At 39.5% G+C, this 57,671-nt stretch carries 53 protein-coding genes and 1 tRNA gene; 21 read left to right on the top strand and 33 right to left on the bottom strand.

Going from position 1 to position 57,671, the window contains the following annotated elements:
• Nucleotides 1-20: 20 nt before the first annotated feature.
• On the top strand, nucleotides 21-779 hold the full coding sequence (locus EHQ52_RS13790; protein ID WP_135615792.1) for a hypothetical protein: 759 nt from the start codon (nucleotides 21-23) through the stop codon (nucleotides 777-779).
• A 100-nt stretch (nucleotides 780-879) separates the two neighbouring features.
• On the opposite strand, the gene glnA is transcribed toward EHQ52_RS13790, so the two are convergent.
• Nucleotides 880-2,301 (bottom strand): type I glutamate--ammonia ligase, encoded by a 1,422-nt coding sequence (gene glnA / locus EHQ52_RS13785; protein ID WP_135615791.1) that lies wholly within the window; start codon nucleotides 2,299-2,301, stop codon nucleotides 880-882.
• Between the two features lie 319 nt (nucleotides 2,302-2,620).
• On the opposite strand from glnA, the gene EHQ52_RS13780 reads away from it, so the two are divergent.
• The 3 genes from EHQ52_RS13780 to EHQ52_RS13770 all read left to right on the top strand — a co-directional run bounded on the left by EHQ52_RS13780 (nucleotide 2,621) and on the right by EHQ52_RS13770 (nucleotide 4,376).
• Entirely contained in the window at nucleotides 2,621-3,868 is a 1,248-nt protein-coding gene (locus EHQ52_RS13780; protein ID WP_135615790.1) for a hypothetical protein, read from the top strand.
• A 123-nt stretch (nucleotides 3,869-3,991) separates the two neighbouring features.
• Nucleotides 3,992-4,065 (top strand) — tRNA-Met (locus EHQ52_RS13775).
• 23 nt (nucleotides 4,066-4,088) lie between these two features.
• The gene (locus EHQ52_RS13770) at nucleotides 4,089-4,376 is read left to right on the top strand and encodes a Cys-rich protein (RefSeq protein ID WP_135615789.1); all 288 of its coding nucleotides are present in this window, start codon (nucleotides 4,089-4,091) and stop codon (nucleotides 4,374-4,376) included.
• 3 nt (nucleotides 4,377-4,379) lie between these two features.
• On the opposite strand, the gene thiH is transcribed toward EHQ52_RS13770, so the two are convergent.
• From thiH to EHQ52_RS13755, 3 genes are read right to left on the bottom strand one after another with little or no spacing between them, the layout of a single operon-like run.
• Complete coding sequence (thiH, locus tag EHQ52_RS13765; RefSeq protein WP_135615788.1) at nucleotides 4,380-5,516, bottom strand: 2-iminoacetate synthase ThiH; 1,137 nt, start codon at nucleotides 5,514-5,516, stop codon at nucleotides 4,380-4,382.
• Nucleotides 5,497-6,309, bottom strand: coding sequence for a thiazole synthase (locus EHQ52_RS13760; RefSeq protein WP_135615787.1), 813 nt, complete (start codon nucleotides 6,307-6,309; stop codon nucleotides 5,497-5,499). The genes thiH and EHQ52_RS13760 overlap by 20 nt, the downstream gene beginning before the upstream one ends.
• A 9-nt stretch (nucleotides 6,310-6,318) precedes the next feature.
• The gene (locus EHQ52_RS13755; RefSeq protein ID WP_135615786.1) at nucleotides 6,319-9,102 is read right to left on the bottom strand and encodes a chromosome segregation SMC family protein; all 2,784 of its coding nucleotides are present in this window, start codon (nucleotides 9,100-9,102) and stop codon (nucleotides 6,319-6,321) included.
• Nucleotides 9,103-9,177: 75 nt separating this feature from the next.
• Between EHQ52_RS13755 and EHQ52_RS13750 the strand changes: the two genes are divergently transcribed.
• The 3 genes from EHQ52_RS13750 to EHQ52_RS13740 all read left to right on the top strand — a co-directional run bounded on the left by EHQ52_RS13750 (nucleotide 9,178) and on the right by EHQ52_RS13740 (nucleotide 12,881).
• A complete protein-coding gene (locus EHQ52_RS13750; protein WP_135615785.1) occupies nucleotides 9,178-11,001 on the top strand; it encodes a motility associated factor glycosyltransferase family protein in 1,824 nt (607 codons plus the stop codon).
• An 82-nt stretch (nucleotides 11,002-11,083) separates the two neighbouring features.
• A complete protein-coding gene (locus tag EHQ52_RS13745) occupies nucleotides 11,084-11,770 on the top strand; it encodes a hypothetical protein (RefSeq protein WP_135615784.1) in 687 nt (228 codons plus the stop codon).
• 58 nt (nucleotides 11,771-11,828) lie between these two features.
• A complete protein-coding gene (locus EHQ52_RS13740) occupies nucleotides 11,829-12,881 on the top strand; it encodes a serine/threonine protein kinase (RefSeq protein ID WP_135615783.1) in 1,053 nt (350 codons plus the stop codon).
• Nucleotides 12,882-12,886: 5 nt separating this feature from the next.
• On the opposite strand, the gene EHQ52_RS13735 is transcribed toward EHQ52_RS13740, so the two are convergent.
• On the bottom strand, nucleotides 12,887-14,233 hold the full coding sequence (locus EHQ52_RS13735; RefSeq protein WP_135615782.1) for a Fic family protein: 1,347 nt from the start codon (nucleotides 14,231-14,233) through the stop codon (nucleotides 12,887-12,889).
• Nucleotides 14,234-14,515: 282 nt separating this feature from the next.
• On the opposite strand from EHQ52_RS13735, the gene EHQ52_RS13730 reads away from it, so the two are divergent.
• The 9 genes from EHQ52_RS13730 to EHQ52_RS13690 all read left to right on the top strand — a co-directional run bounded on the left by EHQ52_RS13730 (nucleotide 14,516) and on the right by EHQ52_RS13690 (nucleotide 22,269).
• On the top strand, nucleotides 14,516-15,196 hold the full coding sequence (locus EHQ52_RS13730) for a biliverdin-producing heme oxygenase (protein WP_135615781.1): 681 nt from the start codon (nucleotides 14,516-14,518) through the stop codon (nucleotides 15,194-15,196).
• A 3-nt stretch (nucleotides 15,197-15,199) separates the two neighbouring features.
• Complete coding sequence (locus tag EHQ52_RS13725; protein ID WP_135615780.1) at nucleotides 15,200-16,450, top strand: MFS transporter; 1,251 nt, start codon at nucleotides 15,200-15,202, stop codon at nucleotides 16,448-16,450.
• A 28-nt stretch (nucleotides 16,451-16,478) separates the two neighbouring features.
• Nucleotides 16,479-17,084 carry a TetR/AcrR family transcriptional regulator gene (locus tag EHQ52_RS13720; RefSeq protein ID WP_135615779.1) on the top strand — a complete coding sequence of 202 codons (606 nt, stop codon included), beginning with the start codon at nucleotides 16,479-16,481 and terminating at the stop codon, nucleotides 17,082-17,084.
• A gap of 3 nt (nucleotides 17,085-17,087) precedes the next feature.
• Entirely contained in the window at nucleotides 17,088-17,498 is a 411-nt protein-coding gene (locus EHQ52_RS13715) for an acyl-CoA thioesterase (protein ID WP_135615778.1), read from the top strand.
• A gap of 251 nt (nucleotides 17,499-17,749) precedes the next feature.
• Complete coding sequence (locus EHQ52_RS13710; RefSeq protein WP_135615777.1) at nucleotides 17,750-18,829, top strand: hypothetical protein; 1,080 nt, start codon at nucleotides 17,750-17,752, stop codon at nucleotides 18,827-18,829.
• 75 nt (nucleotides 18,830-18,904) lie between these two features.
• The gene (locus EHQ52_RS13705; RefSeq protein ID WP_135615776.1) at nucleotides 18,905-19,903 is read left to right on the top strand and encodes an outer membrane protein assembly factor BamD; all 999 of its coding nucleotides are present in this window, start codon (nucleotides 18,905-18,907) and stop codon (nucleotides 19,901-19,903) included.
• Nucleotides 19,904-19,952: 49 nt separating this feature from the next.
• Nucleotides 19,953-20,672 (top strand): hypothetical protein, encoded by a 720-nt coding sequence (locus EHQ52_RS13700; protein ID WP_135615775.1) that lies wholly within the window; start codon nucleotides 19,953-19,955, stop codon nucleotides 20,670-20,672.
• A 148-nt stretch (nucleotides 20,673-20,820) separates the two neighbouring features.
• On the top strand, nucleotides 20,821-22,035 hold the full coding sequence (locus tag EHQ52_RS13695) for an EAL domain-containing protein (protein ID WP_135615774.1): 1,215 nt from the start codon (nucleotides 20,821-20,823) through the stop codon (nucleotides 22,033-22,035).
• Nucleotides 22,036-22,047: 12 nt separating this feature from the next.
• Nucleotides 22,048-22,269 (top strand): hypothetical protein, encoded by a 222-nt coding sequence (locus EHQ52_RS13690; protein WP_100709452.1) that lies wholly within the window; start codon nucleotides 22,048-22,050, stop codon nucleotides 22,267-22,269.
• Here the strand turns inward: EHQ52_RS13690 and EHQ52_RS13685 are convergent.
• The 7 genes from EHQ52_RS13685 to EHQ52_RS13655 all read right to left on the bottom strand — a co-directional run bounded on the left by EHQ52_RS13685 (nucleotide 22,266) and on the right by EHQ52_RS13655 (nucleotide 29,902).
• Nucleotides 22,266-23,198, bottom strand: a complete 933-nt coding sequence (locus tag EHQ52_RS13685; RefSeq protein ID WP_135615773.1) for a DMT family transporter — start codon at nucleotides 23,196-23,198, stop codon at nucleotides 22,266-22,268. The two genes, EHQ52_RS13690 and EHQ52_RS13685, sit on opposite strands and share 4 nt — an antisense overlap.
• A 112-nt stretch (nucleotides 23,199-23,310) precedes the next feature.
• Nucleotides 23,311-23,523, bottom strand: coding sequence for a hypothetical protein (locus EHQ52_RS13680; protein ID WP_100707304.1), 213 nt, complete (start codon nucleotides 23,521-23,523; stop codon nucleotides 23,311-23,313).
• 63 nt (nucleotides 23,524-23,586) lie between these two features.
• Nucleotides 23,587-24,273: a hypothetical protein gene (locus EHQ52_RS13675; RefSeq protein WP_135615772.1), complete on the bottom strand. Its 687-nt coding sequence runs from the start codon at nucleotides 24,271-24,273 to the stop codon at nucleotides 23,587-23,589.
• Nucleotides 24,274-24,350: 77 nt separating this feature from the next.
• Complete coding sequence (plsY, locus tag EHQ52_RS13670; RefSeq protein ID WP_208653509.1) at nucleotides 24,351-24,983, bottom strand: glycerol-3-phosphate 1-O-acyltransferase PlsY; 633 nt, start codon at nucleotides 24,981-24,983, stop codon at nucleotides 24,351-24,353.
• The gene (gene der, locus EHQ52_RS13665; protein WP_135615771.1) at nucleotides 24,980-26,356 is read right to left on the bottom strand and encodes a ribosome biogenesis GTPase Der; all 1,377 of its coding nucleotides are present in this window, start codon (nucleotides 26,354-26,356) and stop codon (nucleotides 24,980-24,982) included. The genes plsY and der overlap by 4 nt, the downstream gene beginning before the upstream one ends.
• The gene (gene smpB / locus EHQ52_RS13660) at nucleotides 26,357-26,839 is read right to left on the bottom strand and encodes an SsrA-binding protein (RefSeq protein ID WP_135615770.1); all 483 of its coding nucleotides are present in this window, start codon (nucleotides 26,837-26,839) and stop codon (nucleotides 26,357-26,359) included. It lies immediately after the preceding gene.
• Nucleotides 26,840-26,872: 33 nt separating this feature from the next.
• Complete coding sequence (locus EHQ52_RS13655) at nucleotides 26,873-29,902, bottom strand: AAA family ATPase (protein ID WP_135615769.1); 3,030 nt, start codon at nucleotides 29,900-29,902, stop codon at nucleotides 26,873-26,875.
• Nucleotides 29,903-30,226: 324 nt separating this feature from the next.
• Here EHQ52_RS13655 and EHQ52_RS13650 point away from each other — a divergent pair, with 324 nt between their 5' ends.
• The 3 genes from EHQ52_RS13650 to pdxH are packed head-to-tail and all read left to right on the top strand — an operon-like array spanning nucleotide 30,227 to nucleotide 32,844.
• Nucleotides 30,227-31,342, top strand: coding sequence for a pyridoxal phosphate-dependent aminotransferase (locus EHQ52_RS13650; protein WP_100709447.1), 1,116 nt, complete (start codon nucleotides 30,227-30,229; stop codon nucleotides 31,340-31,342).
• 9 nt (nucleotides 31,343-31,351) lie between these two features.
• Nucleotides 31,352-32,197 carry a prepilin peptidase gene (locus EHQ52_RS13645; RefSeq protein WP_135615768.1) on the top strand — a complete coding sequence of 282 codons (846 nt, stop codon included), beginning with the start codon at nucleotides 31,352-31,354 and terminating at the stop codon, nucleotides 32,195-32,197.
• Between the two features lie 5 nt (nucleotides 32,198-32,202).
• Nucleotides 32,203-32,844 (top strand): pyridoxamine 5'-phosphate oxidase, encoded by a 642-nt coding sequence (pdxH, locus tag EHQ52_RS13640; protein ID WP_135615767.1) that lies wholly within the window; start codon nucleotides 32,203-32,205, stop codon nucleotides 32,842-32,844.
• Here the strand turns inward: pdxH and EHQ52_RS13635 are convergent.
• The 14 genes from EHQ52_RS13635 to EHQ52_RS13570 form a co-directional block, all read right to left on the bottom strand.
• Nucleotides 32,841-34,046 carry a bifunctional 3,4-dihydroxy-2-butanone-4-phosphate synthase/GTP cyclohydrolase II gene (locus EHQ52_RS13635; protein WP_135615766.1) on the bottom strand — a complete coding sequence of 402 codons (1,206 nt, stop codon included), beginning with the start codon at nucleotides 34,044-34,046 and terminating at the stop codon, nucleotides 32,841-32,843. The two genes, pdxH and EHQ52_RS13635, sit on opposite strands and share 4 nt — an antisense overlap.
• A gap of 296 nt (nucleotides 34,047-34,342) precedes the next feature.
• The gene (locus tag EHQ52_RS13630) at nucleotides 34,343-35,014 is read right to left on the bottom strand and encodes a DUF4328 domain-containing protein (protein ID WP_135615765.1); all 672 of its coding nucleotides are present in this window, start codon (nucleotides 35,012-35,014) and stop codon (nucleotides 34,343-34,345) included.
• A complete protein-coding gene (locus EHQ52_RS13625) occupies nucleotides 35,014-35,622 on the bottom strand; it encodes a riboflavin synthase (protein WP_135615764.1) in 609 nt (202 codons plus the stop codon). The genes EHQ52_RS13630 and EHQ52_RS13625 overlap by 1 nt, the downstream gene beginning before the upstream one ends.
• Nucleotides 35,607-36,878 carry a bifunctional diaminohydroxyphosphoribosylaminopyrimidine deaminase/5-amino-6-(5-phosphoribosylamino)uracil reductase RibD gene (locus EHQ52_RS13620; RefSeq protein WP_135615763.1) on the bottom strand — a complete coding sequence of 424 codons (1,272 nt, stop codon included), beginning with the start codon at nucleotides 36,876-36,878 and terminating at the stop codon, nucleotides 35,607-35,609. Before EHQ52_RS13620 ends, EHQ52_RS13625 begins: the two co-directional genes overlap by 16 nt.
• Nucleotides 36,875-37,813, bottom strand: a complete 939-nt coding sequence (gene secF, locus EHQ52_RS13615; protein ID WP_135615762.1) for a protein translocase subunit SecF — start codon at nucleotides 37,811-37,813, stop codon at nucleotides 36,875-36,877. The genes EHQ52_RS13620 and secF overlap by 4 nt, the downstream gene beginning before the upstream one ends.
• Entirely contained in the window at nucleotides 37,806-39,746 is a 1,941-nt protein-coding gene (secD, locus tag EHQ52_RS13610) for a protein translocase subunit SecD (RefSeq protein WP_135615761.1), read from the bottom strand. The genes secF and secD overlap by 8 nt, the downstream gene beginning before the upstream one ends.
• A 10-nt stretch (nucleotides 39,747-39,756) precedes the next feature.
• On the bottom strand, nucleotides 39,757-40,467 hold the full coding sequence (locus EHQ52_RS13605) for an SRP-less Sec system protein (RefSeq protein WP_135615760.1): 711 nt from the start codon (nucleotides 40,465-40,467) through the stop codon (nucleotides 39,757-39,759).
• 40 nt (nucleotides 40,468-40,507) lie between these two features.
• Nucleotides 40,508-40,843 (bottom strand): preprotein translocase subunit YajC, encoded by a 336-nt coding sequence (gene yajC, locus EHQ52_RS13600; protein ID WP_135615759.1) that lies wholly within the window; start codon nucleotides 40,841-40,843, stop codon nucleotides 40,508-40,510.
• A 54-nt stretch (nucleotides 40,844-40,897) separates the two neighbouring features.
• Nucleotides 40,898-41,908 carry an anthranilate phosphoribosyltransferase gene (trpD, locus tag EHQ52_RS13595; RefSeq protein ID WP_135615758.1) on the bottom strand — a complete coding sequence of 337 codons (1,011 nt, stop codon included), beginning with the start codon at nucleotides 41,906-41,908 and terminating at the stop codon, nucleotides 40,898-40,900.
• Nucleotides 41,898-42,632, bottom strand: a complete 735-nt coding sequence (pgsA, locus tag EHQ52_RS13590; protein WP_135615757.1) for a CDP-diacylglycerol--glycerol-3-phosphate 3-phosphatidyltransferase — start codon at nucleotides 42,630-42,632, stop codon at nucleotides 41,898-41,900. The genes trpD and pgsA overlap by 11 nt, the downstream gene beginning before the upstream one ends.
• The gene (gene rimO, locus EHQ52_RS13585; RefSeq protein ID WP_135615756.1) at nucleotides 42,629-43,954 is read right to left on the bottom strand and encodes a 30S ribosomal protein S12 methylthiotransferase RimO; all 1,326 of its coding nucleotides are present in this window, start codon (nucleotides 43,952-43,954) and stop codon (nucleotides 42,629-42,631) included. The genes pgsA and rimO overlap by 4 nt, the downstream gene beginning before the upstream one ends.
• A gap of 8 nt (nucleotides 43,955-43,962) precedes the next feature.
• Nucleotides 43,963-45,090 carry a helix-turn-helix domain-containing protein gene (locus EHQ52_RS13580; protein ID WP_135615755.1) on the bottom strand — a complete coding sequence of 376 codons (1,128 nt, stop codon included), beginning with the start codon at nucleotides 45,088-45,090 and terminating at the stop codon, nucleotides 43,963-43,965.
• A gap of 25 nt (nucleotides 45,091-45,115) precedes the next feature.
• Complete coding sequence (locus EHQ52_RS13575; RefSeq protein WP_135615754.1) at nucleotides 45,116-45,847, bottom strand: LolA family protein; 732 nt, start codon at nucleotides 45,845-45,847, stop codon at nucleotides 45,116-45,118.
• 102 nt (nucleotides 45,848-45,949) lie between these two features.
• Entirely contained in the window at nucleotides 45,950-48,811 is a 2,862-nt protein-coding gene (locus EHQ52_RS13570; protein ID WP_135615753.1) for a DNA translocase FtsK, read from the bottom strand.
• A gap of 383 nt (nucleotides 48,812-49,194) precedes the next feature.
• Here EHQ52_RS13570 and EHQ52_RS13565 point away from each other — a divergent pair, with 383 nt between their 5' ends.
• Both EHQ52_RS13565 and EHQ52_RS13560 read left to right on the top strand, forming a co-directional pair.
• A complete protein-coding gene (locus tag EHQ52_RS13565) occupies nucleotides 49,195-49,446 on the top strand; it encodes a type II toxin-antitoxin system Phd/YefM family antitoxin (protein ID WP_244244891.1) in 252 nt (83 codons plus the stop codon).
• Complete coding sequence (locus EHQ52_RS13560; RefSeq protein WP_135615752.1) at nucleotides 49,440-49,859, top strand: type II toxin-antitoxin system VapC family toxin; 420 nt, start codon at nucleotides 49,440-49,442, stop codon at nucleotides 49,857-49,859. Before EHQ52_RS13565 ends, EHQ52_RS13560 begins: the two co-directional genes overlap by 7 nt.
• A gap of 104 nt (nucleotides 49,860-49,963) precedes the next feature.
• Here EHQ52_RS13560 and dut read toward each other — a convergent pair whose 3' ends face one another.
• The 7 genes from dut to infB all read right to left on the bottom strand — a co-directional run.
• On the bottom strand, nucleotides 49,964-50,398 hold the full coding sequence (dut, locus tag EHQ52_RS13555; protein ID WP_135615751.1) for a dUTP diphosphatase: 435 nt from the start codon (nucleotides 50,396-50,398) through the stop codon (nucleotides 49,964-49,966).
• 1 nt (nucleotide 50,399) lies between these two features.
• Nucleotides 50,400-51,692 carry a M16 family metallopeptidase gene (locus tag EHQ52_RS13550; RefSeq protein WP_135615750.1) on the bottom strand — a complete coding sequence of 431 codons (1,293 nt, stop codon included), beginning with the start codon at nucleotides 51,690-51,692 and terminating at the stop codon, nucleotides 50,400-50,402.
• 43 nt (nucleotides 51,693-51,735) lie between these two features.
• Entirely contained in the window at nucleotides 51,736-53,823 is a 2,088-nt protein-coding gene (gene pnp, locus EHQ52_RS13545; RefSeq protein WP_135615749.1) for a polyribonucleotide nucleotidyltransferase, read from the bottom strand.
• 11 nt (nucleotides 53,824-53,834) lie between these two features.
• A complete protein-coding gene (gene rpsO / locus EHQ52_RS13540) occupies nucleotides 53,835-54,101 on the bottom strand; it encodes a 30S ribosomal protein S15 (protein ID WP_135615748.1) in 267 nt (88 codons plus the stop codon).
• A 51-nt stretch (nucleotides 54,102-54,152) separates the two neighbouring features.
• On the bottom strand, nucleotides 54,153-55,079 hold the full coding sequence (gene truB / locus EHQ52_RS13535) for a tRNA pseudouridine(55) synthase TruB (RefSeq protein WP_135615747.1): 927 nt from the start codon (nucleotides 55,077-55,079) through the stop codon (nucleotides 54,153-54,155).
• Entirely contained in the window at nucleotides 55,036-55,389 is a 354-nt protein-coding gene (rbfA, locus tag EHQ52_RS13530) for a 30S ribosome-binding factor RbfA (RefSeq protein ID WP_100709428.1), read from the bottom strand. Before rbfA ends, truB begins: the two co-directional genes overlap by 44 nt.
• A gap of 7 nt (nucleotides 55,390-55,396) precedes the next feature.
• The coding region (infB, locus tag EHQ52_RS13525; RefSeq protein ID WP_135615746.1) for a translation initiation factor IF-2 at nucleotides 55,397-57,671 on the bottom strand (2,275 nt) is incomplete at its 5' end.

The following is a 57,671-nucleotide window of genomic DNA, read 5'->3' as shown; positions in this document are numbered from 1 at the left end:
GGCCGATAGAATAAGATAGAATGCTTAGAAAGACAAAACACATAGCCAGAGCTATCACCCTAGTCTTTCTGCTCTTCTCCCCTATATTACAAAATTTGAATCCAATTCCTGTCTCTATTAGCACGGAACCAGATCTAGATTATAATTATGAATACGAGAAGAATGGCGTATATACCAAGTTTTCCGACTGGGTTCCTTATAAACTCCATAAATGGGAGCCAAAGTTTTTAGAAGATTATTATGAGATGTATGGCCTCAAACTTCATTATAAAGAAAATGAACTTAGAAGGAATATATTCTTCCTAAAAGCTGGTTTACAAAAAAGATTTCGCCATCCAAGAAACGCACTCTGCAGAGTAACTAACGAAGAAGAATATCATAAATATAGACTCCTGATCTTTATGCATATGAATTTGCAAATCATGAGATCCTATATGAGGATTGCTTCTCAATTCGATAAAAGACATTTATATTTTTATAATTTGGATTTTGCACACGAGCTAAAACAATCCTTCGAGGTAGCTGACGCATTCTATAAAGAGGCCATTCCTTATTGGGAAGCTTCCAGAAAATACGCCGACCAGGCTTCTGAGATCGATTATGATCTGGATCTAGGAACTATAGAAACAGAAAGATATGAGATCATCACAGGCAAATTGGATTTTGGGCAGATCATTTCAGATCATAGAGAAAGGCTGACTAAAAAAAGAGAAACTGTGGGCGCCTATCTGGCAAAATACCCAGAAGCAGATAAACCAAATCTAGATCAGATACCTTAGCTAAGTCTCACACCTCTCTGCGGCTCAGCGTCTCTGCGTGCCCATAAAAAAACCCCGAGAAATCTCTCGGGGTTTTTTAATCCATACTGAATTCTTACGATTAGCAAGAATAAGTAGTAAGGAACTCGAATGGGTGAGGACGTCCTTCCCAAGGCCAAATTTCGGTTTCGAATTTGTAAGCTTTGTAGGTTTGGATGAACTCTTCAGTAAATACATTTCCTTTTTTGAAAATTTCTTTACCAGCCAACATATGCTCAACTGCTTCTCTAAGAGTGTGAGGCATTTGTTGGATTCCTTTCTCGCGGATCTCATCCAGAGAAAGTTCGAACAAGTCTTCTTCCCGAGGTGGTCCCGGATCGATCTTGTTCTGGATCCCGTCAAGTCCTGCCATAAGCAATGCTGCAAATGCAAGATAAGGGTTCGCAGAAGAATCTGGGAAACGGAACTCAACACGTTTAGCTTTTTCACCGCTAACGAACGGAATTCTCGCGCAAGCGGAACGGTTCTGAGCAGAGTAAGCTAAGATCGCAGGAGCTTCGAATCCTGGAAGAAGTCTCTTATAAGAGTTAGTAGAAGCGTTAGTGAAAGCAGCTACAGTTTTTCCGTGCTTCAATACACCACCAGTATAGTTAAGAGCAAGCTCGCTTAGGCCCTGGTATCCGTTTCCTGCAAATAGGTTCTTGCCATCTTTCCAAATAGATTGGTGGCAGTGCATACCGTTACCGTTGTCTCCGTAAAGAGGTTTAGGCATGAAGGTAGCAGTTTTTCCCCATTTGTGAGCTACGTTCTTAACAACATATTTCAGTTTTTGAACGTTATCAGCTGCTTCAATAAGAGTTCCGAATTTAACTCCGATCTCTCCTTGAGCCTGAGCAACCTCGTGGTGAACCACGAAAGTTTCCATTCCGATCTTATGAAGAGTTTTAACGATATCAGCACGAAGATCCACTTGAGAATCCACTGGAGCTACTGGGAAGTAACCACCTTTGGTTCCTGGACGGTGTCCAGTGTTGATGGAACCTGGCATATCTGTGTGAGAGTTCCAAATACCTTCGGAAGATTCCAATTCATAGTATTGGATATTGATCGCGTCTCTTACTTTCAAACCGTCGAAAAGGAAGAATTCATTTTCTGGTCCGAAATATACAGTGTCGCCGATCCCGGTATCTTTCAGGTATTTCACCGCATTTTTAGCGATGGAACGAGGGCATTTTTCGTAAGCTTGGTTCTTATAGATGTCCCAAACATCGCAGAATACTACAAGAGTAGGGTCTGCAGTGAACGGATCCAAAAAGATGGAAGTTGGGTCAGGGATCAACTGCATGTCCGATTTATGGATCGGCTGCCAAGCAGGGATGGAAGAACCGTCAAAAGGAAGTCCTTTTAGAGTGTCTTCTTCTACTGAATCTACGTGGTAAGAAACGTGGTGCCAAGCTCCTTTAATATCCGTAAAACGGAAATCGTAGAAAAGAATCTTGTTCGCTTTTGCGAAAGCGATCACTTCTGCGGCATTTTTCGCCATTGATACTTATCTCCTATATCTTTGTACTAGGGGTCTCTAATTCGCACGCGGAAAGCGTGTCCTGCTTAAGCTTATGCAAGAGATGTGCCAAATCCTAATACCCATCTTGCAAGTATCTTCTCTCCCAATAAAAAAAGAAGGAGCCCCTTGAAAAGCAGTCCATGCTCAGGCTAAAAATCCTTGAACCTGAGGCAATCAGTAAAAAACTCCGAATAGGCGGATTCGATAGAATTTTAAACCCTAAGGTTTTGTATCTATCTGACCTTTGTCTTGCGCTAGTTTGGTACACTACGCTCAAAATATAATCATGGGAGAAACCATGCAGACCCTTGCCAAATGGCCTAGTCCATCCGAACTTTCTTTCTCAGACGGGAGAGATACCCAAACAGGAATCCCTAACTCTAAAGAATATTTTCAATCTGTGTTGGCATGGGCAAAGGAAAATGGAGCAGAAGAATACTATCTAGTACCGTTGGAAAAATGGGTTCCCTCTTCCGGGTTACTTTCTACCCTTCCCTCTTATTCGGTTCATACTCATGTGGAGATCCCAAATTCAGTTATCTTCTCCTATTTACTCCCTCCTGTATTATTCGGAAATAAACTATGCTTCTGGACCTCGGAAGGAAAAAGCTTAACAGACTCTTATATTCATGTTTTAGAAAAAATAGAAAAATGCGAAGAGTTACTAAGTAAAATTTTCGAAAAAGAGATCCATTCAATCCCTGAGATTGTTTGGAAAGAAGAAGAGAAACATTCAAATTCTCTACTATTAGAAAAAAAATTATGGGGAAGAAGAGAAAATGGAAAAAGATATTCTTCCTCTTTCTCCTTAGCTAAGGCTTTTTTTGTAGGATCTTTGACAGATATCAGAGAGATCAGCGAATACGAATTAGTATCCAACTCTTCTTCCGAATTAGAAGTCTCAATCCAAAAGTTTTTATTTAAAAGAGCAGATTCCAAATACTTCTCCCTATTATCTGCCTTTGGAAAAATTGAATCTGAGAAAGGATTTATTTTTAAACCGAAGATCTATTTTTCATTCGGACTACAACTTTTGATACTCTCTTGTGTTCTTGCAGAAGCTTACGAAGAATTAGTTTCTCGCTTTATAGAAGAAAGACCCCAACACAAAGATATATTAAATAAATTGAAAGAATGGACTGAGAAAGAATTTCATCCTAAAACAGATATAGGAATGGAAGCGATCTTTGAAGAAAAGGTCGTCCATTTGCTAGATAAATATTCAGGCAGAACAGACAGATACCTTCTCAAAAGATTAGAAGAAGAATATTCACATTCTCAAAAAGATCTATCCGAACATTTCCAACTCAGGAAGAAGGAGATAGAGGAAAAACTGATCCCTGACCTTCTCTCCCATATAGATTCTCATTCTAAACTTTCCTTTCCAGAAGAGCTAATATCAGAGTGGGAAAATTTAGGAAAAACATTACAGACTCGCCTCGAAAATCTTCTCTTAGAAAGAAAAAATTTACCAAATTCCGAACAAAAAGGGAACGGAAAAACACCCGAAAGCTGGAACATTCTAATCGGACAAAGGTCTGACTAAAGAATATAGGGCCAGTTTAGCCTAGGAAAGGTTTCTAATCTCCCGGAGAGAAATCTTTGACAAGGCCGGTATTTCAAAAAAAATGACCGGTAAATACCTTTTAAGGTATTTCCTAGGAATAACGGCGACGTAGCTCAGCTGGTTAGAGCAACGGAATCATAATCCGCAGGTCCGGGGTTCGAATCCCTGCGTCGCTAGGTCCTTTGGAGAAAACACATCTATGAAAAAAACAATCCTCGCAACCCTAATCTTGCTCGCTACGGTTTTCACCGGATTCTCTTCGGTTTCCGCTCAAAGCCAAGCATGCAACCAGATCTGTGATTTTTATACAAACTGTGTAGAAGGCCAAAAAAAGCTTAGCGCTGCAGATAAACAAAAAGTGGGAGCTGGCTGTTTAAATACCTGCCGCAAAAATTATTCAGCAGTTACTTCTTGTTATGAAACTCATTCAGGCCAATGTACAGCTTTTAATAGCTGCTTGGTAGACGGTTATAAAGGTAAAAAATAATCCTTAACCAATTCGATCGGGTACTTGAAAAAATGCCCGGTCGAAATCCTTAAAGACTGGATCCAGTCCCTTCTTCCTTAACATCTCAGTAAATTCTTCGATCTTTCTAGTATCTTCTATCTCGAATTGTTTTAATTCCTCTCCACCTGAATAACCTCCAGGATCCGTCCTGGATTCGACAGACATATGAGTGATAGGCATTCCTGCGAGATGATTTCTCATACGAATAGATTCTCTTGTGGATTGAACAAGTCCGCTATCAGGTAAAAAAAGTCGAAGTGCAAATAAGAACCGAACGTACTCTCTATCAGAAACAAATATAGCCTTATCAAACTCACCTTCTGCGGGTCTCATGCGAGGAAGAGAGATTTGGATTGTAGTTCTCCAATATTTTTTAGAAAGGTAATATGCATGTTCTCCTAAACGGAACATTTCTCCATACGGATCAGAAAGTCCAAGTAATGCACCGACTCCCATACGTCTGAAACCAGCAAGACCCCCTCTGTCAGGAGCATCCAGTCGGTATCTCATATTCTTTTTCATTCCACGCAGATGATATTTGGAATAGACCTCCGGATCATAAGTCTCCTGGTAGACAACAAGACCTTCGACTCCTTCTCCAATCAATACCTCGTATTTTTCCTGGTCCATAGGATAAATTTCTATGGAGATAGAGTCGAAATAAGATTTTAAGATAGCCATAGCAGATCTCAAATATTCTATATTTGTGATAGAATATTCTTCTCCAGTTAATATTAGAAGATGTCTGATCCCTTTCGAATATAGGACTTCCGACTCGGCCCGGATCTCAGACTCATTTAAAGTTTTTCTGGGAATTTTATTTTCAAAACTGAATCCACAATAAACGCATGAAGATCTGCACTCATTGGAAAGATACATTGGCATATAAAGAGAGATCGTATTTCCAAATCTTTTTTTGGTCCAACCCAGAGCGCACTCTGCCATTTCTTCCAAATAAGGATCGGCTAAAGGATTTAATAAGGATAAATATTCTTCAAAATTAAGTGGTTTTCCGGAATGGGAACTATGAAGTGCTGATTCTATATCTAATTTAGATTTAGATAATACTCTTTCCTTCGCTTCTAAGAAGGAGATTTTATCAAATAACTCCGTGTACATTTCTAGATTCTTCTTCTAAAAATCCAGTAAGAGGACTGGAAGCTGCTGCTTTTTTGGATATGGAATATCCAGAATTGGAATATAATCTGGAAATTCTTCCTGCTTCCGTTGCCAGTTTGAATGCGTATGCAGTTTTTGCGGGATCTTTTGCGATTGCAATTGCAGTATTTACAAGGACCGCATCTGCTCCCAATTCCATTGCTTGCGCGGCGTGAGAAGGAAGACCAAGCCCCGCGTCCACGACAACCGGCACATTAGATTGTTCTATGATAATTTCTAAATTTGCCAAGGTACGGATCCCTTGGTTGGTTCCGATCGGGGAACCTAAAGGCATAACTGTAGCGCATCCTGCTTCTTCCAAATGTTTACATAAAATTGGATCTGCGTTTATATAAGGTAAAACCTTAAATCCTTCTTTAACAAGGATCTTTGCGGCTTTCAAGGTTTCGATCGGGTCAGGAAGAAGGTAAACTGGATCAGGAGTCACTTCTAGTTTTACCCAGTCGCCTCCACCCAGTTCTCTGGAAAGTCTTGCAAGTCGGACAGCTTCTTCTGCGTCTCTTGCGCCACTTGTATTAGGTAAAAGTAATATTTTTTCCCGGTCAATCTTGGTGAGAATATCATCTTCAGTTGAGGACAGATCAACTCTACGCAGAGCAACAGTCACTATATCCGTTTCAGAAGAATGGATTGCTTGTTCCAAAGCAGAGCCAGAAGAGAACTTGCCAGTGCCCAAAAACAGCCTGGATTTGAACCTTCTGCCTGCGATGATTAGATCGTCTGATTCTACCACGATTCCAGATTATACTGCTTCGGTCACTCTTCCAGCAAAATCTCTAGCTTCGTCCAGTCTCAAACTGATAATTTTAGAAATTCCAGGCTCTTCGTTTGTGACTCCGAAAATGGAATTTGCCCTATGTATCGTAGACTGAGCGTGAGTGATTACTACAAACTGAGACTTGTCCTTGAACTTATCCAAGATTTGGCAGAAACGAAGTTTATTCGCCTCGTCGAGTGCAGCATCTATCTCATCCAAGAAACAGAATGGAGAAGGTTTTACCATATAGATCGCAAACAATAGCGCGATTGCAGTTAAGGATTTTTCCCCGCCGGAAAGCAATCTCAAGTTTTGGACATGTTTGCCAGGAGGCTCTGCCATAATCTCGATACCAGCGTTTAGGCTGTCTTCTCCGTCCACGAGTTCAAGCATTGCTTTTCCTCCGTTAAACAGAGTGGAGAATGTTTCCTGGAAATTTTCTCTGATCCTCTCGAATGTTTCTCTGAAAAGTTTTTCAGACTCTTCGTTGATATTTTTCAGGATCTCAGTGATATCATTTTTAGATCTTTCGATATCTTCTTTTTGAGTGCGATGATGTTCGTAGATCTCTTTTACATTCCTATATTCTTCGATAGAAAGAGGATTGATAGAACCGAGCATCTGGATGTCGGACTTCAAACGTTTGAGTTTTGTCTCACTTTCCCCTTTTTCAGGCTTTCTATCTTTGAACTCGTCAGCAAGTTCCTGCTCAGAAATAGAATAATCATTATACAATTCTTCTGAGAAAGATTCCAATTGGACCTTATAAACGGAGACTGCTTTTTCCTTTTCGGTTAAAATTGGGAATAAGTTCTTATAATCTTCTTGGTTTTTCTGGATTTCGTTTTTAAGACCTTGGATCTCTTTTACAATATTACGAAGTGCTTCTTTTTCAGAATCTAAAGCACGGCTCATTTCCAAAAATTCATTGTATCTGTTCTCGATCTGTTGTTCTAGTTCGATCACTTCTTTTTCGAATTCTGTTTTTTTAACACCGAGCGTTTTGATAGATTCTTGAGCTGCTATAATCCTTTTTTGGGTCTCTTCTATCCTTACAGTAAGAGACTTAGCGGATTCTAACTTAGCATTCTTCTCAGAGTTCAACTCCAAGATCCGTTTTTCTAAATATACGATTTTTTCACGGATATTCTCTGCTTCTTCTCGGAGAGATTCAATGGCCAATCCGGATTCTTTGATGGAACGAGTTAGATTTTCGTTCTCTAAGATCAGATCTTCTATCTCTTGGTCTAAACCTTCTTTCTGAGATAAAAATCCATCTCTATCGAATAATAAACTGCGGATACTATCTTCTAAGGAGAAATATTCTCCCAATTGAGATCTGAACTTTTCAGTTTCTAGTTTTCCTGCGAGGTAAGAGAGTTTATTTTTAGTCTCTTCTCCAGTATACGAATCTAAAGCGGTTTTAAGTTCTGTTTCTACAGAATGAATACGATCTGCTTCTCCCAGTAGGAGTTCCTTCAGACGATTTCTTTCTTCTTCTGTGGATTGGGCTTCTTTTTTGCGGGATTCTAATTGAGAGATTAGATCGAAGATAACTTCTTTTAGCCTTTCTCTCAGCTCCACATGTCGTTTGTCATTGGAGAGAATTTTAGTTTCCTTCTCTTGGATAGAAGTATTCTCTGCTTCAATCTTTGCTTCGATCTCAGTTTTGTTTTTACGAAGTTCTTCAATTCCAAGCTCTAAGGATTTACTTTCTCCTTCCAGATCAATTGCGTCTTTTTCGAATTTTTCTTTATCGATCTGTAGAAGACTTTGAGCAGATTCTTCCTTAGTTAAGGACTCTCTAATATCTGAAATACGATCAGAATAATCTAGAATAATACCTTTATTGCTCTCAACCTTGTCCTTTTGGATCTGGGTTTGGGTGAGATGATCCAAAAGTTTTTTGTCAATCTCTGCGACCTTTTTCTCTAAGTCGGACTTATGATGATCTAACTCTTCGATCCTGCCAGTTTCCGCAGAAATTCTTTCAAGTAGGACTACGTTCTTTTCTTTAATTTCTTTTAATTCATTCTCAGAAGTCTCATGCTTCTTAGTCAAAGTAGAAAATTTAATGTAACGGATGATCTTATCAGTCTCATCCAGCTCTTGTTTGAGTTTAAAATACTCTTCTGCCTTCTCTGCTTGTTTTTCCTTAACTTCCATCTCCTTCTTCATTGTATTCATAATGTCTTGGATACGAAGAAGGTTTTGGTTGGTGTCGGAAAGTTTTTTGAGAGCCTCTTGTCTTTCCATTTTGAATCTGGAAATACCTGCGGCCTCTTCGAAGATCAGTCTTCTCTCTTCCGGTTTGGAATGAAGGATACGATCTACCTTTCCTTGTTCCATGATAGAATAACTTGATTTTCCGATACCAGTATCGAGCAGGATCTTTTCAATCTCCTTACGCTGCACACGAGAATCGTTTATTAAATATTCGTTATTTCCATCCGCGTATAATCTGCGGGTCAATTTGATGGTTGGATAATCCATCTTGATAAGTTTGGAAGAATTATCGAAAATTACGCTGACTTCTGCGAAACCCGCAGGCTTACGAGCTTCTGAACCGTGAAAGATGACATCATCCATCTTATCACCGCGAAGACCTTTGGCGGATTTTTCGCCGAAGACCCATTTTAAAGCGTCGACTATATTCGATTTTCCGGAACCATTAGGTCCTACAACTGCGGTAAATCCCGGATCGAGGAGAACTTCTGTCTCGTCCGCAAAGGTCTTGAATCCAACAATATTCAGGCTTTTGAGATACATGTATTTTTGTGTTTCTTTGGGAAATTGATTGCAAGTGACCAGAATCGGGCGGACTCTGGAATGCTTAGGAGTATTATGTCCCACGATCTCCCGGAAAAAACAAGAGAAATATTCGGGAAAAAGCCCTATCTCAGCCTGTATTTCCAAAATCCTCCCACAGAAATGTTGGAGTTCCGACTGGAAGCGGCAAAAAACCAAAATGAGTTCTTTCTCTCCAAAAAAGGGAGAGCATTAGCAAGTTCAGTTTCTCCTTTTACCCAGGCAAAACGACAATTAGATTCGGTTTCCATTCAATCCACAGATCTAGTCGCAGTTTTAGGGCTCGGGAATCCACATTTGATCCGAGAGGTAGAATCCAAATTAGAACCGGGACAAATTTTATTACTCATAGATAAGGACAGGGATCTGCTCTTTCCCCTTTGGGGAGAATGGTTGCAGCCAGTGATGGAAGTCCCAGGAAGACATTTGTTCTTAGGAGAAAATTCACTTTCTCTTCTTTGGAATTATTTGGAATCGCTCCCTGTAGAAAGAGTTTCAGGCATTAGAATCCTCAGGAATGCAGCAAGTGTTTCCTTAGAAGAAATGTTCTATGCAGAAACGGATATAAGACTTCGAAAAATTTTATCTTCTAAGATGAGCGATCTACTTACCAAATTTGAATTCGAAAGAATTTGGGTCAGAAACTCTCTTGTAAACACTGCAAATTTTTTATCACCACCAAGTCCTAGAACTAAAATAGAATCCTTAAAAGAAAAATTTAACGGAACACCTTCCCTACTTGTATCTGCAGGACCAAACTTACGCAGGCAATGTGAATGGATCAAAAGTATCAGAGATAAGGTTTTTGTAATGTCCTGTGATACTTCTCTCAAGGTATTACTCAAATACGGGATCATACCAGATGGAGTAATGACATTAGATGCTCAAACTCATTCTGTATTCCATTTTTTAGGGGAAGATACATCACAAATCCCATTATTTGCAGACTTAGTCAGCTCTCCTCCTATATTAAGAAATCTAAAATTTAGGTCAGTGGTCCATAGTATCACTGCAAAATATTTGGTAGATGCCTCCGGAGAATTAAAAAGAGAAGCAACTGCAGGAAGTTCCAGTGCAGAATCACTCCTCGGCTCAATTGGAGATGTTCAATCCGGTGGAAGTGTTGCAACAACTGCATTCGACTTATTAAGAAGTCTCGGATGTCAACCCTGCTTTTTAGTGGGACAGGATTTGGCTTATTCAGGCAGAGAGATCCATTCTACTGGGACCCATCATAACGAAAAATGGCTTACCTTACTTACTAGAAAAACAAGTTTAGAAAAAATCAATGAAGCAGTAGTTCGAAAAAGGGACACAAGATATGTTCCATCTGTCACTGGCGGAGAAGTATTAACGGATTATGTACTAGACTTATACAGACATTGGTTTGAAGAATCTTCTAATTCCTTGGACTTTCCAGTTTATAATGTAAATACCCAAGGTGCCAAAATAGAAAACGCGAAGAACATAGGACCGGAAGAAGCAACTCAAATCCTAAATGGATTCCAGAACCATCAATACTTCTGGAAAGAATTTCCCGCTTGGAAACCCGAATTGATCCAGGAAATTCTGGTAGGATCTCCTGCAGATTTTAAAAAAGAATTATTAGAAACGATAGATAAGATCAAAAACGAATTTTCTAAACCGGAAAAAAAAGAAGAAGTTTATGCAGATCTACTTTCTCTTTTCAAAAATACATTGGGAAAATGGGAAGACTTAAGATATTTAATCCGAAAAACAGAAGTGTATATTCTCCGCCATAAAGATAAACTAGACGAAGACCGCAAAAAAGAATTATTCTTGGGCGCGATCCTGAAAGAGTTTACTGGTTTAAGAAGAAAGTTACTCGCGGGAGACTAACAGTCTATTTACTTTCTTGCCAGATTTAATAAAATTTGCAAAATACCAAGAAGATTCACACAAGCCTTAGAGTAAATTATTCATGAACGATTACAAACAAGTTTTTTCAGAAGCGATTAGAAATAAGTATTTACTTATCTCTTTTCCACTATTGCTAGGATTTATTTTCTTCATAACTTCCGATATTTTTACTAAAGCTGTTTACGGGGAAGGGAACCTTTACGTTATTCCTTTTGCCCTTTCATTTCCATTACCCTTTATTTTCTTTTATTTAAAGGCACTAATACAATTGACGCTTCACAAAAATCTAGACAGAGAAATTTCTTTTGGAAAGATTTTTGGAATTCTATCAATCTACGCTATTATCTACATTCTACTAAGAATGCTCCTTGGTTCCATATTTACTGGAATAATAAGCATGCTTGTTGTAAATGCGAACTCTGAGTTCATACTGGCCCTGAATTCATTGGCCTCGGATTTCTTTTTTGTATTTTTTCAAGGAGGTGCCGCAATCATTCTCGGGAGCAGAGGAATCAAAGATCTCATATATCATTTCATACTTTTGCTTTCAAATAAAAAGAGTTTTTTACATTTATTCATTCTATTTCTAATACCTGGTATTTTTTTATTATCGAAATCGATCCTAGCTACATCGAATCAATATTTGATACCCTTTGTATTCATAATCCTCACATTCATATATACCATAGGCTTTCTAGTTCTAACAAGGCATTGGCAAAAATTAGAAGCTATTGATGTGATTTCATAAATTATCTAATAGAATTAGAATCTTGCTTTTATAATTCTATTTTCAAATACTATCGATAATGGAAATCCCAGGAAAAGAATTCTATAATAGACTCGATATAGATTCCGTTTTATCAGCGGTAGAAGATGCTGGATTTTCAGTTTCCGGTCATTGCCTAGCATTAAACAGTTTAGAGAATAGAGTCTATGATGTTGGCTTAGAAGAGGGCGGAAGACTTGTAGTAAAATTTTACCGCCCTGCGCGCTGGACTCTTGATCAAATATTAGAAGAACATTCCTTTCTAAAAGAGCTGGAAGAAGGAGAGATCCCAGTTGTAGCTCCTTTACCTTTAGAAAACGGAGTTACCGTCAGAGAAACAAAAGGAATTTATTATACGATCTGGCCGCTCCAAAAAGGAAGATTAGTAGAAGAGCTAAACGAGCAAAATTTAATCCAAGCTGGAAGATTACTCGCGAGGATCCATAATATTGGAGCCTCTAAACCGGCAAGACATAGGGTCGAATATAATCTCAGAAATTTCGGAGAGGAACCACTATGTTTCCTAAAAGAGAAGGAGTTCCTACCCCCACATCTCTGGAAAAGATATGAGGAAGCCGCTAATCGAATTTTTAACTCATTCTCCGAAGCTTCCAAAGATATGCCATTCCATAGGATCCACGGAGATTGCCATAAAGGAAATTTAATACAAACCGCAGACGGGCTCTGCTTTATAGATTTCGACGATTTTGTGACTGGACCTGCAGTTCAGGATTTTTGGATGCTTCTTCCTTTTGGTGACTCAGCGTCTGAATATGAAAGAGAGATCTTCTTGGCTGGCTACAGAGAGTTCAGGGAATTTCGGCACTCTTGGTTCGATTTGGTAGAACCTTTGCGAGGTTTGCGTTATATTCATTATTCTGCATGGATTGCAAAACGTTGGGAAGATCCTTCTTTCCCAAATGCATTTCCTCATTTCGGAACAGAAGAATATTGGGAAAGAGAGACTCAGGACCTGGAAAGATTAGGTTCGGATCTTCCTGTTTCTTCGGAAGAAGATGGTAGGAATTCCTTTGTCAAAACGGAAGAGTCTGAACTTACGAACAAGGATTTCTTTTGGGATATGGAGGATTAGGCTTTCTATTGCGAAATGTTTTTAACAAAATCTAATATTCCTCTCCCCATGTCCTGACAAATTTCATTTATTCTCCTTGGCTCTATTTTGGAGTCATACAATCCAATTTCTTTTTTCTCACCGGCTCCAGTCTCTATCTCATAGTTAAAGTCGTTAAATCTAAAATTTAAAGAGAAAGTATGATCGTTTCCGCTTTTTATTGAGTGTTTATATCCTTTCAATCTTCCTATAAAAATAAAAGATCTAATCTGATCCAATCCTCGTTCGTTTTGATTTACCCAGTCTATGAAACTTATAACATCAGTAAATGATTTCTGGTGCCCTACATAAAAGTTAATAATCGATTCTATTTCAATTTCATGAAAGAATTCATGAAATTTATAAACAGTTTTTTCGAGCTGCTGTAGTAATGGGAATATCGTATTTCTAAATGTGTAAAGTAAATATTGCCCCCCCTTCTTAGCCTTTACAATATCCTTTTTAGATTCTTCAATTTGCTTTAATACAAGTTGAATTTCTTTATCTAAATCGCTCGGTTCTTCAATATTTTCTCCTTTAGCACCTTTTAACATTGTTTCTAAGGATTTTATTAGTTGTTGTCCAATATAGTCAATGAAAGGTTCAAAATCTCCACTATCCGCCTGCTGCAAAGCTCTCAGATAATTCGGCTTATCCTCCACTCGGACAACTACAGGAGGAAATCCATTTTTCATTAGAACTAAATTCATTAAAATGCGAGCAAGTCTGCCATTTCCATCATCGAAAGGGTGGATATTAATGAATTCATAATGTATACGAGATGCAATTATTAACGAATGTAACAAGTCATCTTTCGAGTCTTTTTCATACCTAACCAAAAGAGCTTCTATTTCATCGCGAACTTTAATAGGATCTGTAAAGTAATGAGTTTCCCCAGTTGCAGTTACTACATAATTAGGTAAACTCTTATAGACACCCGGATTTATTCTCCGAACAGTCACATTGCCATTAGCATCTTCTATCCTTTGTTCAAAAGGCTCGACCAATAATAACTTATTCCAAGCTTTCAAAGTGAATTCGGTAAGTTGCGAATTGGATCTAATAAAATCCTCCAACTCATCAATCGCTTTTTTATGACCTTTGATATCTAAATGATCTTTTAAAGGTTTACCAGCCGCAGTAAGACCATGCAATAAAAAAGCCTTTGTCTCTCCGAAAGTAAGTGAATTCCCTTCAATGCTATTCGAGTGAAAATTCCAATCCAAGTGGAATTTTCGCATGATCCGATCAATAATTTCTGGCGGGATGGGTCTTAATTCATCAATTTCAGATCTTAAGTCGTTGATTCGCTGAATCGTTTCGAAAACGGACATATTTATAAAATCGTCATTTCAAAGTGAGAAACAATTATATTTAAACGTTAATACTTCTCTTTTTCAGAGAAACTTCCAAATTTTCATTTCAAAGTATCAATTCAGAATATGCATGATATAAACCGCAAATTCCTCCACCTCCTCCTCCACTTGTCGAAGATACTACAAATTTTCAGGAACTTTGATTTCAAGATTGCCTATCCTCTCCTTTTTTCTCATTTTTGAGATTGACTCTCAAACCTAAAATTAGACATTTGTCACAGTATTGTCAGGAGAAACCCCATGAGCCTAGCCCAAGCATTAAGAGACGGAACCTCCGAATCTCATACCATTGCAGAAAACAACGCATTCATTCGCTGCTTTATGAAAGGAGTACTAGAACCCAAAAGTTACGCCAAACATTTGGAATCTTTTTATTTCGTGTATGCAGCGATGGAAGAAGAGTTGGAAAATAAAAAAGACCATCCAATCGTAGGAAAGATCAGATTCCCAGAATTATACAGAAAAGGGATGATCGAAAAGGATCTGGCACATTTTTTCCAACCAGGACATTCTCCGAAAACTACACCAGCTACAGAAGCCTACGTAAAACATATTAGAGAAACTGCAAATACCTCTCCAGAACTATTAGTAGCTCACAGTTATGTTCGTTATTTAGGAGATCTTTCCGGCGGACAGATCTTAAAAAGAGTAGCTGCTAAAGCTTTAGGGATAGAAGGAACATCAGGTCTGGACTTTTATGAGTTTCCTGAAATTTCCAGTCCCAAAGATTTCAAAGATAAATATAGAACTACTTTAGATTCTCTTTCTCTCTCTGATTCTGAAAAAGAAAAAATAGTTCAAGAGGCTAACGAAGTTTTCAAATTGAACGGAAAAATTTTCGACGAGTTAGAAGAAACCTTGATCACCTCTATAGGCAAAGCCAAATTTGAAGAAGTTTTAGCAAGTCCTGCGAGGCACTGATTTTTGTTAAAAGTATCTGCCAAAAAAGAATCCTCCTCTTTGAGGGCGGATTCTTTTCCCTGGATCACATTATCCTTTATATTTTTAGCAATGCTTCCGGTTACGATGATCGTGCCGGTATATAAAGAGATCATAAAAGATAGATTGGGTGGAACCGGATACGGAGTAGCCTGGTTCCAAAGTTCCGCGATGTTTGGTTCTTTTTTATTTTCACCTTTAGCAGGATGGCTATCGGATAAATTAGGGACCAGAAAAAAATTAATCGGAACTTTTGCTATATTGGATGCGTTTTTGCTCGCCCTTCTCCCGTTTATGCCAAATATCTCTTCACTTTTTGTTTTGAGATTTTTGGAGGGAGGAGCACATATTTTCGTGATAGGTCTGCTTCTCACTTGTATTTCAGATAAGGAGAAGGACCAAACATCTAGTTTTTATAATAAAGGAATTTTATTTGGATTAGGTGGAACACTTCTTACATTAGGAGGAGGAGTCGGACAATCTCTTGGATTTTTAGGGAATAAAAATCCACTACTTCCATTTTTTGTAGGAGGGTTCATTCTTTTAGTTTTGGGAATTCTGTCTTTCTTTCTTTTAGAAGAAGGTAATCTTAAAAGATTAGAATGGGAAGGCTGGCAAAAAACAAAAGCAGCATTATCACTTTCTCCTTTATTACTTGTTCCGATCGCTTTTCATTTTGTAGATCGATTCACTGTAGGTTATTTTTTAAGTTCTTTAAATTTACATTTAAGAGAAGATCTAGGATTTTCTCCGGGCCAAGTAGGTGGGCTTTTCGGAGTTATGTTCCTTCTCATGAGTGTATTATCTCTTCCTGCTGCACTTCTTTCCAGAAGATGGAATTCCATCTCTTTAGTTTGGATCGGTTCTTTCATTTATGGGATCGCGCAAGCAAGCACTGGTTTCTTAAACACTTCTTCAGGGTTATATTTATCTATGATAGCCTGCGGAATTGGTGCAGGGATCATGTATGTGCCTGCGATGAGACTTGCTTCTTCACTTGCACCCAGCGGTTTTAACGCAAGTGTGATGACTGTATTCACTGGACTCGGCTCCCTGGGATTTCTTTTAGGACCTTTGGTTTCCATTTCCGCCCAAGAAACCTTCAGCAGTATATACGACAGGGCCTCCGGCCTTGAATTCACAGGAATTCTATATGGAGCCTTGGAAGTTTTACTGGTTTTAGGAACTCTTCCCCTACTATCTAAAATTTTAGAAAAAGAAAAAAGACTTGATTAATACGACCATTCGGTCGTATTAATTTTGTATGAGAATTAGTGCTGAATCTGCAAAGGAGAAGAGGCATACTCTTATCCTGAAAGGTATTGATCGTTTTCGTAAATTCGGATATTCCGCAACAGGTATCCAAGAAATCGCAGATGAGGCCGAAATCCCAAAGGCCTCCTTTTATAATTATTTCCCAACCAAGCAGGACTTTGCCTCCGAAACCTTGGAATATTATTCCGAAAATGCAATTTTATGGAATGAAAAGATCCTTCAAAAGACAAAGGAAGATCCAATCTTTTCTCTTTTGAATTTATATAAAGAAAGGATTAAACTAGAGAAAAAACTACTGAAAGAAGATGTCTCCTGTTTAGTCAATGTATTCGGTCAGGAGTTGGGACACTCTGAAACTTCCGTACAAAAACCTCTTAAAAAATATTTTGATGCCGCTTTAGAGCAACTTGTAGCCGTCATCCAGAAAGCGAGATCATTCAAAAAATTGAATATTGCTAGCTCGGATAGAGAATTCGCTCTGTTTCTGGAATCCTCCTGGAGAGGAGCTCTACTTGTAGGTAGAGCAATGGGCTCTTTGGAACCCGTTGAGAACTTTTATAAATTTCTAATACAAATTTTGGATCATAAGGAATAGGACATGGAAACTGTAGAAACACAAAAGATCAGAGAAGGCCATAAACATTCTTTAAATGTGAGATGGGACGAGTTAGACGCAAATAGACATGTGAATAATAAAAATTATCAGGGTTATTTGGACGAAGCCAGAATGAGAGCGATGAGAGATTGGGGAGCTCCCATGGAAGAATTTGCAGACAAAGGTTTTGGCCCCGTGATCTTAAATTTGAATCTGAAATTTATAAAAGAGATCTCTTATCCAGAAGAGATTACAATCGAATCAGCTTTGGTTTTAACTTCTCCCACAAGAGCAGTCTTCGAACAGAAAATACTTTTATCGAATGGTAAAATTGCCTGCCAAGCAAACACTGAATGGACTTTATTGGATCTAAATCGAAAACGTCCTGCGAAGTTCATGGAAGTGTTTAAATAGAAAGTTATGTATTTTATAATTAGAGGTTTGCCAAAATTTTAGAAACTACGATATACCGCATTTGGGATAACGTATATTCGATATTTGATAAATCCTAAATTATACATGCCTAAATCGCCACTGACATGATTATTTTCCATTTTTTGCATTACTTTTTATATAAATGATTGAGGTAAAAACTGAATTCTGAACTTAATTCAAAGTAACTCTAACGTCATTCGCTTTCAAAAAGGCGCACCGAGGCATTTCTTTTGAGATATATTAATTGTTGGACCTTACTCTGCATATTTTTACTTAGCTCTTCCGCATATTCAAAAGATACGGACCAAACAACAGAAGGGTATACTGTTTCTAAAATTAGAATTACAAATGTATCCGTAGACTCCGCTACAGCAAATAATGCAATGAGCCTCTCTAATTCTAGAGTGATCAACCAAATGAATACCGGCTCTAATGAATTCGTAAAGCCTAACATTTCAAATTTCCAAGGTCAGGGAATAGAATGGGAAACCGATATCAGGCATAGTAATTTTATTAAAACGAATTATTTCATGTCTTACGCAGATTTAAAATCCGGAAGTAATAAGCTTAATGATATAATGACCCTAAATTCTCAATCAACTATGGGTTTCCCGGTAAATATTACCGATCTATCTTTCAGGACTTATTCCGGCAGTAAGTTAGCCACCTCGAGGGTTGCTTTTCTTACTGATTTTTTCTTCTTCGAAAATTCACCGAATAAATATTTAGAAAATTTAGCTTTTCGTATTGGTGTCGAGGCTTACGGAAACATCTTTACTACTTCTTCAAAACCCTATCCGTATGTCGGAGTTTCCAGTGGAATGCCCTATTCCGGGATAGACGCATTGAATCATGAGAAGATCAAATTTACGGAAACTTTTGGAAACGCAGTAATTGGACTCAATTACAAATTCAACCTATCTCCGGCTTCGAGTTTTGATTTCGGTTTCGAATACTTTAAGAGTTTTGCAAACGATTCCAAATACGAAAATCAATATATCTCTGTGTCTATAATTTCTATTCCGATTGCTTCGAAATCAAGTGGGCTCGTAAAAAGTGAGTTAGAAGGTTTCCGAGCATCTTTAGGATATAAATACGTTATCAATGAAATTTCCTTTCTTAGAATTTCGTTCGCATACCAAGATTCTATGCAAAGAGTTAAGGAAGCAGATGTACCATCTACTGGGGGCTTATCAATTTCAAGCGATGTATCGCAATTATTATTTTCATTCGCTCCACCTATGGGTCCTTTCCCGAACTCAAGAGATACCAGATCTCAAATCGGGTTAGAATTCGGATATAAATATTAAGAACGGGGTTATATCAATTTTGGTACTACGAAAATTAAATGGATCGCCTCAAAATTTCAAAAGAAAGAGAGCAGAATGAATCTCAGAAAAAATTTGTCCTACATTAGAATATATTTTGTAACTCTAATATTATTCTTTTTAAATGTTTCGATTATAAATTGTGCATCTGCTCCAGCATATAAGGACGTAAATGCATCCGTTAAATATCTATTAAACGATGCGGAACGGTTAATCCAGGAAAAAAAATACGGAGAAGCTTCTGAATCCTTGCGAGCAGTTTTCAGGATCTATCCTGAAGACGCAAAAGCAGAACTTTTGTGGGATAAATTGCCTGAAATCTGGCAAAGAAGAACCAAATACGACAATGCATTGGGACCAGGTCTTTCCAGAAGATCCCCAGAAGAGAGCGGTTTTTTCGAAAGATTGGCATGGTATATTCCGGATCGTTTATTAGATTTGTTTGATATATATAGTGTTAACGTAATGGTCGGCCCCCAAATTGGTGCAAGCGTTTGGTATACTCGCGCTATTCAAACAACTTTATATGCGGGAAAGACAGTATCCTTCGGCTGGTCTCAGAAAAGAAACTTGGGAATTTCAGAAGAATCTTCGGCTGAATATGCATTTTTTGGATTTGGAGGAGCCGCAATCCATGGACGAAGGATCGGAACTGGAAGAAGAGCATATGCCGGAACTTGGGACGGTTTTTTTGTACATATGCCAAGCAACCCTCTTTACGTAAATTATAGGGACTATTGGAGTGCTGGAAGTAAAGTAGGATTGGTCTTAATTGGAGCCGAAGTTGAAGTTCATTATACTGAGCTTGCAGACTTTTTGGCGGGATTCTTCCTTGTGGACTTTATGGAAGATGATTTTGCTACAACTAATTCTATTCGTTTCAATCGAGAACAAGAAGATCATTTATATAGAGTGATCAATGCCGCCGATAGATATAACGAAAGACAGATGAATGAGTTCCGAAACGCTTTCCCTGAATCTGAAAAAATACAGGAAACCGAAAATCAGGATTTTCAGATCATAGTGCCAAAGGGAAAAAATAAAAAGCCGAATTAAATCAATATCTAATCTTAATAGCAAAAGAAAGGGACTCGAATTATATAGAATGATCAGCATGGTAATTCGATCCTTTCTTTTACTTACTATCATATTCTCTAATTATGGATGTATTTATAGGTCCATGACGTCCTTTCCTACCCCTTCGAAACAGATCCAATACGATTCGATAAAACCCGTAAGACTTCTGGTCTTTTTAGCAGGAGATAGATGCACAGAGATTTGTCGCAAGGGAGATAAATCAGCGGACTGCGCAGAAAATGTTAATATGTGCAAGTCATGGATAAAGGACTGGATGCCAGCAGACTTTGCATCCGAAGGCGGGGTTACTTCTGTATTTAAGTATTACCCTCCTAGAAAAAAAAGGTTTATACAACAAATTTCGAATATTGCAACCGAGTTATGTAAGACCGAAAAAAGCCTAAATTGTTTTTACGATTCACCTGACCCATCGGACGATCAAAATTATTCTTCTACCGTAACCATTAAAATCGGAGGTTTCTCGCGGAGAATACATTGGTCCTTATATTTATCTTCTTTTTCTCTTCTGCTATTCCCCGGATTTTTTAAGGAAGAATGGGACTTGGAAATTTCAAGGACAGATCTAAAAAATCGGATCGAGCAAATACATATCCCTGTAACCGAGATCAAACATTGGTTCGGATGGCCTTTTCTATTTTGGGGATCCGCTTTTGCGATCTCTGATGAAAAAGTTCTTAGTGAAATTATAGAATATTCCGTTCTCAATAATACTTCTCCAAGCCAATAAAAGATTTTAAGCTCATTCCAAGTTCTATAGGTATTCTGAGTTTATATATATTAAATATATTTAATTATATTAAATGATTTCGAATCAAAACGACCTCCGACTATAGATTCCATTTGATATAACAAATAGATCCTTCGATATAACGAATATGAATCAAGTAATCGGCAAGGAAACGGATATTATCCCATTTTTCCAACCGATCTTGTCAGTGGAAGATGGGCAAATTTTCGCTCATGAGGTTTTGGCCCGCAAAAAGAATGGAGATGATATTGTTTCTGCGGGTTATTTATTCTCTGCTGAGGCTGGTCTATCCGATTCTGAACTTGGAGATTTAGAAGAAAACATCTGGAGAAAAGCATTAGAAAAACTTAAAATTCATCCGGACCAATCTAAATTATTCTTAAATATTTCTCCAAATCGTCTTTATAGAGAATTGGAGAATGAAAGGATTGATTCCTTCAGATTATTACGATTAACCAGAGAATATGGAATAGAACCAAACCGTATCATTTTAGAAGTCACTGAAGAAGAATTTTCTGGAAGTTTAGATTCCTTAAGGATTGCAGTAGACCTTCTACGCGCGTATGGATTCAAGATCGCTCTGGACGATTTGGGATCGGAGGCTTCCGGTATAGAAAGAGTGGGACTTCTCCGCCCGGACTTTTTAAAATTAGATCTCAGATTAATCAGAGCATCTTCTCGTTCTCCATCGGTGCGAAAAGTATTAGAACATATTCGCGACCTCGCCTTTTCCTTAGGAGCTTCCGTCCTGTACGAAGGTTTAGAAACCCAAGAGGAATTGTATTTTGCATTAGAGGGTGGAGCAAGATTCCTACAGGGATTTTTGCTTTTGAGGCCAGGAGCAGAACTTTCCACAGGTAAGGAGCCTTCTCTATCCATCAAAGAAATGGTGAAATTTTTTCATCAGAAAAAGATGGAAGCACTTAAACAAGAGCTGAATTTCGAAAATAAGATCAGACTGACTTTAGGGGAATTTCTAAATCCCTTTCCTGTATTAAAAATAGCTAATAGATATTTAATAGATGCTTATACAGTTTTTCAATCTTCTAAAGAGATCCATAGGGTCTATATAACCGATTCTAAAGGAACTCAATTATCTCCTTATTATATGAGAACAGGAGAAGATTCTTTTAGAGAAACAAGTCATGGGATCGGTAAAAATTGGTCTTATCTCCCCTACTTTTATAGGCAGCTTAGAGATTCTATGAGAAAGCCCGATGACTGGGGAATGAGTGAGCGTTACTTTGATAGCGACGCAGTCAAAGATCTGATCGTTTTTAGTAGAGAAGTAGAAACGGGTGCCTATGTATTTTTGGACGTGACCGCTCCTCGCCTATACTAAAAAACGGTTTCAATGAGTAGCGTTGAGAATCAAATCTTGCAGGATATTTATAGGGCGTCTTCCGAAGGAGGATTTCTTACAATGAGGGATTTGGAATTGAATACTTCTCTTACCGAATGGAATTTGAGACCTCATTTAGAAGATCTAAAAGAGGCCAGTCTGATAGTGGAGCACCCGGAAGGTTTCCAGGTAGCTCCTAAAGGTAAACATTTTTACAAAAGTAATTGGGGTTAATTCGGAACTTCTAGTTCTTCTTCCGTTGCCAGAACTTCTTCTTTTTTACCTTGTGTTCTATTCAATATAATCACTGAAGAGACTGCAAACAATCCACCGAGTAATGTGCTCAATTTAGGCTCTTCTCCCAAAAAGATCCAACTTCCTAAAAGTGCAGTGACCGGAACTAAAAATATAAATGAACTCGCAGTTCTTGATCCCAGTCTACTGGATGCATAAAAATACACTGTTGTCCCAAAAGTCGTAGATATTACGGAAAGATAAAGTAGTTGTACCCAAAAATTCCAATCATTATCCGTCACTCCACTTAGGTCATATGGAAATGCAAGAAATAGATCCAAAACTGTCCCTATGCTAAACACATAAAAGCTGTAAACCATAGGAGACATTCTTTGTCCTGTGCTATGACTGTTCATACTGAGGATGGCCCAACTGAACGCACAGAGTAAAAAGTAAACATTCCCCGATTGGAACAGTAATGTCCAATCTCCTTCCCAAATTTTTAAAAGTAAAAATCCGCCGGTTAATCCTATGAATAAACCTATGAATTCTTTTCCGGAAGGAAGTTTCCTTTGGAATGTGTGGACTAAGATATAGGTGAAGATCGGGTTCATCGTAGTAACGAGTACCCCACCTGCTCCGGCCAAACCTTGGCTAAGTCCTAATAAGAAGAATTGATTATAAATTGTGTATAATACTGCGCCTATCGCAACTTGAAGTAATCCTTTTTTATCAGGTAAGGCGATTGATTCTTTTCTGATGATCAAGATCGGAACGAGAGAAAGCGCTGTTGCTAAAAATCTCCAGAATACAATTACGATCGGAGGTTCCGTGCCCACGATTGATTTTGCGGAAGGCCAAGCGAATCCCCAACTCACCATGGCGATCACGAGTAGGATAAAGAATTTTATAGATTGATTTTGGAACATCCCTAGTTCTGCCTCATTACCAGTTTTTTTGTTCTCTCCTTGAAGAGGAGTATAATAAAAAACCCGGCCTTAGTGCCGGGTTTTCCTTTCGATTTAGACTGTATCTGAAAGATCATGCATTTAGATCGATTAGATAACCCCTGCGTGTCATTTGATCGTCGGTATTTACGCCTACCTTGGCGAGACTCTTCGGCGCTGTAACAACTGTGTCCATATTGCTAAGCGGGTGAAGACGATCCGGCATATTACGGATAGTGAATTCGGATTGGGAGAATTGTTGGGCTGCTCGGTTATTGCTTCCGGCTGCGTTGATTTCTTGTAACATAACTGCGAATCCTATTTTTACAAAATTTAGACTATTCAGGAAGTTTTGTAAAGAAATAAATTTTCACAATGCCTCACCTTCCCAACGAGGATAAACCATCTCTTCTTCCTCTTCTGGAATGGAAGAGCCTGCTTCATCCTCGAGTAATGTGAATCCTCTTGGTTCACCTATAAATTCTGGAAAATATTCGAAGAATAATTTACCAGCGATAATCCTTTTAGCAGCAGGATAATTTTGTTTGAATGTATCTGAGAAGTCCAATTCAGGCAATTGATGAAATTGGATCCTGTCTTCGAAATTGATAAAGTCTTGTTTGGAAAATCCAATATTCCTAGAAACGATCTCGTCTTTGAGTAAGATCCAATCTAGTTTGAATCTCATCCGATAACCTTGGAAAGCAGAAGATCTTTGAATAAGATTTACAACTCTCATCAATGGATATTCCATATTATAATAAGGTGTAAGATAGATCATCAGGTATCTTTGGGAAAAACCGAGTGGTTCCCAGACATTTTCAGGAGAAATATTATTATCTCCGTCGAATCTTAACTCTTCCAACATAGAATGAAGAGCAGGAGCATTTTTCTTTTCAGTATAAAATTCCTGAATGGCGATCTCTCCGAATTCCCCGTAATAGAGCCATTTGTACAGGTCTTGGATCTCTGCCAAAGGATGAGCTTGTAAGAACCGATTTAGACTATCGATCTTCTCTTCTCTGGTACGGTTTTCGTCTATCTCCTTGTGAATCATACCTTAAGGAAGATTTTTAGATCGGATCATTCCCGAATTCAAGCTTAAAACTGACTCTTAAAAATTTTAGAAAAACTTTATTCTTGGTCTTTATACTTCTCTTTATCGGAAGCAAACTCTTGGCCTTTGATCAATCGGATCAAATTGGTTCTATGTAAAACCAAGATTGTAGAACTAATACATAGGATGGCCCAAAAGATAGGTGTATTAAAACTTTTTTCTTCTAGTAAAGAAAGCAGATAATACGAAATAGGCAGAGTGATTGCTCCTCCGATGGAGCCTATAGATACAAACCCATAGATCTTTTTCAAACTTAAGAATACGATCAAAGTGATCAGTATTGGTCCCGGAGCAAGTACTGCAAATACTCCGAAGCTAGTCGCCACTCCTTTCCCCCCTTTGAACTTTAAGAAGGGAGAAAACATATGACCAAGAACAGCGACCACTCCGCAAAAAAGAGAAAGGTATTCTTGGGATTCTCCGTAGATCAATCGGATCGCGAGTGGAAAAACTGCCCCCTTTGCTATATCTAAAAGTAAAACTGGAAGTCCAATCTTCCAACCAAGCATACGAGTAACATTGGTTGCTCCGATATTTCCACTTCCTTTTTGTCTGATATCTATTCCTTTCAATTTAGCTGCTAAAAATCCAAAAGGAATAGAGCCTAAAAGAAAAGATGCAGGTAAAAAGTATGAATACAGTTCGTTCATTTTCGATCAGATCTCAATTCTAAACGGATTGGGATCCCTTTTAGATTATACTTCTCAGTTAACTTCTTCTTAATGAAAGTTAATAGATTGGATTTAAAATAATCTATATGGTTTACGAATAAGATCAAATGAAATGGAGAAACAGAAACTTGGGTACAATACAACATTTTAGGAGGTTTGTTTGCGGAGAAGGACCTACCTGCTTCTGCCATCCAAGCTCTAAGTGATTGGTTCAATTCAGAAGTGGAGATCTTTTTCTTAGAGCGAGCCGCAAGATCGATGGTCATCTCCATCATCTTATGAATCCTCTGTTTTTCCTTAGCGCTTAAAGTGATGATCTGAATCTCTCTTAAAAGAGGAAACCTGGAGTATAAACGTTCTTGGTAGTTTTTAAAGGAATCATTATCCTTATCTTCTATTGCATCCCATTTATTTACAGCTAGTAAGAATGGTTTTCCTTCTTCTTGGAGCATTCCTACGATCTTCTTATCAAATTCTCCGAAACCTTTGAGCGCATCTAAAAGATGGATAACCACATCCGAGTTTTCGATGGTTCTTTTTGTTCTTTGGTAAGAATAAAATTCAAGAGCCTCTGCTTTATCCGATTTTCTACGGATACCTGCGGTATCAGTGATACGTATCTTTTTACCGTCAAAAGTAACGGTTGTATCCACAGAGTCTCTAGTTGTTCCAGCAACCTCGCTCACAACTGCTCTATCATATCCGCAAAGTGCATTTAATAAACTGGATTTTCCAGCATTCGGCTTTCCTACGATTGCAAGACTGAAGTCTTCAGTAGAAACAGAAGGAGTTTCTCCTTCTTCCGTAGTTTGGTTTTTTCTTTTTGCGGTTGGAAGTAAGAATGCAATTTTTTCCAAAAGAAGTGGAAGGTTCCTTCTTCCTATAGCAGAAATTGGTAGGATTTCCGACAGACCCATCTTATAAAAAGAATCTAGGTCTTCTTCGTCTTCTGGATGATCCACTTTATTTACACAATACAATACTGGGATCTGATTCAGTTCCGGATCTTTCCTGAATTTATCGATGAGTCTGGAATCATAAGAAGTGACTTCATGTAGATCTAGAAGAAAAACTACAAGGTCAGATTCTGCAACTTGTCTGAAAGCATTTTCAAGAACTGCTTCTTCCAGACTTTCAGGTCTTTCGATATCCAGACCAGGAGTATCACATAGTAAAAAATCTAAACCTTTCTCAGGACTTAAAACACGGGCACGGAGAACATCGCGCGTCACACCAGGATAATCTTCCGTGATCGCTAATTTCTTTTTGAGAAGTGCGTTGAATAATGTGGACTTACCAACATTCTGGCGCCCTACAATGCTAATAATTGGAACTCTTTTTTTAGAGGACATTTAGGAGTAATTCTTGGTCTTCATCGCTCTCGCGATTTCCAGTTTTGCGTCGCTTTTTTTCATATCTTCCCGTTTATCGTAGAGTTTTTTAGGTTTTCCTAATGCTAATTCCACTTTCGCCCAACGGTTTTCTTTAAAATATACTTTAGTAGCGACGAGCACCAATCCCTTTTCTTTGATCTGTTTATCTAGTTTATCTATCTCTTTTCTATTCAGTAGAAGTTTGCGTGGGCGAATATCAGGATGATTCGTATATCCCCCGTTCTTATACGGAGTAATGGAAAAACTATCCAGGTAAACTTCTCCGTTTTTTATCTTTGCAAATGCATCAGTGAGGTTTGCTTTTTTTTCTCGAAGACTTTTGACTTCGGATCCGGACAAAACTATGCCTGCTTCGATGAATGAGATCAACTCGAAGTTAAACTTGGCTTTTTTATTTACCAGAGGTTGAGGGCTATTGTCTTTTTCCTTCTTCGTTGCCATAGTTCCCAGGCGCGGAGATACCCGCGTTTGCCGTTATCGGGAAGAATGGTGAGTGAGGATCAATCTTCCCAGTTCCGCTCCGATTAAATTCGGCATATTATAAAAGTTTTCGGAAGTGATTTGGATAGAATCCGGAAATAAATGCTCCGCAATATATCTGCGTCCCAGTCCCACACCCAAAAACACGTAATTTTTATTCGAATGTTTTAGGATCTCTGCCTTTAGACGTTTATTGTCTCGGGATTGGATCTCGTGTTCGATCTCCGTTTTACCCCTTTGTCCCCTAAAGTCCGAAATCATAACCAGTATTTTCGTCTGGGCCTCCGGGGAAAAGTAGGATTCTATCTGTTCAAGGAGCTGATATTCTTCAATTGAATCCCCTTGCCAGTCAGCACGTAGAGAATCGAACATCTCCTCTTCTTTCTTGGAATCGAAGTATTCGTCCATTCGTTTCACTTGAACCAAATCAATCCTGTCTTTTCGGTTCATTCTATCAGAATAAGCTGTTACGGAGAAGTTTACGTCATGTTCATCCAAAATATGGGCGCTGGAAAGCATTGCGGATAATGTAGCGACAGAATATTCGAAGTTGAAGATCCTGCGGGACTTGGAAACAAGGAAGGCGACTTCTACACCTTTTAGTTTTTCTTCGTCCTTATCGATTGTGGTCTTATCGAATACTTTGGAGTCCCCTTTTCCGGAAAGAAAGGATATATATTTTCGAGTGTCAATGCGGGAACCTTCACTTCTGTACATCCGGTTGATATCTATCTCCGGATCAAAAAGTCTTTCCAAATTCAGTTCTACTTCTTCCAAACTGCGTCCGAATACTTCTTTAAATTCTTTGATGCTCGTTTGGATTGTGTATTCCCAAAGTATCCTACGTTTTGCTAGGAATGCTTTGTATAATTCTTCCGTGCGATAACCCCAGGCTCCACCTCCGCCTGCAGGTTCACCTTGGCCCATGTTTCCTCTGGTCTCTTGTCCGTACCAGGCATCCGGTCCTTCTTTTCTTTGACCGCCTGTTTCAGGAGTGTTGATCTCCAGGCCTTCTCTTAATTCTCTTCCAGAGTTTTTAAGTTCAGCTTTTCCAGTAAGAGGTTCTCTCTTATGAAGTTCAGGATCCCACCAACGTTTCTTTTCGATTTCGGTAGAAGGGGTCAGAGTTTTTTTTTTCTTATCCTCCAAAGTTTGGAAGAAGTCCGATACAATCTCGATTCCTGATAAGGAGAATTCTAAAATTCTCTCCAACTCTTTTCTTTCTCCTGGATCTGAGACCTGGTTAGAGTAAGCGATTTTTCCACCTCGGAAAGCGATCTCTCTCAAGCCCTCTTTTCCGAGAGACTCATCTGCATAACGAAGAATATGATCCTTCCATTGCAGAAGATTAGAAAGTCCGAATGTATAAGGCATTAAATTTGCAGAACCGATGGTTCTCTTTTTAGCAAGATCCTTAATCTTAATATGGAACTCCGCCATTTTAGAGACAAGATCTCCTTCAGGGAGATAGAAGTTTAGAATTTCTTTAAGTGTAGCATTGTCTTCCAGTTCAGGGAATAGGACAGAAGTAAACCTGTTACGGAATGCTCTGGAAATAGTAGGAGTAGATTTAGTCTTTCTGAATAATTTCAGTGCGAAGATGCGAGAATCCTCTTTTAAAGAAAGAGGTTTATCTTCAGAACTTTCAGGAGGAAGAACGAGTGCTCTTGCATCATCTGTAAGCATATTCAATTTTTCTACTAGTTCGGCACCCGCTGCTTCCAGGTTTGTGATTAGGATATTTCCACCTTCACGAATCCCTTTCGTAAGAGGACCATCTACCCAACCTACTTGGGAACCGGCAATCGGTTTTAAAGCGCCTATAATATCCGCAGTATGGATCCCTTTACAAAGATGAACTGCTTCCAAAGGAACACCACTGATCTCGGTAAATAAAGGCAGAATGAGCTGAGGATCTTGCTCTTCAGAATATTCGATCAGAACATTTTCTTTGAATTGGACTGCAGAGTAAACCTTCTCCGCAAACTCTCTTAGTTTCAAAGGCATTGGAACAGAAGATAGAATTTCTTTTGCAGTATTTTCGTTAGTAACATGGATTTCCTTATCGTTACAGAATAAGGATCCCTTATGAATTTCAAATTTAGGTTCAGGGAGATTCGGTTTGGATTTTAATCCAGTTTCCTTGAGAAGAAGTTCAATTTGTGCATTACGATCTTCTTCTTTACGGAATGGTTCTACGTAAAAATTCCAAAGTTCTCTAAATCTAAGCTCTGGTTGATCTGCTTTTAAAGCCAGGATACGATTACAAAGTTTTTTAAGATTTCGGATATTGAAGTGATATTTTTCTAAATCACCTTTTCCTAAACTACCAGAAACAACTTTTGTCTCAGTTTCTAAAGAAATACGGATACAGGATTTGAGAATATCTGTGTCCATATTCGGATATAATTTTCCTAAGATGAACAATATCTCGTCAGGAGTATGAGGATCTATAAATACTGTAGAATAATATCTTGTGATATCGAAAGGAAGCGGCTTACGTCCCTCGAATCCTTCCGAAGGGTTTTGGGTTCCTATAAAATTGAAACCTTCTGCTCCATGGATACGAGTTCCATCACCTTCAATCAGCTCTAGATAATTGGATTCGTATACTGTAGAAAAACGTTTGATGATATGAGGTGGACAAAGGTTCATCTCATCCGCCACAAAACTTGCACCACTTCTAACAGCGGAAGTTAATGGGCCATCTCCCCAAGCGAAACCTTTTCCATCCAAAAGTAAACGATAAGAACCGATCAGATCTTCTGGAAGAGTATCTTCGTTAAAACTAAATCTTGCAGTTGGATGATTTCTTTTGAAGTTAATATAATAAATAAGTGCGTTTTTACCTACCCCAGCATCTCCAACAAGAAGCACAGGGCGAGATTCCAGAAGAGGATACAGAATATTTTGTAAATTCCTGATCGTGGAATCTGTTTCCACCAGATCAGAACCTAAAGAGCCGGAGTTATTTCCTAATTTAGACTTAGGTACTTTGATGCCGGCGATTGAAATTGTATCCATGTCCCCAAGATCCGGAAAGTGGAATTCCGAGGCAATCTCATTTCGGTATTTCTGAGAACGATTGGTTGGGAACTCCAACTAGATCACGCAGAGACGCAGAGGTTCGTATTGAGGCGCAGCGTTAAGGTCTCACGCAGAGCCGCCGAGTCGCGGAGGTATAAAAATTTGAAACAATGTAGGAACTCCAACATCAACACCTCTCTGCGTCTTTGCGCCTCTGCGTGCCATGATTCTCTGCGTGCCATGATTCTCTGCGTGAAAATTTTCTACACATCACCCAATTTCAGTTTGTTCGGCAAACGGGTTTCTCATTAGAGTCTTTATATGAGCCAGAGTACCCTTGATTATGTACTAGCGCAAAGAATCCAAGGTTTGGATTCCTCAGCCATCCGAAAAGCATTCGAACTTGCCGGGACATTAAAAGACCCGATCAATCTTTCCATTGGACAACCTCATTTTCCTTGTCCTCCCAATATTGTAGAAGCTGGGGTCAAAGCTTTACGTGACGGAAAAACTGCCTATACCTTAACCGCAGGAATTCCAGAACTGAAAGAAGCTCTTTCCCAAAAATACAAACAGGAAAACGGGATCGATTACGCAAGTCCAGATCGCCTTTTAGTTACTTCAGGTATCAGCTCCGCGTTTTTACTACTTTTCAATTCTCTTTTAAACGAAGGAGATGAATGTCTTGTAGTAACTCCTCACTTCTTAATGTATCCTGCTTATATTAAAATTTATGGCGGGAAGATGAATACAATCTCTGAAGATTTCCAACCGGAAGATCTGAATGTATTCAAGGACAAGAAGTTGAAGATCATCATCTTCTCCACTCCTTCTAATCCTACTGGAACTGTTTTAACTAAAAAACAATTAACTGCTCTTGCAGAACTTGCAGAAAAAACTGGAGCTTATCTGATCTCAGATGAGATCTACGAGAAATTCGATTACGATAAGTCTTTCTTATCTGTTGGATCTTTTTACGAAAGAGCGATCACTCTTTCCGGATTTTCCAAAACATATAGTATGACCGGACTTAGACTTGCATCTATAGTTGCTCCTGCTCCTATTATAAAAACATTAACTACGCTACAACAATACACTTTAGTTTGTGCACCTTCCGTGACCCAGTGGATGGGAATAGAAGCTCTCAAAACAGAGATGCAGCCTTATATAGATGATTATAAGGAAAAAAGGGATTACGTTTACGAAAATCTAAAGGACCATTACCAGCTGAAAAAAAGTGGCGGTGCGTTTTACTTCTTCTTAAAAATAAAGGAGAAGGACGATGATTTTGTAGTACGAGCTGTAAAAGAAAAAGGCCTGATCTTAGTGCCTGGTTATATATTCGTAGATTCCAAAGAATATATCCGTATCAGTTTTGCTTCCGAATGGGAGAATCTGAAACGCGGAATAACAGCACTAAAAGAACTGGCTTCTTAAGAGAAAATTTTGGCGGAGTACTATTCCGAATTCCCATATTTGATCTTTTTCATATGGATTGGAGGCGTTTTAGTCTCCTTTTCCATGGGAAGTTTTTATTCTACCCTGGCTTATAGGATCCTCAGATTCTATTATGGAAAAGAAAGAAAGATAGGATCCAAACTTTTCAGATTTAAGAAAATCTTAATAGAACCTTCTGCGTGTGAATCCTGTGGAACTCAGATCAAAGGCGCTTCCATCATTCCGGTATTTGGATATTGGATCTCTAAAAAGGAATGCAGCAACTGCAAGAATCCAATCAATCCTTTATATTCTTTATGCGAGGCAGTATTCGGATTATTGTTTGTAGTCTCCTTTCTTCTTTCCGGAAAATTATTAGGTAGTTTTGCATTCGTTGCTTTATGCGGACATCTATTGGTCGCGGCAAGCACAGACTTTAAAAAGTTTTCTCTGGATTACGAAAATTTGCCTTTTATCGTTTTGTTTGGAGCATTGGCAAATTATCTATTATTCGATTCTGTTCCTGGCAAAGCGGAATTGATCGTATACGTTTCCTTCTCCGCTGTGTTCTTCTTAATTTATTTTATATTTCCAACAAGTATGGGATTTGCTGACGCAATATTCGCTCCAGCATTTGCATTTTTAAGCATGCATCCTTGGTGGATCTTTTTCTTAAATTCTTCCTATGGGATAGCGATCATTATTACTATCCTGAAAAGAAAAAAAGGAGAAAGTTTAAGACAAGTTCCGATCCCGATGGGAGTGTATTTTTCGATCGGCCTAGTATTGACATTTCTGGGTAGGATGCTTTCAAATTCAGGTTTACTTCCCAACTGGGCAGATCTCATTCTATAAGAAATATGGAAAATAAGATCTCAGATATCCGTAACGAATATAGTAAAGCTTCTCTGGACGAAAAAGATATCGGAGATTCTCCCATCGATTTTTTCAAAACTTGGTTCGACCAAGCAGTTCATTCAGAAGTAAGAGAACCTACCGCAATGACATTGGCAACCGTTCGAAAAGATGGAATGCCCGACGCAAGGATCGTTCTTCTAAAAGGTATCGAAAAAGAAGGATTCCAATTTTATACAAATTATACAAGCGCCAAAGGAAAAGAATTAGAATCGAATCCGAATGCTTGTTTGGTATTTTTCTGGGCGGAATTAGAAAGACAGGTCCGGGTCAGAGGAAAGATCTCCAAACTTTCCAGAGAAAATTCAGAAAACTATTTTCATTCAAGACCATTTGCAAGCCAGATAGGCGCACTCGCTTCTGCTCAAAGTGATCCAGTAACTGATCGATCTATTTTAGATAAACATTACGAAGAGCTAAAACTAAAATACGAAGGCAAAACCGTACCCTTACCAGAAAACTGGGGAGGATATATATTAGAAGCTTCTGAAATAGAATTTTGGCAGGGACGAAGAAGCCGCTTACATGATCGGATCTTATTCCGAAAAGAAAGCGGCTCTTGGGCAAAAACCAGACTACAACCTTAGTTCAGTCCGAGTAAATGCCCCATTCTCATTTTTTTAGTGAATAGATAGTGATGGTTATTTCCTGTAGGTTTGATCTCTATAGGAACTCGATCCGTAACTTCCAGACCATAACCTTCCAAACCAACAATCTTACGAGGATTATTGGTAAGAAGTTTCATCTTACCAACTCCAATATCTTTTAGGATCTGAGCACCCACTCCGTATTCGCGAAGGTCAGGAGCAAATCCTAATTTCTCGTTAGCTTCTACAGTATCCAAACCTTGGTCCTGCATATTATAAGCCTTGAGTTTGTTAATAAGACCGATCCCTCTACCCTCTTGTCTCATATAAAGAAGAATACCCTTCCCTTCTTGAGCGATCATAGAAAGAGCAGAATGGAGTTGAGGTCCACAATCACAACGTCCGCTTCCGAAAATATCCCCGGTAAAACACTCAGAATGTACACGGACCATTATAGGATCGTTTTTATCAATTTTACCTTTTACTAATGCAACATGGACCTTATCATCTATGATAGTAGAATAAGCTCTGACAGAAAAATCTCCATACTCAGTAGGAAGAGTTGTCTCTACTTCCAGATGAATTAGATTTTCTTTTTTCCTTCTGTAACGGATCAGATCTTCGATGGTGTAAATATTCAGTCCGTGTTTCTCTGCGAATTTTTCCAAATCAGGAAGACGGGACATTGTTCCATCATCATTCATGATCTCGCAGATCACAGAAGCAGGATAAAGGCCTGCAAGTTTTGAAAGATCTACAGATGCTTCCGTATGACCCGCTCTTCTGAGCACTCCTCCCGAAACCGCTTGTAAAGGAAATAAATGACCAGGTTTCATTAAGTCGCCTGGTGTGGTTTTAGGATCTATTAAAACTTGGATTGTAGTCGCTCTATCCTGGGCGGAAATCCCGGTAGTAGTTCCGTTTTTAGCGTCAACGGAAACTGTGAATGCAGTCCCGTGTTTGTCGCCCAAACTCAGGTCGTCCACCATTCTATTCAGACCGAGTTGTCTGAGTCTGTCTCCCTCCATAGGAAAACAAATTAGGCCCCTTCCATAGGTAGCCATAAAATTCACCTTTTCTTTGTCGGTGAATTCGGCGGCACAAACCAGATCACCCTCGTTTTCCCGATCTTCGGAATCCACGAGAATGATCATCTTCCCCGCTTTTATATCTTCGATTGCCTGTTCAATGGAGCCGATCATGATTCCACCTCATTTCTTGGACTGTTTTTTTTCCATGATAAATCGGAGCCACCTCGGAAAAGTGAGACTGATAGTTGGTAATTCGAACCAAGGATACGGTTTTGGGAATGGGTTGGGGGAAGCCTCCCCCACGCTTCAGCCGCTACGCGTCTTTCGCTTCCCCCTCTCCGGGGAACTTTTTAGTCCTTACCCCCGGACCCAATGTTTCTATTCTCTGTGGCTCTGCATGAAAATAATAGTAAGATAGATTTTGTCCCACACAGAGGCGTAAAGACGCGGAGAGTCTCAACTTTAACTTAAGAATTCGTTATCTTTACCTTTTCCAATAAAGTTTCCATGTAAGAATAATCTTTAATAACTTTTGCAGCTATTATACATAGTGGAATTGCAATTAAGTGGGCTATTATATTCACTAAGATGAACGTATTTAACCCTTCCATGGTCTCCACTTTGAATGGAAAGCGAAGTAAAATTTGACCTATAATATTGCTTATAACCCAAAGTCCCCACCAAGGAGATAAATAGTCAGTGGTAGCAATTTTTTCTGAATTACTAGGTTCATATCTAACCAGCAGCTTTCTTGTTTCTGTATAAAGTTCCTTCATTATCTCGTATGGCCTAAGCAAATTTAAGATTGGAATAAACCACGCCCACAAAGCCTGCTTTTGATTGTATATAAGATCTTCTGAAAATAATTCGAGATTTTGGTATGCTCTTACAAACCAGCGTAAAAAAGTCGCAGCTGAAACGATAAAAAGGATCATATATAAAATACTTATAATATTGATTATCGAATCACTTGTTTCAGCAACCTCCGAAGAAATCTCTTCACCGTTCATTGCCGTTTGTATCAGATCGTATTGCAAGTACCATAAAACCAATAAAACTACTTCCAAAACAAGTAGTATAAGTATTAAGATAAGAGCAATATTTGCTCTTTTGCCATTTGGTTTCATTTGTTCCATCATTAGTTCCGATCTTTAACTAGCTGTTCTAGATATCTCGCAATCAAGTCTACTTCTAAGTTTACTTTAGCTCCTACTTTCCATGCTTCGGAAGCATTAGTGACTATAAGAGTCTCCGGAATTAAAACCAATTCGAATTCTCCCGGTTTGGAATCCACGATCGTGAGAGAAATTCCGTCCACAGTCACGCTACCTCGGACCGCAAAATATTTAGTGAAAGAAGGATCATGAGAAATTACGAACCTTCTCACCTTTCCCGAATCTTTTTCTTCGGAGAGAAGAATGGTACCTGTTAGATCCACATGACCAGTCACAAAATGACCACCCATTCTGGTATGCGGCTGTACTGATCTTTCCAAATTGATCTTTGTTCCAACTTGAAAACTTCCAAAATTGGTGAGCTCTAAAGTTTTGTAAGAAGAATAAAATTCGAATTTGTTCCCAGAGTCTTGGAAAGAAGTAACGGTATGGCATGCTCCGTTGACCGAAATAGAGTCCCCGTTTTTTAGATCGGGATTTTTCCAAGTAGCGGATACTTTAAAAATTTTCCCATCTCCAGTGTCTTGGACAGATTCAATTTTTCCGGTAGTCTCTATTAATCCTGTGAACATCTTCCCAGCTCCCAAAGATCAGAACCAAGTTCTGCCTTCCATTCCATGGAAAATTTTCCCTTCCATTCAGGCAAGATTCCTTTTGGAAAAGAAACAGTATTCGATCTGATTTGTAAGATCGCATCATCTTCGGAAAGTATGTGAGAAAATAGTTTGTATAGAAAATTTCCACCTTCTACGAGTGCAGTGTTGATCTCCCAAGAATGTAAAACTTCTAAAATTCTGGAGATATCGGAGAAAGAAACCTTCTCCAATGGAAACTTAGAAAGGTTTTGTATTGTATTTAAAAAATTTGAATCATAAGATTTTTTCTCATCTAAGAAGAATGCGGCATTTTTTTTCTCGATCCTTTCATTGATGTTCTTTTGTTTTTCTAAAAAGTTTTGACTGATAGAATTTTGATCAGGTAAAAAGAAAACTCTAAGTGGTTGGTAATCCTTCTCTTTTTCTTTATGGATCTGAAAAACTTCCGGATGGGAAGAATATCCCAAAACTTCTGAGACAAGCCCAGAAAACCCTTTGTAGGAGTTCCTACCGATATTTGAATTTACCGCTCCATCTAAAATTTTCGGCGCGGCCTTCGGCAAAGAAGAAGGTATTCTAAAATCTAAACCTGGGTCATCAACGCGGACAGTATTCGGTCCGACCAAGATCGCATCTACTTTTGCTCTTAGCATAGAAACAAATACATCCGACTCGGAAGAAGATATTTTTTCCCTGAGACCTTCTCCTGAACTGAAATAACCTTCCTTACTGAGAGAAGTTTTGAGTAAAAAAGCAGGCCTTCTTTTTTCTATCCTGGATTTGAAACCAAACAGAAACTTATAAGAGATTTCGGCTAACTCAGTATTTTCTAAAACTTCAACACCGATCTCTGTTAATTTGTTCAAACCGGAATGAGAAGAAACCAAAGGATTCGGATCCTTCCATCCGTATTCCAAACGAAGTGGTTTTTCTTCTAAGAACAGATCAATACAAGGAGGAGTTTTACCATAATGAGAGCAAGGCTCTAAGGTTACGTAAGCATTATGGTTGGGGAGTTTTCCGTTAGGAAATTTTTCTCGAAGCAGACGATATGCTTCCCTTTCTGCGTGGTTTTGTCCGTTTTTTTGTGTGGAAGCGGAGGCTAAAATTTGGTGAGTATTTGCGTCTTCTAAAACGCAGGCCACCGGAGGATTCGGACTAGAATATCCGGTGGAGATAAAGGAATAGCGAGTTAATTCCTCCCGAATCCGATCCGGGAGGCCAGAACTCAAGAGCGTTTCCACCTCTTACTTAGAGTATCGTAGATGTCTACGAGAGGTGCAGCAATAAATACTGAGGAGAATGTTCCGAGAATGATCCCGAAGGTAAGAACATAAGCGAAGTCATATAACTCCACCGCTCCACCAATAATAATCGCAACCACGGAGATCAAAGTCGCCACTGAAGTATTGAAAGTTCTGGAAAGAGTTTGGTTGATAGAAATATTGATCACTTGAGAGAAAGTATCTCTTAAGTTCCCAGCATTTTCACGGATCCTGTCAAACACTACAATCGTATCGTTGATGGAATATCCGAGCAATGTCAGAAGAGCAGCGATAATAGGAACGCTCGGCTTAATTTGGAAAAATCCTATGAATGCAATCGTGATCACCAAGTCATGAATTAGAGCCAAGATCGCCCCAATTGCAAACTTGAATTGGAAACGGAAACTCAAATAGATCATGATGAAAAAAAGTGTTAAACTCAAAAGAGAGATCCCTGTTGAAGTCAACTCAGCTCCCACTACTGAACCTACTTGGTTCGCAGAGAGAATTTTCTTTTTTTCTAATTTAAAGTCTTCTTGTAAAAGTCCGATTAGAGCATCGATCGCAGAAGCTTGTTTCGCTTCTAGACTATCTTTACCTTTTTTTTCTATATAAAGTTGTTTGATCTGGTCTACTGAACCAAGGCCTATATCGATTTGGTAATCGTTTTTATCCTTATCCATTAAGACCAAAACAGCTTCTAAGTTTTTAGAAGAAAAATACTCTTCTAAGTTCTTACGTTCTACATTCTCTGGAAATTCAACAACGGCTCTTAAACCTCCGTCAAAATCCAAAGAAGTAGCGAACCCGCCGTATTTTCCAAAGGTAACTCCAAACCCGACTAAGATCAGGATGGTAGAGAAGGTAATGGATACGTATTTATATTTTATAAAATCAAACATTTTTGGACTCCAGTTTTTTGAATCCTATCTGGAGTTTACGAACTCCAAATTTGTTTACCAATAGATCCATGATCATTCTGCTCAAGAATAAGGAGGTAAACAAGGAAGTGATGATACCCCAACAAAGAGTGATCGCAAATCCTTTGATTGGTCCGTTTCCAAGTTTGATCATCAAAATACCTGAGATCAAAGTGGTAACGTTACTGTCCATAATCGTCCAGAAAGCGTTCTCAAAACCTTGGGCAACTGCTGCAGAAACATGTTTTCCTGCTGCGAGTTCTTCTTTGATCCTTTCGTAGATAATAACGTTAGCATCCACCGCCATACCCACTGTGAGTATGATCCCCGCAAAACCAGGTAAGGTCAAAGTGAATCCCATCAAGGAAAGAAGTGCCATAAGCACGATCACGTTCACAAGAAGTGCAATATCCGCAACCAAGCCGGACAATCTATAAATGATCAGCATGAATACGATCACGAGTGCAAATCCTAAAAGGACCGCTTTTAATCCGACTTCGATGGATTCGATCCCTAAAGTAGGACCAATAAATCTCATCTCTAAAACGTTCAACGGAATCGGAAGAGCTCCCTCACTGATCACATTTGCAAGATCTGTTGCTTCTTTTTGACCGAACTCTCCGTCAATCTGAGCGTTACCACCTGCGATAGGGCTCCGAATCACTGGGTCAGAAATAACTTTGTCTCCCCAAACGATAGCAAGTTGTCTTCCTACGTTTTTGGAAGTGATATCAAAAAATTTCTCAGCACCTTGAGAAGTTAAGGAGAATGAAACATAATAAGAAAGTCTATTTTGGTCGTAACTCTCACGAGCGTTTCTCATGTCCTTTCCGTCCAGAGAGATAGCTCTTTCCAGAACTACAAACTCTCTAGGAAGAAGAGATGCCTTAGGGTTATTCGCCCTGGACCATTTTACATACAATTTATATTTTTCAGGAATATTATACTTCTTCTCCATAGCAGCAAGGAATCTATCCTGCTCGTCTTTTCCCAGTTTCTGTTTAACTATATTCTGGAATTTAACGATCTCGGTTTCTTCCTTTTTACCTTGGTTCATGAGTTTCATTTCTTCTAACTCAATAACGTCGTGGTAAATTCCTCTGGAGTTTGCATTAGAATCAGAAGGTTCCCTCAATCTGTATTCTACTGTTTCAGTGTTTCGGATAATATCTAGGATCTGAGAAGAGTTACTAACACCAGGTAAAGAAACCTCGATAGAATCTTGGTCCTTCTGGATACGTACCTGAGGCTCTGTCAGGTTTTGGTTGGTCAAACGGTTATCGATAATAAGTTTCGCTTTTTCTAACTCTGCAAGTTTTCGGCTAGGAGTTAATTCGAAATAACTTTCGATCTCTTTTAGTTTGTCTTGAGCTTCTTTTCTTTCTTTTTCAGAAAGACTAGGATCGTCTTTTTTCTTAGTAAGCTCTTCGATCTCTTTTGTATAAGAATCTTTTAATTTAGAAGTGTAATCGTCGAAATCACCTTTCAGAACGACTCTCATTCCACCTTGTAAGTCCAATCCTAAACGGATCGCCAAAGGTCTTCCGCCGAAAATATACTCTTCTACCAAAGTAGGTCTAAGTTTATTCTTAGGCTCTAAGATCAATTCCTGGTTTTCCTGAGAAAGTTGGTTGATCTTTGCAGAAGTGATAAATCTTCCTTTGACTAGATAATAATCCTGCTCTGGAAAAACGTTAGGATCAGGTTCGATCTGCCAGTCGCTTTTCGGGTTATAATCGGTTTTCCATCTTTCCGCAAAATTACTAAGTATATCCTTGCGGGTTTCTTCAGGCAATTGTTTAAATTCTTTTCTTACTGCGAGTTCCAATTCCCTTTCGGCGAAGTTTGGGTAAAGAAGCGTCAATGAAGACGCTACTACCAATATTGGAACAAAAATCCATTGGACAGATTTCAAATTCGGACTCCTAGTCTCTTCTCACTTTGTTGATGGTCACAGGGGAACGCTTACTAACACGTGCGCCTTTGGCTCTGAATTGATATAAAGCAAAAGCAAGTATGATTGCTATGATTATGATCCCTTTTTTATGTTCAGAGAAAAATCCGGCGATAGCACCTTGTTCTTTTTGTTCTGCAGCCTTTCTTTTCTCTTCTTCTTTTTTCTTATCGTCTCCGAGTTTTAGGATCTCTCCTAACTTCTCTCTGATAGAAATATCTTCTTTAGGTAAAGAAGAAGCGTTAGCATTATAACCAGGTAAATTTTTCGGACTTAAATTAGTTTCTTCGTTTAACCAGTAAGGCTTTTGGATCTCAGCCGAAACTTCAGGATTAGAAACTTCTTTATTTAGATTTCTCTCAGAGGTTTCATTCGGTCCATTAGGATCTCCTGAATTTTTTCCCTGAGTAGGATCTTCCGGTGCGATTTCCGGATCTACTTTTTTCTTAGGCTCAGATTCTTTCTGTTCAGTCTCTTTGGACTCGACTAACTTCTTCTTTTTACCTGCGTTCTTCTTTACTTTTTTCTTTCTAGAAGCTTTTGCAAGAGGTGTCTTTTTGGAAGAAGTGGTTGTCTTCTTAGGTTCGGAAACCTTATCCAAAAAATCGATTTCTTCTCCGTCCTGTCCAAAAATTGGAAGGGCTAAAGAGATACAAAGAAGGAGGCAGAGGATCTTATTCATGAGTCGCACCGATTATATTAATACTATCGGAAAAAGGGATTTAGGCCTCTTTCTCTTTTTCCTTCTTTCTTAAAATCGTGCTGGAATTGAAGGTAACGTTGGTGTCCTTAGCGATTGCTAAAACAACAGATTCGTTATTATCCTTAAATTCTACCACCTTGCCATGGATCCCGGAAGAAGTGATAACTACGTCCCCTTTTTGCAGGCTCTCTATCATAGTTTTTCTTTTCTTTTCCTCGTTTCTTTGAGGACGGATCACTATAAAATACAAAATGATAAATAGGATCGGAATGAATAATAGAGTATTAAATCCACCTTGTGCCCCAGCTGGATCTGCTTGGGCTAAAATTAATAAATTCTGAAAATTGCTAAGCATGATGAAACCTGTGTTTCCTTATTTGGTCCTTTTTGAGACCAGTATTTTCCTTTATTATCCCTTGGTAATTAAATTTTGAAAGAAGGCGCCTGTTTTTCCGGAAGCCAACTGTTCTAATGCGGTTTTGTATCCATCTAGGATAGAAGGAGCCTTTCCCAAGGTGAAAAGCCCTGCCCCAGCATTCAAGGCGACTGCATGTGTGCCCGCAATCTTCTCTCCTGCCAGTATCTTTCGAGCCAGGGACTCAGCTTGGTCCGGACCACTTGTAAATACTTCCGCAGGATCCAGATCTTTTACGCCCAGATCTTTAGGATCGAAGTCTTTTCTGGAGATTACACCGTCTTCTAATAGAGTATAATCCGTTTTTTCGAAAATGGAAAATTCATCCAGTCCGTCTCTAGAATGACATACTAGAGCTCTTCTCAAACCCAAACCTTGTAAAACCCGGATAAAAGTTTCAGTCAACTCAGGCTCATACACTCCAATGATCTGGTATTGAGGAGAGAATGGATTACTTAAAGGTCCAATCATATTAAATAGCGTTCTAAAACCTAATTCTTTACGAACTGGTCCCGCAAACTTCATAGATGGATGCCACATTGGAGCGAATAAGAATGCAAATCCGTTATCAACCAGATGAGACTCCACTTCTTCTTGGGTTTTCTCAGTATTATAACCTAGTCTTCCGAGAATATCGCTAGAACCAGTATGAGAAGAAACAGAACGGTTTCCATGTTTTGCGACCTTGACACCAAGAGAAGAAATTACAATGGCAGAAAGTGTGGAAATGTTTACTGTACCTTTTCCATCACCGCCGGTTCCGCAAGTGTCCAACATATCAAAAGGAAAAGCTGTTTTAGGTTTAAGCGCGTTACGGCGAAGAGCCAAACAGAAACCCAATAGTTCATCTACTGTTTCTCCTTTTGCTCTCATTGCGGTCAAAAAAGAAGAAAGTAATATCTCGGATACTTCTCCCTTCATTACCGAATTGATAGTAGTTTCCGCTTCTGAAACTGTAAGATGTTTTTTTTCTAAAACTTTTATGATAGCTTGTCTAATTTCCATTTTTACCGAAGGCCCTCCGTATAGAGCTGTAACGGATCACTTCCCTGTTTGAGAACAAATAACGAATTCCGGAAAGTACAGTGATCAGAGTGGTCAAAAGCATTCCGAAGTACGGAACAAATCCACCTAGTCCAAATACTAACTCGTTCCAGCCGGGGGCACCGTTTTCCTGCCAAACCTTAACGAATGCAACTGCGTTTTCAGAAGCGATCCCAAAAACGGTCATTCCTTCAAGTTTACCACTTTGGTAGACCTCATTGATCAGAATTCTTTTATTCGAGGAAACTAATATAAAGAAGATCAAAATTAAAATAATAGCGCCCATCTGGAAGGCAGTCTTTACCTTTCCAAGCATGGTCGTACGGATAGATTTTCCCAAACGGATCGCGAGATAACGTAAGGTTGTGATAAGCATATCTCTTCCAATGATGAGAATCACCATCCAAAGTTCTATTTGCTCATGCAGAAATATGAATGTAGTAAAACAACCTACTACAATGATCTTATCTGCGAGTGGGTCTAAAAATTTTCCGAACTCGGTCTCTTGTTTCCATTTCCTAGCCAAATAACCATCTATAAAATCTGTAAGAGATGCAAGAGAGAATAAAACTAGAGCGGCGATATGGTAAGCCTGCTCCTTCTGGTATAAAAACCAGATGAAAAAAGGAAGTGAAGCAACTCTTAGTACGGTAAGAGCATTGGGTATATTAATATTCGGATTCAAGATTCCAACCAAGTTCCCATCATGTCGTATTCGTAAAAAGATTCGATTTTCACTTTTCCGATTGTTCCAGGCTTCAAAGAAGGATCTTCTACATAAACCACTTCGTCAATTTCCGGAGCATCCTGCAAACGTCTAACGATTGCGGTATTTCCTTCCAATCCATCTACGATCGCAGTATAAGTTTTACCTATTCTGGATTCATGGATCTCTTGTAGGATTTTCAAATGAGTATCTCGGATCAGATTGATCCTTTTCGCCTTCTCTTTATCTGAAACTGTTTGGGTCAGGTCTGCACCCTTAGTTCCTTCTTGAGGAGAATAAGAGAATAAATTCAATTTTTCTGGACGAGTCTCTTCTACAAAGCGTAAGATCTCATCCACATCTTCTCCTGTTTCTCCAGGAAAACCTAAAATAAAAGAAGTTCTGATCTCAAGATCAGGTCTCATTTCTCTCGCAAGAGAATACAGATCCCTGAATTGGAAATATCCCCCGCTTCTATTCATGTTTTTTAATACTCTTTCGGAAACATGTTGGAGAGGAGATTCTAGATAAGGAGCGATCTTAGGAGTTTCACCCATAAGCCTCAGGATTTTTTCAGTCTTCTTATCAGGGTATAAATATAATAATCTTAAAATTTCAAGATTTTCGATATCCGAAACAGCTTTGATCATATCCAGAAGTTTGTCTGAATCTTTTCCGTAATACACTGTATCTTGGGAAACTAAACAGATCTCTTTTGCACCTGCAGAGATCGCTCTTTTAGTATCTCTTAAGATCTCTTCCAAAGGAGAATCTACGAATTTTCCACGTAGAGAAGGAATGATACAGAAAGCACATCCTCTATTACAACCATCAGAAACTTTTACATACGCATAAGGTTTGGAATAGTTTTCTATCTCTGGAGAGAGTTTCATTCTCTCTACGATATCTAAATTAAATTCGGTCTTTGCAGGAGAAGAAATATCTCTGCGGAAAGCTTCCTTAATGATCTTTCCTGCTTGGGAATATTTTCCAGTTCCGAAAACCAGATCTACCTCTGGGATTTCTGCGGAGATGTCTTTTGGATATCTTTCTGCAAAACATCCTACTACGACTAACTTTTGGCCTTCTTGCTTTTTAGCGTGAGCCGCACCAAGTATAGTCTGGATGGTTTCTTCTGTAGCGGATCGAATGAATGTACAGGTATTGATCAGATGGAAGTCAGATTCTTCCGGTTTTGTAGCCGGAAGAAAACCTTCTTCCAAAAGGGAATGGTGCATGCTCATGGAGTCCACGGTATTTTTGGGACATCCAAGAGTGGTAATGTAGAACTTTTTATCCAAACGAAGCCTTACTCGCCCAACTCCTTAATGATAAACTGAGTGCTATCGTAAGGGTTTGGTGTTTTTATATAAACTTTCTTCACTAATTTTCCGGGGCGTCCTAAGACCACTTTAGGTTTTCCGTTTTGGATCATCTCCACTGCGGAACCATCACCTACTTTGATCTCCAGACGATCTTTCGCTTCTAGAGTTTTATTTTCTCCACCTTGCACAAGTCCTCTGAAGCCCATTTGACCATCGATCATGAACTCTGCATAACTTGGTTTAGAGAAAAATAATGTAACTTGGATCGGAACATCACCTAAAGTTTTAGTAGAGTCCTCTCCTTGAGGATTAGACTGGACAGTAGTGCCTTGTTTCTCTTCTTCACTTAAAGAAACTAAAACTTTTGCAGAACTTCCGGTCACACTTTGAGCAGCGATACGGATACTTCTGCGTAAGGAAGAAATTTCAGGGATAGAATAACTGAGGACTTTTTCCTGTCCTTCAGACAATCTGAATTTGTAAACTGTCAATTCAGGATACACATTAAAAGCAAGAACTGCAGTATTTGCATCAGATCCTTGTTCTACAGAAGAAATGAAAAGTTTACATTGTTGGTTAGATGCGCTAAAGCTTACACCTTGGTTTGCAGTTAAGATAAAACTTTCAGGTCTTGTTTCTGGAACGGAACGATTGATGAAGTCTATATTTTCAGGGATCTCCAATCTTCTGCCGCTTTCTTCCGAAACATCGTCACCAGAAGAAACTCCATCAACTAGATTATAAACCACAACTAGAGTAATCGCCACTATTAGAACGGTGATTGCAGTAATCAGTTTGTTCTTATCGAAATTTAGATCATAATAAAAATTAGAAGTAGGTTTGGTGAGTTCTTCTAAAGGAGCTTGAGATTCTTCGATCTTCTCCCCTCTGTATAAATTGATCAGCATCCCCGTGTCTAACTTTAAGTAGCTACCGTAGTTTTTTAAAAATCCTATGGTAAATGTTTCTCCAGGAAACTGGGCATAATCCTCAGTCTCCAATGCGAGAATGTATTTAACGGAAATATTCGTATCCTTAGATACGTCCTTTACAGTGAGCTTTTTTTCTTCCCTAGCCTCTCTAAGGATTTGCCCTACTCGTTTCTGATTCAATTTCGCTCTCCTTTCCTAGGAAGATTTATTCTTCCGACACCAAGGGGTTATTTACGATTTTAGAATTACCGTCAGGGCGGAAATTAAACACTCCGTCCTCGATATCCGCATTCGGATCTAATCCGAAAAATTCTACAGTGGTGGTCTTGCCTCTTCCGTCACTCGCAACTGCCTTTTTAATAAAGGAAGTTTGAGCATCTACATAGAGGGTCATAGTTTCGTAACCGCCAATCTTCTCTCTTTGTTCCAAAGCCAATACGAAATATTGACGATTGTCTTTAGGAGAAACCTGAGGTTGTTCTATGGACTCGAATTTATAATGATACTTTCTAAAAATCCTGGAAAGACCCTCTTCCGTCATTGGGGAAAAAATAGGTCCAGATTTATTAGATTTATTTAATGTAAGATCTTGCTTTCCTGCAGCATTTAATCTTTTGATAAAGATCCAAAGAGTTTTGCCGTCAGAAACGATCTCGTCACCGGAAGGATCTGAAAATTCATATTTGATCTTTCCACCCTTCTTATAGTAGCAGACACCTTTTTTAGTGACTACTTTTTTGTTTGATTCCGTTTGGATCACGAAATCAGCCTTATAAGATTTTAGGTCCGAAAAAGTTTTTCTGACTTTTTTAACCACTTCAGAAGGTGAATTCCAATGGTGTTTTGCGGATGACTGAGCGCCCAGGGAAAAGCTGCCGAATAAAACGGACAGGCAAAGGGCGATAAATACAGAACGATTGCTTAAGGTATCTTTCATTCTCAGGTAATGCAGGGATTTTTTTCCAGGATGGCGAGTATCCGCCCCACTGTCACTTGGTTTCTTTTCCCGGCCTGGAAATTCCTAGACCGGGTCGAATTTTTAAGCAGACCTTAAAATTTCCCGTCCCTTAGATCCCAGGATCGCAGAAACATATCCCCTTTCTTCCATTAATTCCATGATCCGAGCGGCCCTGTTATAGCCGATTTTCAAACGTCTTTGTAAGTAGCTTGCGCTCGCCTTTCTATCCGTCCTTACGATTTCCCAGGCCTTATCGAATAGTTCCTCATCCATCTCTTCCGCGGAGTCAGATTCAGTTTCTTCTTCCAGATCGAATTCTACGTAGGTAGGAGCTCCGTATTTTTTAGCCTCATCCACGATCTTCTCTATCTCTTCTTCAGAGATAAATGGAGCCTGGATACGAGCCAGGTCCGCAGAAGTAGGAGACTTGTATAACATATCCCCTTTTCCAAGAAGAGACTCAGCACCATTCATATCCAGAATGATCTTAGAGTCAGTTTTTTGAGCCACATGGAATGCTATCCTTGCAGGACAGTTCGCTTTGATAAGACCAGTGATCACATCCACAGAAGGTCTTTGGGTCGCCATCACTAAGTGGATCCCTACCGCTCTGGACTTCTGGCTGATACGAGTGATCGCATCTTCCAGATCTTTTCCGGACACCATCATTAAGTCAGCAAGCTCATCTATGAACACCACAAGATAAGGCATTTTATTATAACCTTCTTTGTGATAATGTTCTTCTACCTTCTCATTATAAGAACGGAAATCCCTACATTTCAATTGGGATACAGCTTCATAACGCGCTTCCATTTCTTGGATCACCCAAGAGAGTGATTTGGTTGCCTTACGAGCATCTTTGATCACCGGCATAAGAAGATGAGGAATATCCTCAAACAGAGTAAGTTCCACCATCTTAGGGTCTATCATTATAAAACGAACTTCTTCTGGAGAAAGATTTAAGACCAAAGAAGCGATCATCGCATTCAAACAAACTGATTTACCAGAACCAGTAGTTCCTGCCACAAGCAAGTGAGGAAGTTTATTTAAATCAATGGATACAAGCTTGCCTGAAATATCCTTACCGATCACAATATTCAGATCTTTTTTAGGTTTAGGTGCTAAAGAAGAACGTAATATATCTCCCAGGAAAACATCTTCTCTATGTTTATTTGGAACCTCGATACCGATCGTGGATTTACCTGGAATAGGAGCGACGATACGAATATTCTTAACTGCAAGATACATCCTAAGCTCGTCAGTCAAAGAAGTGATCCTTCCCAACTTCACCCCAGGAGGAGGAGTGAGTTCATAACGAGTGATGATAGGACCTCTTTCCCATCCTACAACCTTTGCTTCATAACCATATACTTTTAGAGCGTTCTCAATCTCGAATGCAACCTTTTCAGATTCTACTTTGAAAAGTGCATCTTGTACTTTTGTAGGATTACTCTTCAAACGATTCAGAGGAATATGATACACAGAACGTTTAGAACGGAATACTGGCACCATAGAAACTGGAGTAAATGGAAGTTCAGATTGTTTCGGTTTCTTTTCCGCAACGGATGTAGGAGCTACAACAGGAGAAGGTAACGTACTAGGAATTACCACCTCCGGCGCCGCAACAGCCTTAGGTTCTTCGATCTCTTCAATTTCTTCCAACTCGTCAGATTCTTCTACTTCTTCCTCGTATTCTTCTTTCGAATCTTCCAGGTCTTCCAAAGAATCTTCCTCTTCGGTCCATTCTTCCAGTTCTTCGCCTTCTTCTTGGAAGTTTTCCCCTTCGGCGGAAACTTCTTCTATAATTTCTTTATTAGAAATGAATGGTTGGACTTCTTCTTCCAACTTTTCTGTTTCAAGAACCACATGCGGCACTTCTTCTTTTACAAAAGAAGGTTGTGCAGAAGTTTCACTCCTAAGATCCAAGATCTCCCATGCCTTTTTAGAGGTAGCTATAATATCTTCTTTTCTATCCTGAATTCCATACACTTTCTCCACAAGGCGAGAAGAGGCAGTTTGGAATTGGAAAATCTTTCTATCATCTTCAAAAAATCCCTGTAGAAGACCTGAATTTCTATATTGCACATTAGATTCTTTTATATCTGCAACCTTAGAATTGCCTTTTACTTTTTGAATATATGATTCCAAGTTTGTAGTAGTTTTCACTGGGTTCTGTTTCTCCGAAGAAGGACCCGAAACTTCTCTACGAAACCAAGGAGGCACATTTTCTTCTGAAACTTCAGCGTTTGTTTCTTTCCATGAAGAAACTGAATTCATCATACCTGCAAGACCTTTGGACCAATCAGTAGATTTGGTTTTTGCAAATGTAGATTCGTAATTTTCGAACTCTTCTTCTTTTTTGGTTCTTCCACTCATATAACCGGAAAGCCATTGCTCCTTCCAGTCCCGGCCGCTTTGTGCAAGAAGCCTTCCAAAAAAATGGACTGGAGATTCGTTCAGATAAACTAGTATGCCGTAAAAATAGACCACGAAATGAATAAGAAGTCTTCCAGTAGAACCAAGAAGATATTCCAAAGCCACAGCGAGTGCTTGCCCAAGAACTCCACCGTTAGATGCAAATGGAACTGTAGAAACATTTCCGAAAACATTCAAACTTACTGCGACGGCGAGTAAGAATAACGGAATGGTAAGAAGTTTGTTAGTAACATCCTGAGCAGGCTTCGCAAGAAGGATTCCGCCAGTTAAGATAAGCATGATGCCGGGAACAAAAGAAGCATTCCCAAATAAGTATAAAAATCCCCAGGAAAGGTAATGGCCGAGCCTACCAAAAAGGTTAGCTTCTACTCCATTTTCAGCGATGGTAAAAGAACCCAGAGAAAGGGTCAGAAAAATCCCAGTGAAAAGTAGAAGATACGGCAATGCCGCACGTCCCTTTTCCCAAATCGCAATATTTTGTCCGATAATTTGGTCCTTTCTATCCATACCTCCTAAGAATCGGCAAAAAACCGAAATCTGAAAAGAGACAAAATGTGGAAAAAGGGTCATAGAGTTCGCATAGAGTCCACGGAGAACACGGAGTTTCTGGCACACAGCAGACACGAAGTCACAGAGGGGTATAATTCAGGGATTTTTATTATAAATTCTTTTCCTTACATAGTTTGGTCTGTCGATTTTGTAAAATTTACAAATTTTCACGCAAAGGGGCCAAGAAAAGAAGATCCTCGGACTAGGTCAACAAAAGGCTCTTTTTAGCTTCGCGGCTTCGCGTGGTAAACCTCTCCTCCCCGCAGGAATGAGTTTTCCGGGCATCTTTCGGTTTTTTTCTTGAAAATTTAAATCAACCAGTTAATAGACTAGTGTTTACTATGAACGTAAACATGGAATCGGTTTCCGCCTTCCAGGCGAAGACCCATTTATCGGAATTACTCAAAAAAGTACAATCAGGAGAGGTTTTTGTGATCACACATAGAGGAAAACCGATCGCTAAACTCGTTCCATTTTCGGAAGAGATCGAATTCGATTCCAAAGAGGGACTTAACACTTTAAAAAAGATCAGAGCCAGCATTTCTTCGAAGGTAAATATTAAAGAATTTATCAACGAAGGCCGCAAATGGTAAAACTCTGGGTTTTGGATTGTTCCTTAGCAGCAGCGAGTTTTTTACCGGATGAAAAATCCCCTAAAGCCGATCAATTCCTTCAATTGATCGGCAAGTCAATCCGAGCGGTCGTCCCAAGTCTTTGGTGGTATGAGTTTAATAACGTAATACTTGTTTCCAAAAGACGAAAAAGACTAACCGATCTCCAAGGAAAACAGATCGTTTCTATTTTCGAATCTCTTCCTATCGAATTCGATATCAATTTATCTTTCGAAGTGTTCCGCCATATCCAAGAACTAGCATTGAATCATGAACTTTCTTCTTACGATGCTGCGTATCTGGAACTTTGTATCCGCAAGGGCGCTGGTATAGCAACTCTAGACGAAAAAATTTCAGCCATAGCTAAGAAGTTAAAGATAGAAGTTTTTAAATAAGAGACGCTAAGACAAAGAAAGACACGGTGTTAGGACTGGCACGCAGAGCTGCGAAGGCGCAGAGTTTTTGTGAATACAAATCCCCAATCTTTTCTCTCTGCGTCTCAGAAACCGGTACTACCGAAGCCGCCTACTCCTCTTTCGGATTCAGGCAGTTCCGTCACAATTTCCCAATCAGTATGCCAGGTGCGGCGGATCAAAAGTTGAGCGATCCTAGTTTTATCTTCTAAAAGATAAGGTTCTTTTCCCAGGTTGAGAAGTGGCACCATCAATTCTCCTCGATAGTCTGAATCGATTGTGCCTGGAGTATTCGGAATTAGGATCTTAAATTTAGTAGAAAATCCGGAGCGAGGCCTGATCTCAAAATGAAATCCTTCTGGGATCGCAAAAGAAAGTCCTGTAGGAACTAAAACAACTTCTCCAACAGGTAATGTCAGAGTGGAATCCAAACAAGAAGCAATATCATAACCTGCAGAACCTGAAGTTTTGATCTCAGGAAGAAGAGCCTTTTCTTTTAATTTTTTAACTGGGATTTTCATATTAGTAGGAATAAGATCCGAAAATGGATTTAATTTTTTGTTCTTCTTTCGTTTTTAATTTTGCCAAAACAGAAAGATGTAACTCTGGAAGTGCGAATATTTTTCGGACAGTTTGATTTATCTCTTCTTCCGTTACTGAATGGATCTCTTTGATCCTATTTTCTAAAGAATTATATTTTCCGTAATACAACTCTTGGAAAGCGATATTATTCATTCTACTTTCAGTATGCTCGTAACCGATGGAAAGGCTTCCTTCGTGGTTTGTTTTAGCGTCTTTCAACTCTTGGGAAGTAACTCCCTTATCTACGAAAAGTTTTAATTCTTCTAAGATCAATTCCAGACTTTCTGCAAATCTTTCTTTGGAAGTAGAACATACAATTGAATTGATCCCTACATCACGATAAGAAGAAGGATAACTAGTGATATGATAACAAAGTCCTTTTTCTTCTCTGACTTTTTGGAATAAACGAGAAGACATTCCCCCGCCTAAAACATGTGTGAGAAGAGAAAGCCTTGTAGCATCGTGGAAATTACGAGGAAAACCTTCTGCGCCTAAAATAAAATAGGCCTGTTCTGTTTCCTTATTCCCTTTGCGGAAATATCCGAATTCCTTTTTAGGAGTTTCGAATGTGCCTTCTTTTCCCTTTTTGACTGAATGGGAGAAGTATTTAGAAATTAGATCGAATACAAACTCTGGCTCATAATTTCCGGAAAGAGAAAGTATCATATTCTCTGGATGATAATAGGTTTCGTAAAAATTCCTAAGACTAGAAGGAGTTACCCCTCTGATTGAGGCTTCAGTCCCTATAATATCTCTTCCTAGAGAATTTTCCCTGAATAGATTATTATAATAAAAATCGTGGATGGCGTCTTCTGGAGAATCTTCATAACCTTTCATCTCTTCCAAGACAACTTCCGCTTCTGTACGGATATCTTGGTCCCTGAATAAAGGTTGGAACATCATTTCTGAAAGCAATTCCAGTCCGAGTTCCAGATCTCTGGAAGCTAAGGTTGCATGAAAGTAAGTGTATTCTCTGGAAGTGGCTGCGTTAGAGTAAGCTCCTACTCTTTCCCAATCTTCTGCTTGTTGTTTTGCAGTTCGCTTTTCAGTGTCTTTGAAAAGCATATGTTCTAGGAAATGGCAGTAACCAGCGTTTTCCAAAGTTTCAGACCTGGATCCCACTTTTACATACACTCCCATAGACACACTTACTGAATAAGGAGCTCTTTGGAACAAGACTACAAGTCCGTTCCCTAATGTTATTTTATGATTTTTTTCTTCTAGAAAAAGCAATGGCGGACACCCGGCGAAAAAATTTCGCCGGTCTTATTTGTTTCTAAACTTCGAGAGCGTCTCTTCTGGAAAGATCGATCTTACCTGTTTTATCCACGTTTAATACGCGGACACGGATGATCTCACCTTCTTTAACTACGTCTTTCACTGAATTCACACGTTTGGAATCCAATTTGGAAATATGGCAAAGTCCTTCTTTACCTGGCAGGATCTCCACAAAGGCACCGAAATCGGTGATACGTTTTACTTTGCCTTCGTAAATTTTTCCTACTTCAACTTCTGCGAAGAAACCTTCTACCATGCCTGCAGCTTTTTCTGCCTGCTCTTGGTTAGCTCCCGCGATAGTCACTTTTCCATCATCGTCTATATTGATATCCGCGCCAGATGCTTCGATGATCCCACGGATATTTTTACCACCTGGACCTATCAGTTCCCCAATACGGTCTTTAGGTATATACTTAACGATAATTTTAGGCGCTGTACGAGAAACCGAATCTGCAGCTTTGGAGATGGATTTTTCCATTACGTCCAAGATATGGAAACGAGCTTTTTCAGCCTGAGCGAATACTGCCTCAAGAACATTAAACGCAACACCAGTTACTTTTAAGTCCATCTGGAATGCAGTGATCCCTTTTCTGGTTCCTGCAATCTTACAGTCCATATCACCGAAATGGTCTTCCAATCCCGCGATATCAGATAATACTGCAAATCTTCCGGATTCGTCTGAGAATAATCCCATTGCAATTCCAGAAACTGCGGACTTGATAGGAACACCCGCTGCCATTAGAGCCAATGATCCGGAACATACGGAAGCCATGGAAGAAGATCCATTGGATTCTAAAATTTCGGATACAACTCTGATCACATAAGGGAAATCATCCGGCTTAGGAAGAACTAGTTTAAGTGCTCTTTCTGCCAAGTTTCCGTGACCGATCTCTCTACGACCTGGCCCGGAAGATCTTCTTACTTCTCCTACTGAGAATGCAGGGAAGTTATAATGAAGCATGAAGTTCTTTTCTTTCTGACCTTCCAATGTTTCATAACGTTGGTTGTCAGATGCAGTTCCAAGAGTAACTGTTCCCAAAGACTGGGTTTGACCTCTTGTAAATACTGCAGAACCGTGAACTCCTGGAAGAGGGCTCATCTCTACGCTGATATTTCGGATCTCGTCCAACTTTCTACCGTCAAAACGAACTCCTTCTTTTAATACCTGCTCTCTTACGATCTCATACTCGAGTTCATGTAAGAAGTTTTTGATGTCCTTGATCTTCTCAGATTCGGTTACGGTTTCTTTAAAGTGTTCTACAACTTCTTTGTTTGCATTAGAAATTTCTTTATTACGAGAAGTTTTATCTGCAGTTTTATTTGCAGAAGAAATCTTATCGAATGCATATTTACGAACTTCGCCTAAAAGAGTTTCGTCTTTTACTCTAAGTTTAACTTCTTTTTTGACTACGGCGAGTTCTTTCGCCCAAGACTCTTGAAGTTCTACAAATTTTGCGATATGTTGATGAGCAAACTTTAATGCTTCCAACATTTCAGAATTGGATAATTCTTTTGCCTCACCCTCTATCATTACGATATGGGTTTTAGTTCCAGCAACTACCAGATCCAGATCAGAATTCAGGATCTCTTTGTTACTAGGATTGATCACGAGTTCTCCGTTAATTCTTCCTACTCTTGCTCCGGCAATCGGACCATTAAAAGGAATATTAGAGATCGTTAATGCAGCAGAAGCAGCATTTAACGCGTGACCAGCTGTAGAAATTTCGTTGTCTGCTGAAAGAACAGTTACCTGCAATTGAACTTCGCAGAAATATCCTTCAGGGAAAAGAGGACGGATCGGTCTGTCGATGATCCTTGAATTTAAAACCTCATGCTCATAAGGTTTTGCTTCTCTTTTGAAATATCCACCGGGGAATCTACCTACTGAATAAACTTTTTCAGAATATTCGCAAGTAAGTGGAAAGAAGTCTTGGCCTTCTTTAGGTTCGTCTGCGGCACAAACAGTCGCTAATAAAACTAGATTTCCGGTTTTATATACTACGGACCCGTGGGCTTGCTTCGCCCAGTCTCCCGTTTCGAGAGTGATTGAATCACGGCCAAATTGGCCATTAATAGTTTTAGCCATGAGAGGACTCCTTACTTGCGGAGTCCGAGAGCTTCGATTAGTTTTTTATAACGTTCTAGATCAGTACGTTTTAGATATTCTTGTAACTTTTTACGCTTGCTGATAAGTTTAAGAAGACCAGTTTTAGAATGAAAATCTTTTTTATGAGTTTTAAAATGCTCGTTAAGATCTTTGATCTGAGCGTCTAGAAGGGCGATTTGTACTTCCGTTGAACCGGTATCCCCCTGTCCTTTTGCAAATGTAGATATAATTTGCTTCTTTTGTTCCGTAGTTACCATAGTTTGATTGTACCTGTTGCCAATTTTCGGGGGCCTAACCCCCTGTCCAAGCTAAATTTTAGAAAAGACCTTCAAATATTTATAAGAAAGGCTGCCAGGAAGTCCCTCTCTTCTGCAATATGCCAAAATCTCTCCTTCCGGAGAGGTAAGTAGGAACTCCTGGGCCGGGATCCAGTCGAGCTTTATCTTTTTCCCGTGAAAAACATCTTTTACCTCGGTGCTCGGGATCTCTACCGAAGGAATATCCAATATCTCTTCCGGAGGATGTATAATTGCCTTCCCAAGTAGAAGCGCCTCATAGGTGTCTGCCTGCTCCAGTTTGAGTTTACCTACCTTGGTCCTATTCAAGGACTTAAGACACATTGGGATTCCTACTTCTGCAGCTATGTCCATGACTAGCTTACGGATATAAGTTCCGCCTGAAACCCTGGTCTTCAACTTGAAACCTTCTGGGCAGAAGTCTCCAGCACTGAATTCAAATATTTTAATCTTACGAATGCTTGGTGGAACAGAGATCCCTTCTCTAAACAATTTCGCTCTTCTCTGCCCTTGCACCTTGAGTGCGGAAACTTCAGGTGCGATTTGCTCTTCCCAACTGGAAACCTTAGAAAGAATTTCTTCCAAGTTAGGCATGGATTCCTCATACCATTTTTGGATCTTAGAAGTTTCCCAATCTTCTACAACTAAACCTTCTCTGTCTCCAGAGTCAGTGGAGAAGCCAAACTGTACATCAGCTTCATACTCTTTGTCTTTTCCTAAAAATACTTGAGAGAAACTTGTAGAAGTGCCTACAGGTAGTACCATCAAACCAGAAGCGGCCTTGTCTAAGGTACCTGTATGTCCTACTTTTTTGAGTCCGAGAGTCTTTTTGGCTTTTAAAACCAGATCGGAAGAAGTCATTCCAATCGGTTTATCCAAGAGCAAAAATCCGAATTCAGTCCGGATTTGTTGGTTTTCTCGTAAGTCGGAGGGATTCATCTAAACCTTGGATATATTCTTCGTCCCAAACAAAACTCATCTTCGGTGTTGCCCTAAGATTGAGTTTTGTGGAAAGAGTCGCGGCAAATTTACCCGCGGCGCTATTTAATCCAGCGAGTAATTTTTCCTTTTTTTTGTCCGTAACGATAGCCGTAACGTACACCTTTAGATTTTTGGAATCGTCCGAGAGTTCCGATCTGTGAACGGAAACCATATGGACCCGAGGGTCCTTGACTTTTCCGGCCAGGATCATCATGGCGACGGTTCGAACCGTCTCCGCTTCGATTTTCCTTTTACGGATCGGATTCACTCTAACACTACTCCAGTTTCCGTTTTACTACTGTGACTGTATAAGCTTCGATCGTATCACCTGATTTAAAGTCGTTGTAGTTTTCGAGCTGGATACCGCATTCGAAATTATTCACAACTTCATTGACTTCATCTTTGAATCTTCGAAGGGACTTGAGTTTTCCGTCGAATACTTGGACTCCATCGCTGATCACACGGATACCGGAAGCTTTTGTGATCTTTCCGGAAGTAACCATACAACCCGCGATATTTCCGATCTTGGAAACTTTGAATACTTCTCTGATCTCTGCAGTTCCGATAACTTCTTCGATCCTCTCTGGTTCAAGAAGTCCTTCCATCGCCATCTTGATCTCATCCACAACCTGATAAATGATGTTGTAGTATTTGATCTGAACGCCTTCTTTCTCGGCGAGTGCAATAGTTTTAGGATTCGCACGAACATGGAAACCGATCACGATCGCGTTAGAAGCGGATGCAAGCATCACGTCCATATCCACGATAGCTCCTGCTCCGGACTGAATTACATTCAGTTTTACATCCGAAGTAGAAAGTTTTTCCAGGGCTTCCTTGATCGCTTCTGCAGAACCACGAACGTCTGCTTTGATAATTACTTTCAGTTCTTTTAGTGCACCCTGTTTGATGAACTCGTTCATGTTTTCCAGAGTGACTTTAGAACCTGCAGCTCCTGCATTTCCAATTCTTTCGAATTCGATACGGTGTTGAGAGATGTTTCTTGCTTCCTTCTCATCTTCTACAGAGTCGAAAGGTGCTCCAGCATCAGGAACTCCATCGAGTCCAGTTACTTGAACAGGGAAAGCAGGTCCCGCTTCCTTAATCAGATGACCGTAATCATCATACATCGCACGAACTCTACCAGAGAATACGCCGGCTACAAACGGATCTCCTACTCTTAGGGTTCCATTTTGGATAAGAACTGTCGCAACTGCTCCACGGCCCGGATCCAGTTTCGCTTCTACGATTGTACCTTTTGCTCTACGTTTAGGGTTCGCTTTCAGATCCAGAACTTCTGCTTGTAGAAGTACTGATTCTAAAAGTTTATCTATCCCGATATTTTCTTTCGCAGAGATCTTGCAATACATAGTGTCTCCGCCCCATTCTTCAGATTGAAGTCCATGGTTAGCGAGTTCCTGCATGATCTTATCAGGATTTGCAGCAGGTAGATCCACCTTGTTGATTGCAACTATGATAGGGACTTTTGCATCTTTCGCGTGAGATAATGCTTCTAAAGTTTGAGGCATCACTCCGTCGTCAGCAGCAACCACTAAGATCACGATATCCGTAACCTTGGCTCCCCTTGCTCTCATAGATGTAAATGCTTCGTGACCAGGAGTATCCAAGAAGGTGATCTCCCCTCTGGAAGTTTTTACCTGGTAAGCACCGATATGTTGTGTAATTCCACCGGACTCAGTATCGATGACAGAAGATTTACGGATTGTATCCAATAGTCTTGTCTTACCATGGTCGACGTGACCCATGATGGTAACAACAGGAGGTCTATGGAAATAATCCTCAGGACTGTCTTTTTCTTCGTCGATTAGAGTTTCTTCATATAGAGAAACTACTTTTACCTTACAACCGTATTCATCAGCGAGAATGGATGCTGTTTCTGCATCGATGATATTATTGATGGTCACCATCATTCCCATTTTCATGAGTTTTCCGATAACATCTCCTGGCTTAAGATTCATTTTCTTAGCCAGTTCTCCTACTTGGACATTCTCCAAAAGAGTGATCTCTTTTGGTACGGAAACTCCAGTAGGCCCGCTTACTTTCTGCTTTTTGTAATTCTGTCTGTAGAATCTAGAGTTTTCAGAACCTTCCGATCCCTCTGGTCTTCCACCTCTATCTTTATCATTACGTTTTTTGCCGGAAGGAACTCCTCTTCCGCCCTCTGCAGGTCCTAAACCTGGAGGTGGAGTTCCTGCTCCAGGGCCGCCTCTAAATCCGCCACCCTGTCCGCCTGGACCACCACGGAATCCTCCGCCTTGACCACCCGGGCCACCACGAAATCCACCGCCCTGGCCGCCACCTGGACCACCACGGAATCCGCCACCCTGTCCGCCTGGACCACCACGGAATCCTCCGCCCTGACCACCCTGGCCTCCGCGATATCCACCGCCGCCGCCTTGACCGCCTTGGTATCCTCCGCCCTGACCACCCTGGCCTCCGCGATATCCACCACCGCCGCCTTCACGGTTTTGGTATCCGCCGCCTTGATTTCCATCAGAACGATTTCCGCGGTAATTGCCGCCACCGGACTCT

The organism is Leptospira koniambonensis, assembly GCF_004769555.1.
Classification (GTDB): Bacteria; Spirochaetota; Leptospiria; order Leptospirales; family Leptospiraceae; genus Leptospira_B; species Leptospira_B koniambonensis.
Note: the sequence above shows the minus strand (reverse complement) of the source record. Positions and strands in the feature narration are given on the sequence as shown.

What these genes read in the sequence shown, in the direction of transcription:
- EHQ52_RS13790 (WP_135615792.1), top strand. Translation starts at nt 21, where the DNA reads ATGCTTAGAAAGACAAAACACATAGCCAGAGCTATCACCCTAGTCTTT.
- glnA (WP_135615791.1), bottom strand. Translation starts at nt 2,301, where the DNA reads ATGGCGAAAAATGCCGCAGAAGTGATCGCTTTCGCAAAAGCGAACAAG.
- EHQ52_RS13780 (WP_135615790.1), top strand. Translation starts at nt 2,621, where the DNA reads ATGCAGACCCTTGCCAAATGGCCTAGTCCATCCGAACTTTCTTTCTCA.
- EHQ52_RS13770 (WP_135615789.1), top strand. Translation starts at nt 4,089, where the DNA reads ATGAAAAAAACAATCCTCGCAACCCTAATCTTGCTCGCTACGGTTTTC.
- thiH (WP_135615788.1), bottom strand. Translation starts at nt 5,516, where the DNA reads ATGTACACGGAGTTATTTGATAAAATCTCCTTCTTAGAAGCGAAGGAA.
- EHQ52_RS13755 (WP_135615786.1), bottom strand. Translation starts at nt 9,102, where the DNA reads ATGTATCTCAAAAGCCTGAATATTGTTGGATTCAAGACCTTTGCGGAC.
- EHQ52_RS13750 (WP_135615785.1), top strand. Translation starts at nt 9,178, where the DNA reads ATGTCCCACGATCTCCCGGAAAAAACAAGAGAAATATTCGGGAAAAAG.
- EHQ52_RS13745 (WP_135615784.1), top strand. Translation starts at nt 11,084, where the DNA reads ATGAACGATTACAAACAAGTTTTTTCAGAAGCGATTAGAAATAAGTAT.
- EHQ52_RS13740 (WP_135615783.1), top strand. Translation starts at nt 11,829, where the DNA reads ATGGAAATCCCAGGAAAAGAATTCTATAATAGACTCGATATAGATTCC.
- EHQ52_RS13735 (WP_135615782.1), bottom strand. Translation starts at nt 14,233, where the DNA reads ATGTCCGTTTTCGAAACGATTCAGCGAATCAACGACTTAAGATCTGAA.
- EHQ52_RS13730 (WP_135615781.1), top strand. Translation starts at nt 14,516, where the DNA reads ATGAGCCTAGCCCAAGCATTAAGAGACGGAACCTCCGAATCTCATACC.
- EHQ52_RS13720 (WP_135615779.1), top strand. Translation starts at nt 16,479, where the DNA reads ATGAGAATTAGTGCTGAATCTGCAAAGGAGAAGAGGCATACTCTTATC.
- EHQ52_RS13715 (WP_135615778.1), top strand. Translation starts at nt 17,088, where the DNA reads ATGGAAACTGTAGAAACACAAAAGATCAGAGAAGGCCATAAACATTCT.
- EHQ52_RS13705 (WP_135615776.1), top strand. Translation starts at nt 18,905, where the DNA reads ATGAATCTCAGAAAAAATTTGTCCTACATTAGAATATATTTTGTAACT.
- EHQ52_RS13700 (WP_135615775.1), top strand. Translation starts at nt 19,953, where the DNA reads ATGATCAGCATGGTAATTCGATCCTTTCTTTTACTTACTATCATATTC.
- EHQ52_RS13695 (WP_135615774.1), top strand. Translation starts at nt 20,821, where the DNA reads ATGAATCAAGTAATCGGCAAGGAAACGGATATTATCCCATTTTTCCAA.
- EHQ52_RS13690 (WP_100709452.1), top strand. Translation starts at nt 22,048, where the DNA reads ATGAGTAGCGTTGAGAATCAAATCTTGCAGGATATTTATAGGGCGTCT.
- EHQ52_RS13685 (WP_135615773.1), bottom strand. Translation starts at nt 23,198, where the DNA reads ATGTTCCAAAATCAATCTATAAAATTCTTTATCCTACTCGTGATCGCC.
- EHQ52_RS13680 (WP_100707304.1), bottom strand. Translation starts at nt 23,523, where the DNA reads ATGTTACAAGAAATCAACGCAGCCGGAAGCAATAACCGAGCAGCCCAA.
- EHQ52_RS13675 (WP_135615772.1), bottom strand. Translation starts at nt 24,273, where the DNA reads ATGATTCACAAGGAGATAGACGAAAACCGTACCAGAGAAGAGAAGATC.
- plsY (WP_208653509.1), bottom strand. Translation starts at nt 24,983, where the DNA reads ATGAACGAACTGTATTCATACTTTTTACCTGCATCTTTTCTTTTAGGC.
- der (WP_135615771.1), bottom strand. Translation starts at nt 26,356, where the DNA reads ATGTCCTCTAAAAAAAGAGTTCCAATTATTAGCATTGTAGGGCGCCAG.
- smpB (WP_135615770.1), bottom strand. Translation starts at nt 26,839, where the DNA reads ATGGCAACGAAGAAGGAAAAAGACAATAGCCCTCAACCTCTGGTAAAT.
- EHQ52_RS13655 (WP_135615769.1), bottom strand. Translation starts at nt 29,902, where the DNA reads ATGGATACAATTTCAATCGCCGGCATCAAAGTACCTAAGTCTAAATTA.
- EHQ52_RS13650 (WP_100709447.1), top strand. Translation starts at nt 30,227, where the DNA reads ATGAGCCAGAGTACCCTTGATTATGTACTAGCGCAAAGAATCCAAGGT.
- pdxH (WP_135615767.1), top strand. Translation starts at nt 32,203, where the DNA reads ATGGAAAATAAGATCTCAGATATCCGTAACGAATATAGTAAAGCTTCT.
- EHQ52_RS13635 (WP_135615766.1), bottom strand. Translation starts at nt 34,046, where the DNA reads ATGATCGGCTCCATTGAACAGGCAATCGAAGATATAAAAGCGGGGAAG.
- EHQ52_RS13630 (WP_135615765.1), bottom strand. Translation starts at nt 35,014, where the DNA reads ATGATGGAACAAATGAAACCAAATGGCAAAAGAGCAAATATTGCTCTT.
- EHQ52_RS13625 (WP_135615764.1), bottom strand. Translation starts at nt 35,622, where the DNA reads ATGTTCACAGGATTAATAGAGACTACCGGAAAAATTGAATCTGTCCAA.
- secF (WP_135615762.1), bottom strand. Translation starts at nt 37,813, where the DNA reads ATGTTTGATTTTATAAAATATAAATACGTATCCATTACCTTCTCTACC.
- EHQ52_RS13605 (WP_135615760.1), bottom strand. Translation starts at nt 40,467, where the DNA reads ATGAATAAGATCCTCTGCCTCCTTCTTTGTATCTCTTTAGCCCTTCCA.
- yajC (WP_135615759.1), bottom strand. Translation starts at nt 40,843, where the DNA reads ATGCTTAGCAATTTTCAGAATTTATTAATTTTAGCCCAAGCAGATCCA.
- trpD (WP_135615758.1), bottom strand. Translation starts at nt 41,908, where the DNA reads ATGGAAATTAGACAAGCTATCATAAAAGTTTTAGAAAAAAAACATCTT.
- EHQ52_RS13575 (WP_135615754.1), bottom strand. Translation starts at nt 45,847, where the DNA reads ATGAAAGATACCTTAAGCAATCGTTCTGTATTTATCGCCCTTTGCCTG.
- EHQ52_RS13570 (WP_135615753.1), bottom strand. Translation starts at nt 48,811, where the DNA reads ATGGATAGAAAGGACCAAATTATCGGACAAAATATTGCGATTTGGGAA.
- EHQ52_RS13565 (WP_244244891.1), top strand. Translation starts at nt 49,195, where the DNA reads ATGAACGTAAACATGGAATCGGTTTCCGCCTTCCAGGCGAAGACCCAT.
- EHQ52_RS13560 (WP_135615752.1), top strand. Translation starts at nt 49,440, where the DNA reads ATGGTAAAACTCTGGGTTTTGGATTGTTCCTTAGCAGCAGCGAGTTTT.
- dut (WP_135615751.1), bottom strand. Translation starts at nt 50,398, where the DNA reads ATGAAAATCCCAGTTAAAAAATTAAAAGAAAAGGCTCTTCTTCCTGAG.
- pnp (WP_135615749.1), bottom strand. Translation starts at nt 53,823, where the DNA reads ATGGCTAAAACTATTAATGGCCAATTTGGCCGTGATTCAATCACTCTC.
- rpsO (WP_135615748.1), bottom strand. Translation starts at nt 54,101, where the DNA reads ATGGTAACTACGGAACAAAAGAAGCAAATTATATCTACATTTGCAAAA.
- truB (WP_135615747.1), bottom strand. Translation starts at nt 55,079, where the DNA reads ATGAATCCCTCCGACTTACGAGAAAACCAACAAATCCGGACTGAATTC.